The sequence below is a fragment of the Alloprevotella sp. genome (genome assembly GCF_057240785.1).
Genome location: NZ_DBHHRH010000035.1, coordinates 1 through 56,177 on the forward strand (window position 1 = coordinate 1; position 56,177 = coordinate 56,177).

The 56,177-nt window shown below is 43.7% G+C and carries 62 protein-coding genes, 2 tRNA genes and 3 pseudogenes (1 of these 67 running past the window's edge); 54 read left to right on the top strand and 13 right to left on the bottom strand.

Features of this window, described 5'->3' with window-relative positions; translation table 11 throughout:
* Positions 1-61: 61 nt before the first annotated feature.
* The 11 genes from ACO4R2_RS07980 (at position 62) to rpoC (ending at position 12,710) form a co-directional block, all read left to right on the top strand.
* A tRNA-Thr gene (locus ACO4R2_RS07980) sits at positions 62-133 on the top strand.
* 61 nt (positions 134-194) lie between these two features.
* Positions 195-1,385, top strand: coding sequence for an elongation factor Tu (gene tuf / locus ACO4R2_RS07985; protein ID WP_311354423.1), 1,191 nt, complete (start codon positions 195-197; stop codon positions 1,383-1,385).
* 56 nt (positions 1,386-1,441) lie between these two features.
* Positions 1,442-1,514, top strand: a tRNA-Trp gene (locus ACO4R2_RS07990).
* Between the two features lie 16 nt (positions 1,515-1,530).
* Positions 1,531-1,722, top strand: coding sequence for a preprotein translocase subunit SecE (gene secE, locus ACO4R2_RS07995; protein WP_311490856.1), 192 nt, complete (start codon positions 1,531-1,533; stop codon positions 1,720-1,722).
* A gap of 21 nt (positions 1,723-1,743) precedes the next feature.
* Positions 1,744-2,298, top strand: coding sequence for a transcription termination/antitermination protein NusG (nusG, locus tag ACO4R2_RS08000; RefSeq protein WP_009348386.1), 555 nt, complete (start codon positions 1,744-1,746; stop codon positions 2,296-2,298).
* Positions 2,299-2,345: 47 nt separating this feature from the next.
* Positions 2,346-2,789, top strand: coding sequence for a 50S ribosomal protein L11 (gene rplK / locus ACO4R2_RS08005; RefSeq protein ID WP_009348388.1), 444 nt, complete (start codon positions 2,346-2,348; stop codon positions 2,787-2,789).
* A 20-nt stretch (positions 2,790-2,809) separates the two neighbouring features.
* Positions 2,810-3,508 carry a 50S ribosomal protein L1 gene (rplA, locus tag ACO4R2_RS08010; RefSeq protein WP_311490855.1) on the top strand — a complete coding sequence of 233 codons (699 nt, stop codon included), beginning with the start codon at positions 2,810-2,812 and terminating at the stop codon, positions 3,506-3,508.
* Between the two features lie 14 nt (positions 3,509-3,522).
* Positions 3,523-4,044: a 50S ribosomal protein L10 gene (rplJ, locus tag ACO4R2_RS08015; RefSeq protein ID WP_311490854.1), complete on the top strand. Its 522-nt coding sequence runs from the start codon at positions 3,523-3,525 to the stop codon at positions 4,042-4,044.
* A gap of 59 nt (positions 4,045-4,103) precedes the next feature.
* Entirely contained in the window at positions 4,104-4,481 is a 378-nt protein-coding gene (gene rplL / locus ACO4R2_RS08020) for a 50S ribosomal protein L7/L12 (protein ID WP_484769833.1), read from the top strand.
* Positions 4,482-4,601: 120 nt separating this feature from the next.
* Complete coding sequence (gene rpoB / locus ACO4R2_RS08025) at positions 4,602-8,411, top strand: DNA-directed RNA polymerase subunit beta (RefSeq protein ID WP_484769834.1); 3,810 nt, start codon at positions 4,602-4,604, stop codon at positions 8,409-8,411.
* A gap of 39 nt (positions 8,412-8,450) precedes the next feature.
* Entirely contained in the window at positions 8,451-12,710 is a 4,260-nt protein-coding gene (rpoC, locus tag ACO4R2_RS08030; protein ID WP_484769835.1) for a DNA-directed RNA polymerase subunit beta', read from the top strand.
* Between the two features lie 371 nt (positions 12,711-13,081).
* Here the strand turns inward: rpoC and ACO4R2_RS08035 are convergent, their stop codons facing one another.
* Positions 13,082-13,411 carry a DUF3467 domain-containing protein gene (locus ACO4R2_RS08035; protein ID WP_311490845.1) on the bottom strand — a complete coding sequence of 110 codons (330 nt, stop codon included), beginning with the start codon at positions 13,409-13,411 and terminating at the stop codon, positions 13,082-13,084.
* Positions 13,412-13,689: 278 nt separating this feature from the next.
* On the opposite strand from ACO4R2_RS08035, the gene ACO4R2_RS08040 reads away from it, so the two are divergent.
* Together ACO4R2_RS08040 and ACO4R2_RS08045 are read left to right on the top strand one after the other, a co-directional pair.
* Positions 13,690-14,919: an OmpA family protein gene (locus ACO4R2_RS08040; protein WP_484769836.1), complete on the top strand. Its 1,230-nt coding sequence runs from the start codon at positions 13,690-13,692 to the stop codon at positions 14,917-14,919.
* 215 nt (positions 14,920-15,134) lie between these two features.
* Positions 15,135-16,034 (top strand): diaminopimelate dehydrogenase, encoded by a 900-nt coding sequence (locus ACO4R2_RS08045; protein WP_347719938.1) that lies wholly within the window; start codon positions 15,135-15,137, stop codon positions 16,032-16,034.
* Between the two features lie 67 nt (positions 16,035-16,101).
* On the opposite strand, the gene ACO4R2_RS08050 is transcribed toward ACO4R2_RS08045, so the two are convergent.
* Positions 16,102-17,670, bottom strand: a complete 1,569-nt coding sequence (locus ACO4R2_RS08050) for a sulfatase (protein WP_484769837.1) — start codon at positions 17,668-17,670, stop codon at positions 16,102-16,104.
* 430 nt (positions 17,671-18,100) lie between these two features.
* On the opposite strand from ACO4R2_RS08050, the gene rpsL reads away from it, so the two are divergent.
* From rpsL to ACO4R2_RS08230, 36 genes and pseudogenes are all read left to right on the top strand, one after another.
* Entirely contained in the window at positions 18,101-18,484 is a 384-nt protein-coding gene (gene rpsL / locus ACO4R2_RS08055; RefSeq protein WP_009348400.1) for a 30S ribosomal protein S12, read from the top strand.
* Positions 18,485-18,580: 96 nt separating this feature from the next.
* Positions 18,581-19,057 carry a 30S ribosomal protein S7 gene (gene rpsG, locus ACO4R2_RS08060; protein WP_009348401.1) on the top strand — a complete coding sequence of 159 codons (477 nt, stop codon included), beginning with the start codon at positions 18,581-18,583 and terminating at the stop codon, positions 19,055-19,057.
* 24 nt (positions 19,058-19,081) lie between these two features.
* On the top strand, positions 19,082-21,202 hold the full coding sequence (gene fusA / locus ACO4R2_RS08065) for an elongation factor G (protein ID WP_311490841.1): 2,121 nt from the start codon (positions 19,082-19,084) through the stop codon (positions 21,200-21,202).
* Between the two features lie 90 nt (positions 21,203-21,292).
* Positions 21,293-21,598, top strand: a complete 306-nt coding sequence (gene rpsJ / locus ACO4R2_RS08070) for a 30S ribosomal protein S10 (RefSeq protein ID WP_009348403.1) — start codon at positions 21,293-21,295, stop codon at positions 21,596-21,598.
* 1,248 nt (positions 21,599-22,846) lie between these two features.
* Positions 22,847-23,467 (top strand): 50S ribosomal protein L3, encoded by a 621-nt coding sequence (gene rplC, locus ACO4R2_RS08075; protein WP_484769838.1) that lies wholly within the window; start codon positions 22,847-22,849, stop codon positions 23,465-23,467.
* Positions 23,467-24,096 carry a 50S ribosomal protein L4 gene (rplD, locus tag ACO4R2_RS08080; RefSeq protein ID WP_484769839.1) on the top strand — a complete coding sequence of 210 codons (630 nt, stop codon included), beginning with the start codon at positions 23,467-23,469 and terminating at the stop codon, positions 24,094-24,096. Before rplC ends, rplD begins: the two co-directional genes overlap by 1 nt.
* Positions 24,097-24,111: 15 nt before the next feature.
* On the top strand, positions 24,112-24,402 hold the full coding sequence (gene rplW, locus ACO4R2_RS08085) for a 50S ribosomal protein L23 (RefSeq protein WP_311491199.1): 291 nt from the start codon (positions 24,112-24,114) through the stop codon (positions 24,400-24,402).
* A gap of 7 nt (positions 24,403-24,409) precedes the next feature.
* Positions 24,410-25,234 carry a 50S ribosomal protein L2 gene (rplB, locus tag ACO4R2_RS08090; RefSeq protein ID WP_311491198.1) on the top strand — a complete coding sequence of 275 codons (825 nt, stop codon included), beginning with the start codon at positions 24,410-24,412 and terminating at the stop codon, positions 25,232-25,234.
* Between the two features lie 15 nt (positions 25,235-25,249).
* On the top strand, positions 25,250-25,516 hold the full coding sequence (gene rpsS, locus ACO4R2_RS08095; protein ID WP_009348411.1) for a 30S ribosomal protein S19: 267 nt from the start codon (positions 25,250-25,252) through the stop codon (positions 25,514-25,516).
* A 34-nt stretch (positions 25,517-25,550) separates the two neighbouring features.
* A complete protein-coding gene (gene rplV, locus ACO4R2_RS08100) occupies positions 25,551-25,949 on the top strand; it encodes a 50S ribosomal protein L22 (protein WP_311491197.1) in 399 nt (132 codons plus the stop codon).
* 12 nt (positions 25,950-25,961) lie between these two features.
* Positions 25,962-26,696, top strand: a complete 735-nt coding sequence (gene rpsC, locus ACO4R2_RS08105; RefSeq protein ID WP_311491196.1) for a 30S ribosomal protein S3 — start codon at positions 25,962-25,964, stop codon at positions 26,694-26,696.
* Between the two features lie 15 nt (positions 26,697-26,711).
* A complete protein-coding gene (gene rplP / locus ACO4R2_RS08110) occupies positions 26,712-27,137 on the top strand; it encodes a 50S ribosomal protein L16 (protein WP_009348414.1) in 426 nt (141 codons plus the stop codon).
* 2 nt (positions 27,138-27,139) lie between these two features.
* On the top strand, positions 27,140-27,337 hold the full coding sequence (rpmC, locus tag ACO4R2_RS08115; RefSeq protein ID WP_009348415.1) for a 50S ribosomal protein L29: 198 nt from the start codon (positions 27,140-27,142) through the stop codon (positions 27,335-27,337).
* Between the two features lie 9 nt (positions 27,338-27,346).
* Positions 27,347-27,604 carry a 30S ribosomal protein S17 gene (gene rpsQ, locus ACO4R2_RS08120; RefSeq protein WP_311491195.1) on the top strand — a complete coding sequence of 86 codons (258 nt, stop codon included), beginning with the start codon at positions 27,347-27,349 and terminating at the stop codon, positions 27,602-27,604.
* Positions 27,605-27,606: 2 nt separating this feature from the next.
* A complete protein-coding gene (gene rplN / locus ACO4R2_RS08125) occupies positions 27,607-27,972 on the top strand; it encodes a 50S ribosomal protein L14 (protein WP_311491194.1) in 366 nt (121 codons plus the stop codon).
* A 22-nt stretch (positions 27,973-27,994) separates the two neighbouring features.
* Entirely contained in the window at positions 27,995-28,318 is a 324-nt protein-coding gene (gene rplX / locus ACO4R2_RS08130) for a 50S ribosomal protein L24 (RefSeq protein ID WP_311491193.1), read from the top strand.
* Entirely contained in the window at positions 28,318-28,875 is a 558-nt protein-coding gene (rplE, locus tag ACO4R2_RS08135) for a 50S ribosomal protein L5 (protein WP_009348419.1), read from the top strand. The genes rplX and rplE overlap by 1 nt, the downstream gene beginning before the upstream one ends.
* 7 nt (positions 28,876-28,882) lie before the next feature.
* Positions 28,883-29,185, top strand: coding sequence for a 30S ribosomal protein S14 (rpsN, locus tag ACO4R2_RS08140; RefSeq protein WP_009348420.1), 303 nt, complete (start codon positions 28,883-28,885; stop codon positions 29,183-29,185).
* 62 nt (positions 29,186-29,247) lie between these two features.
* A complete protein-coding gene (gene rpsH, locus ACO4R2_RS08145; RefSeq protein WP_311491192.1) occupies positions 29,248-29,643 on the top strand; it encodes a 30S ribosomal protein S8 in 396 nt (131 codons plus the stop codon).
* A 13-nt stretch (positions 29,644-29,656) separates the two neighbouring features.
* A complete protein-coding gene (gene rplF / locus ACO4R2_RS08150) occupies positions 29,657-30,223 on the top strand; it encodes a 50S ribosomal protein L6 (protein WP_311491191.1) in 567 nt (188 codons plus the stop codon).
* An 18-nt stretch (positions 30,224-30,241) separates the two neighbouring features.
* On the top strand, positions 30,242-30,586 hold the full coding sequence (gene rplR, locus ACO4R2_RS08155) for a 50S ribosomal protein L18 (RefSeq protein WP_311491190.1): 345 nt from the start codon (positions 30,242-30,244) through the stop codon (positions 30,584-30,586).
* A gap of 5 nt (positions 30,587-30,591) precedes the next feature.
* Positions 30,592-31,098: a 30S ribosomal protein S5 gene (gene rpsE, locus ACO4R2_RS08160; RefSeq protein ID WP_009348424.1), complete on the top strand. Its 507-nt coding sequence runs from the start codon at positions 30,592-30,594 to the stop codon at positions 31,096-31,098.
* A gap of 7 nt (positions 31,099-31,105) precedes the next feature.
* Positions 31,106-31,285, top strand: coding sequence for a 50S ribosomal protein L30 (gene rpmD, locus ACO4R2_RS08165; protein ID WP_311491189.1), 180 nt, complete (start codon positions 31,106-31,108; stop codon positions 31,283-31,285).
* 16 nt (positions 31,286-31,301) lie between these two features.
* On the top strand, positions 31,302-31,748 hold the full coding sequence (rplO, locus tag ACO4R2_RS08170) for a 50S ribosomal protein L15 (RefSeq protein WP_311491188.1): 447 nt from the start codon (positions 31,302-31,304) through the stop codon (positions 31,746-31,748).
* A gap of 2 nt (positions 31,749-31,750) precedes the next feature.
* A complete protein-coding gene (gene secY, locus ACO4R2_RS08175; RefSeq protein ID WP_347719648.1) occupies positions 31,751-33,097 on the top strand; it encodes a preprotein translocase subunit SecY in 1,347 nt (448 codons plus the stop codon).
* A gap of 26 nt (positions 33,098-33,123) precedes the next feature.
* Positions 33,124-33,918, top strand: coding sequence for a type I methionyl aminopeptidase (gene map, locus ACO4R2_RS08180; protein WP_484769840.1), 795 nt, complete (start codon positions 33,124-33,126; stop codon positions 33,916-33,918).
* Position 33,919: 1 nt separating this feature from the next.
* Complete coding sequence (infA, locus tag ACO4R2_RS08185) at positions 33,920-34,138, top strand: translation initiation factor IF-1 (protein ID WP_009348429.1); 219 nt, start codon at positions 33,920-33,922, stop codon at positions 34,136-34,138.
* A gap of 15 nt (positions 34,139-34,153) precedes the next feature.
* Positions 34,154-34,270: a 50S ribosomal protein L36 gene (gene rpmJ, locus ACO4R2_RS08190; protein ID WP_083823602.1), complete on the top strand. Its 117-nt coding sequence runs from the start codon at positions 34,154-34,156 to the stop codon at positions 34,268-34,270.
* A gap of 30 nt (positions 34,271-34,300) precedes the next feature.
* Positions 34,301-34,681, top strand: coding sequence for a 30S ribosomal protein S13 (gene rpsM, locus ACO4R2_RS08195; RefSeq protein ID WP_311491185.1), 381 nt, complete (start codon positions 34,301-34,303; stop codon positions 34,679-34,681).
* 9 nt (positions 34,682-34,690) lie between these two features.
* Positions 34,691-35,080, top strand: coding sequence for a 30S ribosomal protein S11 (gene rpsK, locus ACO4R2_RS08200; protein WP_009348431.1), 390 nt, complete (start codon positions 34,691-34,693; stop codon positions 35,078-35,080).
* Between the two features lie 48 nt (positions 35,081-35,128).
* Positions 35,129-35,737, top strand: coding sequence for a 30S ribosomal protein S4 (rpsD, locus tag ACO4R2_RS08205; protein WP_347719650.1), 609 nt, complete (start codon positions 35,129-35,131; stop codon positions 35,735-35,737).
* 124 nt (positions 35,738-35,861) lie between these two features.
* Positions 35,862-36,848: a DNA-directed RNA polymerase subunit alpha gene (locus tag ACO4R2_RS08210; protein ID WP_311491183.1), complete on the top strand. Its 987-nt coding sequence runs from the start codon at positions 35,862-35,864 to the stop codon at positions 36,846-36,848.
* Between the two features lie 107 nt (positions 36,849-36,955).
* Entirely contained in the window at positions 36,956-37,426 is a 471-nt protein-coding gene (gene rplQ / locus ACO4R2_RS08215) for a 50S ribosomal protein L17 (RefSeq protein WP_484769841.1), read from the top strand.
* A 582-nt stretch (positions 37,427-38,008) separates the two neighbouring features.
* Positions 38,009-38,482 carry a hypothetical protein gene (locus ACO4R2_RS08220; protein ID WP_347719652.1) on the top strand — a complete coding sequence of 158 codons (474 nt, stop codon included), beginning with the start codon at positions 38,009-38,011 and terminating at the stop codon, positions 38,480-38,482.
* A gap of 18 nt (positions 38,483-38,500) precedes the next feature.
* Positions 38,501-39,178: a hypothetical protein gene (locus tag ACO4R2_RS08225; RefSeq protein ID WP_484769842.1), complete on the top strand. Its 678-nt coding sequence runs from the start codon at positions 38,501-38,503 to the stop codon at positions 39,176-39,178.
* Positions 39,179-39,663: 485 nt separating this feature from the next.
* Positions 39,664-40,235: pseudogene (locus ACO4R2_RS08230) on the top strand (TraM recognition domain-containing protein); the annotation flags it as partial.
* A 773-nt stretch (positions 40,236-41,008) separates the two neighbouring features.
* Here the strand turns inward: ACO4R2_RS08230 and ACO4R2_RS08235 are convergent.
* The gene (locus ACO4R2_RS08235; RefSeq protein WP_484769843.1) at positions 41,009-41,365 is read right to left on the bottom strand and encodes a hypothetical protein; all 357 of its coding nucleotides are present in this window, start codon (positions 41,363-41,365) and stop codon (positions 41,009-41,011) included.
* A 115-nt stretch (positions 41,366-41,480) separates the two neighbouring features.
* Between ACO4R2_RS08235 and ACO4R2_RS08240 the strand changes: the two are divergent.
* Positions 41,481-42,387, top strand: a pseudogene (locus ACO4R2_RS08240) (IS982 family transposase).
* A 255-nt stretch (positions 42,388-42,642) separates the two neighbouring features.
* Here the strand turns inward: ACO4R2_RS08240 and ACO4R2_RS08245 are convergent.
* From ACO4R2_RS08245 to ACO4R2_RS08285, 9 genes are all read right to left on the bottom strand, one after another.
* Positions 42,643-42,852, bottom strand: coding sequence for a hypothetical protein (locus ACO4R2_RS08245; RefSeq protein ID WP_484769844.1), 210 nt, complete (start codon positions 42,850-42,852; stop codon positions 42,643-42,645).
* Positions 42,849-43,037: a hypothetical protein gene (locus ACO4R2_RS08250; protein WP_484769845.1), complete on the bottom strand. Its 189-nt coding sequence runs from the start codon at positions 43,035-43,037 to the stop codon at positions 42,849-42,851. The genes ACO4R2_RS08245 and ACO4R2_RS08250 overlap by 4 nt, the downstream gene beginning before the upstream one ends.
* 111 nt (positions 43,038-43,148) lie before the next feature.
* On the bottom strand, positions 43,149-43,820 hold the full coding sequence (locus ACO4R2_RS08255) for a hypothetical protein (protein WP_484769846.1): 672 nt from the start codon (positions 43,818-43,820) through the stop codon (positions 43,149-43,151).
* Positions 43,821-43,827: 7 nt separating this feature from the next.
* Entirely contained in the window at positions 43,828-44,634 is an 807-nt protein-coding gene (locus ACO4R2_RS08260; RefSeq protein WP_484769847.1) for an RHS repeat domain-containing protein, read from the bottom strand.
* A 159-nt stretch (positions 44,635-44,793) separates the two neighbouring features.
* Positions 44,794-45,699 carry a hypothetical protein gene (locus ACO4R2_RS08265; RefSeq protein ID WP_484769848.1) on the bottom strand — a complete coding sequence of 302 codons (906 nt, stop codon included), beginning with the start codon at positions 45,697-45,699 and terminating at the stop codon, positions 44,794-44,796.
* Complete coding sequence (locus ACO4R2_RS08270; protein WP_484769849.1) at positions 45,699-47,459, bottom strand: RHS repeat domain-containing protein; 1,761 nt, start codon at positions 47,457-47,459, stop codon at positions 45,699-45,701. The genes ACO4R2_RS08265 and ACO4R2_RS08270 overlap by 1 nt, the downstream gene beginning before the upstream one ends.
* A 175-nt stretch (positions 47,460-47,634) precedes the next feature.
* Positions 47,635-48,114: a hypothetical protein gene (locus ACO4R2_RS08275; protein ID WP_484769850.1), complete on the bottom strand. Its 480-nt coding sequence runs from the start codon at positions 48,112-48,114 to the stop codon at positions 47,635-47,637.
* A 2-nt stretch (positions 48,115-48,116) separates the two neighbouring features.
* Positions 48,117-50,351: an RHS repeat domain-containing protein gene (locus ACO4R2_RS08280; RefSeq protein WP_484769851.1), complete on the bottom strand. Its 2,235-nt coding sequence runs from the start codon at positions 50,349-50,351 to the stop codon at positions 48,117-48,119.
* Positions 50,266-50,757, bottom strand: a complete 492-nt coding sequence (locus tag ACO4R2_RS08285; RefSeq protein WP_227960506.1) for an SMI1/KNR4 family protein — start codon at positions 50,755-50,757, stop codon at positions 50,266-50,268. The genes ACO4R2_RS08280 and ACO4R2_RS08285 overlap by 86 nt, the downstream gene beginning before the upstream one ends.
* A gap of 195 nt (positions 50,758-50,952) precedes the next feature.
* Between ACO4R2_RS08285 and ACO4R2_RS08290 the strand changes: the two are divergent.
* Positions 50,953-51,216, top strand: a pseudogene (locus ACO4R2_RS08290) (IS982 family transposase); the annotation flags it as partial.
* Between the two features lie 378 nt (positions 51,217-51,594).
* Positions 51,595-54,297, top strand: a complete 2,703-nt coding sequence (locus ACO4R2_RS08295) for a calcium-translocating P-type ATPase, PMCA-type (protein ID WP_484769852.1) — start codon at positions 51,595-51,597, stop codon at positions 54,295-54,297.
* A gap of 115 nt (positions 54,298-54,412) precedes the next feature.
* On the opposite strand, the gene ACO4R2_RS08300 is transcribed toward ACO4R2_RS08295, so the two are convergent.
* A complete protein-coding gene (locus ACO4R2_RS08300; protein ID WP_484769853.1) occupies positions 54,413-54,703 on the bottom strand; it encodes a hypothetical protein in 291 nt (96 codons plus the stop codon).
* Between the two features lie 597 nt (positions 54,704-55,300).
* On the opposite strand from ACO4R2_RS08300, the gene ACO4R2_RS08305 reads away from it, so the two are divergent.
* Positions 55,301-55,468, top strand: a complete 168-nt coding sequence (locus tag ACO4R2_RS08305; protein ID WP_484769854.1) for a hypothetical protein — start codon at positions 55,301-55,303, stop codon at positions 55,466-55,468.
* Positions 55,465-56,177, top strand: partial view of a sacsin N-terminal ATP-binding-like domain-containing protein gene (locus ACO4R2_RS08310; protein WP_484769855.1) — the start only. It continues 2,455 nt past the right edge of the window; 713 of the gene's 3,168 nt are visible here — the first part of the coding sequence; the start codon lies at positions 55,465-55,467; the stop codon falls past the right edge of the window. Before ACO4R2_RS08305 ends, ACO4R2_RS08310 begins: the two co-directional genes overlap by 4 nt.

Consider the following 56,177-nt stretch of genomic DNA (forward strand, 5'->3'; position numbering starts at 1 on the left):
TAGAGCACTAGCCTTCCAAGCTGGGGGTCGCGGGTTTGAGCCCCGTTTTCCGCTCGTGTTTGCTGTTATAGCTCAGTGGTAGAGCACTTCCTTGGTAAGGAAGAGGTCACGAGTTCAAGTCTCGTTAACAGCTCTATCTCCTCTGAAAAGAGGGTTCTAAATAAGATATTCATTCATATAAATTAAATAAAGCTATGGCTAAAGAAGTATTTGAGCGTACCAAGCCGCATGTTAACATCGGTACTATTGGTCACGTCGATCACGGTAAGACCACTCTGACTGCTGCTATTTCTAAGGTTCTTCATGACGCTGGTTACGGTAGCGAAGACGTTAAGTCTTTCGATCAGATTGACAACGCTCCTGAAGAGAAAGAGCGTGGTATTACTATCAATACCGCTCATATTGAGTACGAGACTGCAAAGCGTCACTATGCTCACGTTGACTGTCCGGGTCACGCCGACTATGTGAAGAACATGGTAACTGGTGCTGCTCAGATGGACGGTGCAATCATCGTAGTTGCTGCAACTGATGGTCCTATGCCTCAGACTCGTGAGCACATCCTGCTCGCTCGTCAGGTGAACGTTCCTCGTTTGGTTGTGTTCCTGAACAAGTGCGATATGGTTGAGGATGAGGAGATGCTCGAACTCGTAGAAATGGATATGCAAGAGCTTCTTCAGGAATATGGCTACGAAGAGGATACTCCTATCATTCGTGGTTCTGCCCTCGGTGCTTTGAACGGCGTTGAGAAGTGGGTAGACAGCGTTAAGAAGTTGATGGATGCAGTTGACGAATGGATTTTGGATCCTGTTCGTGATACTGATAAGCCATTCTTGATGCCTGTTGAGGACGTGTTCTCTATCACTGGTCGTGGTACTGTTGCTACTGGTCGTATTGAGACTGGTATCGTTAAGGTTGGTGACGAAGTTCAGTTGCTCGGTCTTGGCGAAGACAAGAAGTCTGTTGTAACTGGTGTTGAGATGTTCCGTAAGACTCTTCCTACAGGTGAAGCTGGTGACAACGTAGGTTTGTTGCTCCGTGGTATCGACAAGGAAGAAATCAAGCGTGGTATGGTAGTTACTCACCCGGGTGTTATCAAACCTCACAAGAAGTTCAAGGCTTCTATCTACGTTCTTACTGAGAAAGAAGGTGGTCGCCATACTTCATTCGGTAACAAGTATCGTCCTCAGTTCTATCTCCGTACCATGGACTGTACAGGTGAGATTCATCTCCCTGAAGGTATCGAGATGGTAATGCCAGGTGATAACGTAGAGATCTCTGTAGAACTTATCTACGCTGTTGCAATCAACGAAGGTCTTCGTTTCGCTATCCGTGAAGGTGGCCGTACGGTTGGTTCTGGTCAGATTACTGAAGTACTTGACGATTAATCCGACAGTATATTTTATAATTACAGGTTTTCTTCCACGGAAGGAACCTGTTTCCTACGGGAATAGCTCAGTTGGTAGAGCACTGGTCTCCAAAACCAGGTGTCGGGAGTTCGAGCCTCTCTTCCCGTGCTAATTAGAAGAACTCATGTTAAATAACATAGTTACATATTGCAAGAATTCTTACGACGAACTAGCTCATAAGACCACGTGGCCAACCCGCCAGGAATTGACGCATAGTGCAATTATTGTACTGGTTGCTTCCCTTGTACTTGCGCTCTTAGTGGCTGGCATGGATTGGGTTTTCCGTACTCTTATGGAGCTCATCTATTCTGTCTAAATTTTAATTCCTTCAAGTAAAATGGCTGAAGCATCAGTTTCAATGGCTTGGTATGTCCTTCGCGCAATCAGTGGCAAAGAGGCTAAGGTGAAAGAGTACATTGACGCCGAGATTAAAAACGGTAGTCTGAATGGAAATGTAGCCCAGGTTCTTATTCCCACTGAGAAAGTCGTACAGATGCGTGGGAATAAACGAGTTGTAAAAGAGAGAAGCTATCTTCCTGGCTATGTTTTGGTGGAAGCTAGGCTGGTAGGTGAGATTGCGCATACTTTGCGTAATACTCCAAATGTATTAGGTTTTCTTCCGGATATGAAAAATCCGGAACCTTTACGTGAGGCAGAGGTGAACCGAATCCTTGGAAAAGTTGACGAAATTGAGGACGATGTCAAAGACATGGAGATTCCTTATGTTGTCGGCGAAGTGGTAAAGGTTACGGAGGGGCCGTTTGCAGGCTTCACTGGCGCTATCGAAAAGGTAGACGAAGAGAAGAAGAAAGTGACGGTTACCGTGAAGGTTTTCGGCCGCAGTACAGGTCTCGACCTTGGTTTTATGCAAGTTGAGAAGGAATTGGGTTAATGTTACGTAATCTTCGATTCCTTATAAATTAAATAATAAAAATAACAATGGCTAAAGAAGTTGCTGGATTAATCAAATTACAGATTAAAGGCGGCGCTGCAAATCCTGCTCCTCCCGTAGGTCCTGCTCTGGGTTCTAAGGGTATTAATATTATGGATTTCTGCAAGCAGTTCAATGCCAGAACGCAGGATAAGGCTGGAAAGGTTCTTCCTGTAGTAATCACGTATTACGCAGATAAGACTTTCTCCTTCATTATTAAGACTCCTCCTGCAGCAGTGCAATTGCTTGAAGCAGCAAAGAAGAAAAGTGGTTCTGCACAGCCCAATCGTCAAAAAGTGGGAAGCGTTACTTGGGAACAAGTGAAGGCAATCGCTGAAGACAAGATGGCAGATTTGAACTGCTTTACTATAGAGGCCGCAATGCGTTTGATCGCCGGTACGGCTCGTAGCATGGGTATCACGGTTTCAGGTGAATTCCCCGAGAATAAATAAACTTCAATTTTAAAACAAGAATGAGTAAACTGACAAAAAATCAGAAAGCCGTCGCTGGTAAAGTTGAAGCAGGGAAAGCTTACACGCTGAAAGAAGCCGCACAACTCGTTAAGGAAATTACTACAACGAAGTTTGATGCTTCATTGGATATCGACGTACGTCTTGGTGTGGATCCTCGCAAGGCAAACCAAATGGTTCGTGGCGTGGTTTCTCTTCCAAATGGTACGGGTAAGACTGTCCGCGTGCTCTGCCTCTGTACTCCTGATAAGGAGGAAGCTGCTAAGGCTGCCGGTGCTGACTATGTAGGTCTCGACGAATATATCGAGAAAATTAAAGGTGGTTGGACTGATATTGATGTTATCATCACTATGCCTGCCATCATGGGTAAGATTGGTGCGCTGGGTCGTGTGCTCGGTCCGCGTGGCTTGATGCCTAACCCTAAGAGTGGTACTGTTACCATGGACGTTGAGAAAGCTGTCCGTGAGGTAAAACAAGGTAAGATTGACTTTAAGGTTGATAAGGCAGGTATCGTACACGCCTCTATTGGTAAAGTTTCTTTCTCTCCCGAACAAATCTTCGGTAATGCAAAGGAATTCATCGATACTATTATCAAATTGAAGCCTTCTGCTGCAAAAGGTACGTATATAAAGAGTATTTATCTTTCCTCAACGATGAGTCAGGGTATTAAAGTAGATCCCAAATCTGTTGACGAAGCTTAATAGGAATAAGAATCATGAGAAAGGAAGATAAAGCTATTATCATCGAGAAGCTCGGTGAGAAACTCAAAGAATACGCTCACTTTTATCTGGTAGATGTTACAGGCTTAAATGCCGAAACTACCAGTGCATTGAGAAGAAAGTGCTTCAAGTCTGAAATTAAGATGGTTGTTGTTAAGAATAACCTTCTTCACAAGGCACTTGAACAATCTGAAACTGACTTTACTCCTCTTTATGATAGCTTGAAAGGAACAACAGCAGTGTTCTTCTGTAACACAGCAAATGTCCCTGCAAAGCTCATCAAGGAAGAAGGTAAGGCAACAGGTATTCCCGCTCTGAAGGCTGCTTACGCAGAGGAAGAAATCTACGTAGGTGCTGAAAATCTCGACGCACTCGTTGCAATTAAGAGCAAGAACGAGGTTATCGCAGAAGTTGTGGCTTTGCTGCAATCTCCAGCGAAGAATGTTATCTCAGCTCTCCAGTCTGGTTCACAGACTATTCACGGTGTGCTTAAAACTTTGGGCGAGCGCTCCGAGTAAGCGATTGAGACCCGCTATATAACATAGATTTTAAAAACAAATAAATACATTAAAAGAAAATGGCAGATATCAAAGCTATTGCTGAAGAATTGGTAAATTTGACAGTAAAAGAAGTTAACGAGTTGGCACAGGTCCTCAAGGAAGAGTATGGCATCGAACCCGCAGCTGCAGCTGTTGCAGTTGCTGCTGGTCCCGCAGTAGGTGGTGCTGCAGCAGCAGAAGAAAAAACTGCTTTCGACGTTGTCCTGAAAGATGCAGGTGCTGCTAAACTGAAGGTTGTTAAGGCTGTTAAAGAGCAGTGTGGCCTCGGTCTGAAGGAAGCTAAAGACCTCGTAGACGGTGTTCCTAGCAAGCTGAAAGAAGGTGTTGCTAAGGAAGAAGCAGAAGCACTGAAGAAGGCACTTGAAGCTGAAGGCGCAGTTGTAGAAATCGCCTAAGTCAATTTCTCATAAACATTCGGTTAAGGATCCTCTGGTAGAGGGTTCTTAACCTTTTTGTGTCTATAAACTACTTTGACCTTTTTGTCAAGGTGAAGTCCAATCAACAAATTCAATAGAATGTCTAAAATTATTGATGGTCGCGTAAACTTCGCGTCAGTACAAAATCCGATGCCTTATCCGGATTTCCTCGACGTGCAGCTGAAATCCTATCGGGATTTCCTCCAACTCGACACTCCGGCAGAAAAGCGTAAAAACGATGGTCTGTACAAAGTTTTTGCTGAGAATTTCCCTATTGCAGATACTCGCAACAACTTTGTGCTTGAATTCCTCGACTATTATATCGATGCTCCACGTTACACGATAGAGGAATGTCTCGAAAGAGGCCTTACGTATAGTGTGCCTCTGAAGGCGAAACTTAAGTTGTACTGCACGGATCCAGATCATGAGGATTTTGATACGGTCGTTCAAGATGTTTTCTTGGGCCCCATTCCTTATATGACGGAAAATGGTACCTTTGTTATCAACGGTGCAGAGCGTGTAGTTGTTTCTCAGTTGCACCGCTCACCAGGTGTGTTCTTTGGTTCAAGTGTACACGCCAACGGAACTCAACTGTATAGTGCGCGTATCATTCCTTTCAAAGGTTCTTGGATAGAGTTTGCTACGGATATTAACAGCGTTATGTATGCTTACATCGATCGTAAGAAAAAGTTACCCGTAACGACTCTTCTCCGTGCTATCGGTTTTGAAAGTGATAAAGACATTCTTAAGATTTTCAATCTTTCTGATGAAATCAAGGTTAATAAGACCAATTTGAAGAAGGCTGTTGGTCGCAAGTTGGCTGCACGCGTTATGAAAACGTGGGTGGAGGACTTTGTTGATGAAGATACAGGTGAGGTTGTTTCTATTGATCGTAGTGAAATAATACTCGAGCGTGAAAGTATTATTGAAGCAGATGATATCGAAAAGATCATAGATTCAGGTGCTCAAACTATTGAAGTACACCACGCGGATTCTTCTTCAACGGATTACAGTATTATCTTCAACACTCTTCAGAAAGACCCCTGTAATTCGGAGTCAGAAGCTGTTACTTACATTTATCGCCAGTTGCGTAATGCAGATCCAGCAGATGATGCAAGTGCACGTGAAGTTATCAACAATCTTTTCTTTTCTGATAAGCGTTACGACCTTGGAGAGGTTGGTCGCTATCGTATGAATAAGAAACTTGGTTTAACGACCGATAACGATACTCGCGTCTTGACTCGTGAAGACATTATTGAAATTATCAAGTACCTTGTTGAGTTGATAAACTCTAAAGCTACTGTCGATGATATAGACCACTTAAGTAACCGTCGTGTTCGCACGGTTGGTGAACAGTTGGCAAATCAATTTAATATAGGTCTGGCTCGTATGAGCCGCACCATCCGCGAGCGTATGAATGTTCGCGATAATGAGGTGTTTACTCCGATGGATTTGATTAACGCTAAGACGATTTCTTCCGTTATCAATTCCTTCTTCGGAACAAATGCTCTTTCTCAATTTATGGACCAAACAAATCCGCTTGCAGAGGTTACTCACAAGCGCCGTCTTTCTGCTCTTGGTCCTGGCGGTCTTTCCCGTGAGCGTGCTGGTTTCGAAGTTCGAGACGTACACTATACTCACTATGGTCGCCTTTGCCCGATTGAGTCTCCTGAAGGTCCAAACATTGGTTTGATTTCTTCTCTTTGTGTTTATGCAAAGATCGATGACCTCGGCTTTATAGAGACTCCCTATCGTCAAGTGAGAGATTCAATTGTCGATTTGAATAACGACAATGTAGTTTATCTCAGTGCAGAGGAAGAGGAAGAAAAGATTATCGGTCAGGGTAATGCACCGTTGAATCCAGATGGTACTTTCATTCGCTCAAAAGTAAAGTGTCGTCAGGATGCAGATTATCCTGTTGTTCCGCCTGCACAAGTTGACTTGATGGACGTTGCACCGCAGCAGATTGCTTCTATAGCAGCTTCATTGATTCCCTTCCTTGAACACGATGATGCTCACCGTGCATTGATGGGTTCAAACATGATGCGCCAAGCCGTTCCTTTGATTCATTCTGAAGCTCCTATTGTAGGTACAGGTATTGAGCGTCAAGTGTGTGTTGATTCTCGCACTATGATATCTGCAGAGGGTGATGGTGTGGTTGAATTTGTGGATGCAACAGTTATCCGTATCAAGTACGATCGCTCAGAAGACGATGATTTTGTTAGCTTTGATTCTGCAGTGAAGGAATATCGTATTCCTAAGTTCCATCGTACGAACCAAAACATGGTCTTTGACCTTCGCCCGATCTGCGTTGTTGGTCAGCGTGTGACAAAAGGCGATATTCTCACAGAAGGTTATGCTACAGAAGATGGTGAGTTGGCTCTTGGCCGTAATCTCCTCGTTGCATACATGCCTTGGAAGGGATACAACTACGAGGATGCTATTGTGCTCAATGAGCGCATGGTTCGTGAAGATATTCTGACTTCTGTTCATGTAGACGAATTCTCCCTCGAAGTTCGCGAGACGAAGCGAGGAATGGAAGAATTGACCAATGATATTCCAAATGTCAGCGAAGATGCAACGAAAGATCTTGATGAGAACGGTATCATCCGTGTAGGTGCTCGCGTTGTGCCTGGTGACATAATGATTGGTAAGATCACGCCGAAGGGTGAGAGCGATCCTACGCCGGAAGAAAAATTGCTCCGTGCTATCTTTGGTGATAAAGCTGGCGATGTTAAGGACGCTTCTTTGAAAGCAAATCCTTCTTTGACAGGTGTTGTTATTGATCGCAAACTCTTTAGTAAGGCTATCAAAACGCGTGCATCTAAGGCAGCAGATAAGATTACGTTGCAGAAACTTGACGATAAGTTCCAAAAGGATACAGAAGAGCTGAAGAATCTTATGATAACCAAGCTTCTTGCTTTGGTGGAAGACCAAAAGATTCTTGGCGTGAAGGATACAATTGGTACAGAAGTAATTGCTAAGGGGGCTAAATTGACTAAGTCTGTTTTAGAAACCCTTGACTTTACTTCACTGCAGCTTAACAACTGGACTACTGATGAGCGTATTAACAATCTTATAAGTCGTCTTGTCCTGAACTATCTCCATAAGTATAACCAGATGGATGCAGAGCTCAAACGAAAGAAGTTCTCTATCACTATAGGTGATGAACTTCCTTCAGGAATCATTCAGATGGCAAAGGTCTATATTGCTAAGAAGCGTAAGATTGGAGTGGGTGATAAGATGGCAGGTCGACACGGTAACAAGGGGATTGTTTCCAAGATTGTACGTCAGGAAGATATGCCATTCTTGCCCGATGGCCGTCCAGTTGATATTGTCTTGAACCCGCTGGGTGTGCCTTCTCGTATGAACCTCGGACAGATTTTCGAAGCTGTGCTCGGTGCGGCAGGTTATCGCCTCGGTGTGAAGTTTGCTACGCCTATCTTTGATGGTGCACATCTCGATGACCTTTGCGAATGGACCGATAAGGCAGGCTTACCACGCTATTGTTCTATGCAGCTCTATGATGGAGCAACAGGTGAGGCCTTCGACCAGAAGGCAACTGTAGGTATGACCTATATGTTGAAACTCGGTCACATGGTTGAAGATAAGATGCACGCACGTTCTATTGGTCCGTACTCTCTCATTACTCAGCAGCCCCTTGGTGGTAAAGCACAATTTGGTGGTCAGCGTTTTGGTGAGATGGAGGTTTGGGCACTTGAGGCTTTTGGTGCTTCTCATGTGCTGCAAGAAGTGCTCACTATTAAGTCTGATGATGTAACAGGCCGTGCCAAAGCTTATGAAGCTATCGTTAAGGGCGAACAGATGCCTACTCCAGGTATCCCTGAATCTCTCAATGTCCTGCTCCACGAGCTTCGCGGTTTGGGTCTCAGCATCAAGCTCGACTAATCCCGGAAACTCTTTACACAATTATATATATAGAATATCATGGCTTTTAAAAGAGACAATAAGATAAAGAGTAACTTCACGAAGATTACCATTGGTTTGGCTTCTCCAGAAGAGATTCTTGCAAACTCATATGGTGAGGTTCTGAAGCCTGAAACCATCAACTATCGCACTTATAAACCAGAGCGAGATGGCCTCTTCTGTGAGCGCATTTTCGGTCCAACAAAGGACTATGAATGCCATTGCGGTAAGTACAAGCGTATTCGCTATAAAGGTATTGTTTGTGACCGTTGCGGTGTTGAGGTAACAGAGAAGAAGGTGCGTCGTGAGCGTGCTGGTCACATTGCACTTGTAGTGCCCGTGGCTCATATTTGGTATTTCCGTTCACTCCCCAACAAGATGGGCTACCTTCTTGGGTTGCCTACTAAGAAACTCGACTCTGTCATCTACTACGAACGCTATATCGTTATTCAGCCAGGAGTTTTGGCAGACGATGTTGAGTATATGCAGTTGCTTGAGGAAACGGAATATCTCGAACTCCTTCGCAAACTCCCGAAAGAAAATCAGTATTTGGAAGATACTGACCCCAATAAGTTTATTGCTAAGATGGGTGCAGAGGCTGTTTATGACCTCTTGAGCCGTCTTGATCTTGACCAGATGAGTTACGAACTTCGCGACCGTGCGAATAGCGACTCTTCACAGCAACGTAAAAATGAGGCCTTGAAGCGACTTCAGGTTGTTGAATCTTTCCGTGCAAGTAAAGATACGAATCGTCCCGAATGGATGATTATGAAGATTTTGCCTGTCACGCCGCCTGATCTTCGCCCACTCGTGCCTCTTGATGGCGGTCGTTTTGCAACGTCGGACTTGAATGACCTCTATCGTCGTGTCTTGATTCGTAACAATCGTTTGAAGCGGCTCATCGAAATCAAAGCTCCCGAAGTAATCCTTCGTAATGAGAAGCGTATGCTTCAGGAAGCTGTTGATAGTCTTTTTGACAACTCTCGCAAGAGTAGTGCCGTCAAGAGCGATAGTAACCGTCCTCTGAAATCTCTCTCAGATGCTCTCAAAGGAAAACAAGGTCGTTTCCGTCAGAACCTTCTCGGTAAGCGTGTAGACTACTCTGCGCGTTCTGTAATCGTTGTTGGTCCTGAGTTGAAAATGGGCGAATGCGGTCTGCCAAAATTGATGGCAGCAGAACTCTATAAACCGTTTATCATTCGTAAGCTCATCGAGCGCGGTATTGTTAAAACGGTGAAGAGCGCAAAGAAGATTGTAGACCGTCGCGATCCTGTGATTTGGGACATCCTCGAATACGTGATGAAAGGTCATCCAGTGCTCCTCAACCGTGCACCGACTCTTCACCGTCTGGGTATTCAGGCTTTCCAACCTAAACTTATCGAGGGTAAAGCTATTCAACTCCACCCGTTAGCATGTACGGCTTTTAATGCCGACTTCGACGGCGACCAGATGGCGGTTCACCTTCCCCTGAGCAACGAAGCTATTATGGAGGCAGAAGTATTGATGCTTCAGAGCCACAATATCTTGAATCCTGCCAATGGTGCTCCTATTACAGTACCTTCACAGGATATGATTCTCGGTTTGTATTATATCACAAAACTGCGTAAAGGAGCCAAAGGCGAAGGCCTTACTTTCTATGGTGCAGAAGAGGCTATCATTGCTTACAATGAAGGCAAGGTGGACGTTCACGCTCCAGTGAAGGTTATCGTTGACGATGTTGACGAGAAAGGCTTCCCTCTCCGCCACATGGTTGAAACTTCTGTAGGTCGCGTCATTGTCAACGAGATCATACCTCAAGAGGTTGGTTTCTTCAATGGTATCATTTCTAAGAAGTCTCTACGTGATATCATCGCACGCGTAATTAAGACTGTAAACATGGCTCGTGCTTGCGAATTCCTGGATGGTATCAAGAATCTGGGTTATCGTAAGTCGTACGAAGGTGGTCTTTCATTCAACCTTGATGATATCATCATTCCTGTTGAGAAGAAAGAGATTGTGCAGCGTGGTAACGACGAGATCGATCAGATTACCTCCAACTATAATATGGGTTTCATTACCGACAAGGAGCGTTACAATCAGGTAATTGATACGTGGACACACGTTAATACCGACTTGAAGAAGACATTGATGAAACAGATGACAGAAGCCGACCAAGGTTTCAATGCCGTGTTCATGATGTTGGATTCTGGTGCCCGTGGTTCTGCTGATCAGATTGCTCAGTTGGCAGGTATGCGTGGTTTGATGGCTAAGCCCCAAAAAGCTGGTGCAGAAGGAGCGCAAATTATTGAGAATCCAATTCTTTCTAACTTCAAGGAAGGTATGAGCGTGTTGGAGTACTTTATCTCTACCCACGGTGCTCGTAAGGGTTTGGCCGATACCGCTTTGAAGACTGCCGATGCTGGTTATCTGACACGCCGTTTGGTGGATGTTAGCCATGATGTGATTATCAATGAAACAGACTGTGGCACACTCCGTGGCCTCGTATGTACAGCCCTTAAAGATGGTGATGAAATTATCTCTTCTTTGGGTGAGCGTATTCTTGGACGTGTAAGTGTTCACGATATTATTCACCCAACAACTGGTAAGCTTATCGTTGCTGCAGGTGAAGAAATCACCGAAGCCATTGCAGATGAAATCGAAGCAAGTCCAATCGAGAGTGTTGAGATTCGTTCGGTTCTCACTTGTGAGAGCAAGCACGGCGTTTGTCAGAAGTGTTATGGTCGCAACTTGGCTACTCATCGCTTAGTGCAGATGGGAGAACCTGTAGGTGTCATTGCAGCACAGTCTATCGGTGAACCGGGTACACAGCTGACTCTTCGTACGTTCCACGCTGGTGGTATTGCTTCTAACGATGCTGCTAAAGCAACCATTGTTTCTAAGCAAGATTGCCGAGTAGAATTTGATGAACTTCGTACGGTAGAAATTACCAACGAAGACGGAAGTGCCGGAAAGGTTGTTGTGGGACGTTTGGCTGAAGTCCGCTTTGTGGACGAGCATACAGGTATCGTTCTTTCAGCTCAGAATGTACCTTATGGTTCTCAACTCTTTGTTAAGGATAAAGATCACGTTGAAAAGGGCACAGTGATTGCCAAGTGGGACCCCTTCAATGCTGTGATTGTAACAGAATTCTCAGGTAAGATTCGCTTCAATGATATTATTGAAGGTATAACCTATCGTGTAGAAGAAGACGAAGCTACAGGTTTGCGCGAACGCATCGTAATAGAGTCCAAAGAAAAGAATAAGATTCCTACTGTTGATATTCTTAACGAGAAGGGTGAAATTCTCCATAGCTACAACTTCCCCATCAATGGTCACATTGTTGTTGAAGACGGAGAAGATCTCAAGGCAGGTGCAGTTCTTGTGAAGATTCCACGTGTTGTTGGTAAGGCTGGTGATATTACCGGTGGTCTTCCTCGTGTGACAGAGCTTTTCGAAGCCCGCAATCCGAGCAACCCTGCAGTGGTTAGTGAAATTGATGGTGAGGTAACGATGGGATCACTGAAGCGTGGTAATCGCGAAGTCATTGTAACCTCTAAGCTCGGCGAAATCAAGAAGTACCTCGTACCTCTGTCAAAGCAGATTCTGGTGCAGGAAAACGACTATGTTCGTGCAGGTGAAGCCCTCTCCGATGGTTCTATCACTCCGTCAGACATCCTCTCAATTATGGGTCCGACAGCCGTACAGGAATATATCGTGAATCAAGTACAGGACGTTTACCGTCTTCAGGGTGTGAAGATCAATGATAAACACTTTGAGGTTATCGTTCGTCAGATGATGCGTAAGGTACAGATCAATGATCCAGGTGATACTCGCTTCCTCGAACTTCAGATGGTCGACAAGCTCGACTTTGCAGATGAGAATGATCGCATCTGGGGTAAGAAGGTCGTTGTTGATGCTGGCGACAGTGAAACAATGAAGAAGGGTATGATTGTAACAGCTCGTAAGCTCCGCGATGAAAACTCTCAGTTGAAACGCCGCGACCTCAAGCTCGTTAAGACTCGTGATGCTGTTGCAGCAACGTCCACTCAGGTGCTTCAAGGTATCACACGCGCAGCATTGCAAACTAAGAGCTTCATGTCGGCTGCTTCCTTCCAGGAAACAACCAAGGTGCTCAACGAAGCTGCCATCAGTGGTAAGACCGACCAGCTCGAAGGTATGAAAGAAAACGTTATCTGTGGTCACCTCATCCCAGCAGGTACAGGTATGCGTGAGTTCAGTCACCTCATTGTTGGCGATATGGATGATTATCGACGTATGCAAAAAGAAGAAGCAGAAGCGTAAATCCACTTCTTCGTTAAATATCTTATAAGGAGTGCCGCTCTCAAAACGAGGGCGGCACTCCTTATTCTATCGACCTTTTTTAGGTCAAATCCTTTCAGAGGGAATCCTCCCTAAAAATGTGCCATCTCTTGCAGACAGTTCAATATCCTTATTGGGTCAGCTGATACAATAAGCGCGTCAGCTGATAACCTTATTGTTTTCTCAAACACAATAAAGATATTTTTTGCTATACTTATCATTGTTATCTAAGTCCTCTTATAAAAATCTCTTTTACGCCTCAAACCTTTTGCCCATCCTGCATAGAGTTTTCAAGTAAATAAAAAGCGGACAACCTAATTAGGTTGTCCGCTTTATTTTATGGACAGCTATTTTTAAGCGTTACCTTGGGGAACACCGAAAGGATTTGCCGTTTTGCTACCAGCCTGTGCCAACTCAGGAAGTTCTATAGGACCAAACTGAGCTTCATATTTCTGCACATTATCTTGCAAAGCTGCCAGCAAACGCTTAGCGTTTTCAGGAGCCAACATAATACGAGCCACTACTGGAGCCTTAGGCATGCCAGGGAGAACACGAACAAAGTCGGCAATGAACTCTGCATGAGAGTGTGACAGAATTGCAAGGTTTGCATAGTTGCCCATTGCAACTTCTGGAGTCAGTTCAATCTGGAGCTGACCATCTTGAGGATTGTTTTGATCTTCCATTTTAGTCAAAGTGTTTATTATTAAAGATTTGTCTGTTTTTGCTACTTGTATACGACAAAAGTAGGCTATAAAACTCAAAAAGCCAAGTAAAAATACTGATTTTTGATGAAGACTCAATAAAAATATGTAGTTTTTTGTTGAAAGGTTTGCACATATCAAAAATTATATTGAATTTTGCAGCGTCTAATTAGACACTTAAAGAACTCGATAGAAATATATATAAAACTTAAGATAACTAATAAGTAGAAATACTAAATCATTAATTTTTTTATTTAACTATGCGTAAATTATTTACATTGATTGCAGCAAGTGCAATGGTACTTGGTGCAAACGCACAGGGCTACGAAGGCAACAAGTTCTTCGACAATTGGTCTTTTGGTGTAGAAGGTGGTGTTACTACTGCTACTACTGCTCTTCATCAGATGGAAGGCTCCCACAAGGCTTGGAAGCAAGGTGCATTCTTCGGTGGCATGCGTGGCATTGCAGGTGCTGAATTGACGAAGCAGATCGTTCCTGCTTTCGGTATTGCAGTTCAGGATCACGCAGCTTTCAACTGGACAGACTCTAAGACTGTTGTTGACTACAACGACTTGGTAGTTTTGGGTAAGTTGAACTTCATGAACTTCTTCGGTGGTTACACGGGTACTCCGCGTACTTTCGAACTTGAAGGTGTATTTGGTGGTGGCTGGCGCTACTATTTCAATAAGAACGCTAACTACATCAACAATTCTACTGTTAATAAGTTTGTGAAAGTTGATGGAACTGGCCGTAATGACTTCATTGCAAAGGCTGGTTTGAACCTGTTGTTCAACCTCGGTGAAAGTAAGGCTTGGACTATCGCTGTTAAGCCCGCTATCGTTTGGGATCTTGACTACTTCTCTTATCGTGGTAACGATCCTTATAATGGCGCTCGCTTCAATTTGCATCACAGCAACATCGAGCTCATGGCTGGTGTTACTTACCACTTCAAGAGTTCTAACGGCGCTCACCACTTCACTGTTGTTACTCCGCGCGACCAAGCTGAAATCGATGGTCTGAACGCACGTATCAACGACCTCCGTGGTCAGCTCGCTGATAAGGATTCTCAGCTCGACGCAGCTAATCGTCAGATCGCTGACCTCCAGAACCAGCTCAACGACTGCCGCAACCAGAAGCCAGTTGTTAAGGTGAAGGAAGAAACTAACCGTCTGATGGAATCTGCTGTTACTTTCCGTCAAGGTAAGAGCGTTATCGACGCTTCTCAGATGCCTAACGTAGAGCGCGTTGCTATCTACCTCAAGAATCATTCTGCAGCTACTGCTACTATCAAGGGTTACGCTTCTCCCGAAGGTCCTCTTGATCTGAACATGCGCCTTGCAGAGGCTCGTGCTAATGCTGTTAAGACAATGCTCGTTAACAAGTACAAGATCGCTGCTAAGCGTCTGACTGCTGAAGGTCAGGGTATCGGTAAGATGTTCTCTGAACCAGAATGGAACCGCGTTGCTATCAGCACTATCGATGAGAAGTAAGAATTAGACTTACATTAGATTTTTATATGAGAGCTGGAAGATTTCTTCCAGCTCTTTTTATATTATGCATTGAAATATTTAGGGAAAAGCATTCATTGCAAGGGGGCTATTTGTTTTATCGATACATTAAAGTGGTATAAATAATATTAAAAGCATTGTGGTAGATTACTGGAATAACTAATTTCGCAGATGAAATTTAATTATCATATATAACAATGGAAAAAATTAAGGCAGCAATAGTTGGCTATGGCAATATTGGCCACTATACATTGCAGGCTCTTGAGGCTGCACCCGATTTCGAACTTGTAGGTATTGTTCGTCGTCATCCCGAAGAAAAACAACCACAAGAACTTGCCTCTTACAAGGTAGTGAAAGATATACAAGAACTCGGTCAGGTAGATGTGGCTATTCTTGCAACTCCCTCACGCAAGGTTGAAGAAACGGCTAAGCCTATTCTGGCTTTGGGAATCAATACTGTTGATAGTTTCGATATTCACACGGAGGTGTTAGCACTTCGTTCAAAACTTTCCGCTGCTGCGTTGGCACATAATGCAGTAAGTATCATCTCTGCTGGTTGGGATCCAGGTACCGATTCTATTGTTCGCACGATGTTGCAGGCCATTGCGCCAAAGGGCGTGACATATACAAACTTCGGCCCAGGTATGAGTATGGGTCACACAGTGGCTGTGAAAGCAATCAAAGGTGTGAAAGCAGCTCTTTCCATGACGATTCCTCTCGGTACCAGCATTCATCGCCGCATGGTTTATATCGAATTGGAAGAAGGCGCTGACTTCAAAGAAGTGGAAGCAGCTATCAAGAATGATCCTTATTTCGTACATGATGAGACTCACGTTCAGCAGGTCCCTTGCGTGGACGATGTGATTGATATGGGACATGGTGTAGATCTTACGCGAAAAGGCGTTAGCGGAACAACTCAGAATCAGCTGTTCGAATTTAAGATGCATATCAATAATCCCGCACTTACCGCTCAAATCCTTGTTTGTTCAGCTCGTGCAACAATGCGTCAGCAACCTGGCTGCTATACTATGCCTGAAGTTCCAGTTATCGATCTTCTGCCTGGAGATCGTGACCAGCTCATCCCACAATTAGTTTAGTGTGTTAAATAAAAATAGAAAAATCGGGGCGAAGTGATCCACTTCGCCCCGATTTTGCATTTATTTTTTATGGCTCGTCAGGCCATGGCACTTGTTGTTTGTTTCGTTTCCACGTTGGGCGTTGTGCCTTGTAGGCGCGCAGAGAATCGGATAGTTCCTGCGCAAGTCGTTGTGTTAAATCGGGTAGGGCAGCAGAAACATCATTTCGTTCGCCAATATCTTCCTTGATATTAAACAAACGCTTTTCACGTGTTTCCCAAAAATAAACAAGATGATAGTCACCTTTCATGATAGCCGAGTAAGCTCCGTAACCCTCTTCGCGTGAGACACCCGTTGTCCAGATGTTAGGGAAATGCCAAATGAAAGTGCGTTCGCGCCGTTTGTTCGGTTGTTTTAGAAGGTCAACAAAACTAACTCCATCCACATTTTGCAATGTTCTGTAGTTTCTCACGCCGGCCATCTCCAGAAGAGATGGGAAGAAATCTTCTATCATAACGCGGTTATCGTTAGACGTTCCAGCTTTTGTAACTTTGGGCCAATAAACAATCATTGGCTCCTTTATTCCGCCTAGATAAGCCGAACCCTTGCCAGCTCGCGCAGGCCAATTCTGATCATAGTCTTCTCTCCCTTGTCTGACGGCCACACCCTGTCCACCATTGTCCGACATGAAGATAATGATGGTGTTTTGTGCAGTCTTAGGATGTTGTTCAAGAAAATCCATCAAGTCGCCCAAACTCTTATCCATTCCTTCCACCAGTGCAGCATGATTTATCTCACTTTTGTTGAGCCGCGCCTTTAACTGTTCGTCATAAACGCCCTGTCCGTCACGATCTTGGTAGTTGCTGGTGAATCGGATGTCAGGTTGGTAAGGTATGTGGATGGCATAGTGTGACATATAGAGAAAAAAAGGCTTCTTTTCAGCAATGGGCTTTTTGAGATGGTCTATTGCTTCGAGCGTTAAAGCTTCTGTGAGAAAAGTTCCTTTTTCGTAGTATTTTTCTAAACCGCCCACGTGAAAATCTCCACGGCCGTAATTATCTGCTGCCAAGTAGCTGCCAGGACCACCATTTGCAGCTCCAGCAATGTTTACATCGAATCCCATCTCTGTAGGGTTTTCTCCAGGTGTCTGCTGCGCACCAAAGTGAGCTTTGCCACAAAGGATGGTATAATATCCATGATCGTGTAGAAGTTGAGGAAGCGAAGTGATAAAAGTAGCTCGTCCGAAATTAGCATAGTTCTGCGCCTTCTCTGGTTGAATGCCATTACAGTTCCATTCGGGCAAATCAATAGAGTCGCTGGGAGAATCCGTTGTTCGGTTGAAATGAATCGTCCAATTTGTCACGCGATGGCGTGCTGCATTCATTCCCGAGAGGAGCGAACAGCGTGACGGAGAAGATATTGCACACGCATAGGCTTGGGTGAATTTCACGCCCATATTGGCAAGTCGCTCCATGTTTGGTGTATGGTAGCGATTGTTGAGCGGAGTGGGATGTTCCCAGAAAGGAACAGATGTTTCTTGCCATCCCATGTCGTCTACTAGAAAAAGAACGATATTGGGACGTTGTCGGGCCTGCATAGGAAGGCTTAGTGCAAAACCTGCTAAAGCCATTCCAAAAAACGGATAAAAGTTCTTCATATATGTGTTTATGAAATGCGTTAGATGTTATGATTGCAAATATACATCTTTGTGAGGTAAAACTTATTCTGTGCCTCCATACAAAACGCAAAAAAAAATCACGAGTGAAACCTTTCGTGCGAGTTTTTATATTTATGCTCTGCGATACATCTTTAGAGGAATGGAGAAGAAAAAACTCGTTCTGATGTTTTCTATGCTGATGTGTAAATGAAGAAAAATCATAGTGAGTCTTGACGAAAAAATAGAACACAAAGCTCCGAGGAAGTGTCCTCTGAATGGATGAAAGAGAAAAAGATACTAAATATAAGTTGTTGAAATCTTGTTCGTTCAGATTGTTTTTCATAATTTTGCAGCCGCTAAGGCATGTTGTATGCCTACATCTCAAGTAAGAAAAATAAAACAAATATATAAACAATTAAAAATCAACAAAATGCCTACTATTCAACAATTAGTAAGAAAGGGTAGAACAGCAGAAACGGCTAACTCCAAGTCGCCTGCTCTTGATTCTTGCCCACAGCGTAGAGGCGTGTGCGTTCGTGTTTATACCACAACGCCGAAGAAGCCTAATTCAGCAATGCGTAAGGTGGCTCGTGTTCGTTTGACGAACTCTAAGGAAGTCAACTCTTACATCCCCGGAGAGGGACACAACTTGCAGGAACACAGCATCGTTCTGGTTCGTGGCGGTCGTGTGAAAGACCTTCCTGGTGTTCGTTATCACATCGTTCGTGGTACGTTGGATACTGCTGGTGTTGCTAACCGTACGCAGCGTCGTTCTAAATACGGTGCTAAGCGTCCTAAAGCAGCTAAGAAGTAATTAGAAATAAAAATTTTGGTTTGCAGAAAGGTTGAGTAAACATCGCAACGGCGAGTTGAAGAACAAAGATGCAGCCCATTAAAACCAATAAGAAAAATGAGAAAAGCTAAACCAAAAAAACGTTTGATCCTTCCGGATCCCGTTTTCGGAGACCAGAAGGTTTCCAAGTTTGTGAATCACCTGATGTACGATGGTAAGAAGAATATCTCTTATGAGATTTTCTACAATGCTTTGAACCTCGTAGGTGAGAAGATGAAGGACAATGAAAAGTCTCCGCTGGAGATTTGGAAAGCTGCCCTCGATAAAATCACTCCGCAGGTAGAGGTGAAGAGCCGCCGTATTGGTGGTGCTACTTTCCAAGTGCCTACAGAGATTCGTCCCGACCGCAAAGAGAGCATCTCTATGAAGAATATGATTGCTTTCGCTCGTAAGCGCGGAGGTAAGACTATGGCTGATAAGCTCGCTGCCGAAATCATGGATGCATTCAATGAGCAGGGTGGCGCATTCAAGCGTAAGGAAGATATGCACCGCATGGCTGAGGCTAACCGTGCATTCGCTCACTTCAGATTCTAAACAGCAAGTAGCATAAAATAAACAATGGCAAAACAAGATCTTCATTTGACGCGTAATATCGGTATCATGGCCCACATTGATGCTGGTAAAACGACTACATCCGAACGTATCCTTTTCTACACTGGTAAAACTCACAAGATTGGTGAGGTTCACGACGGTGCAGCAACAATGGACTGGATGGCCCAAGAGCAGGAGCGCGGTATCACTATTACTTCCGCTGCTACAACATGTTCTTGGAACTGGAATAATAATTCTTATAAGATCAACTTGATTGACACTCCGGGACACGTTGACTTCACAGCTGAGGTTGAGCGTTCTCTTCGTGTTCTTGATGGTGCTGTAGCTACTTACTCTGCTGCCGATGGCGTTCAGCCGCAGTCTGAGACTGTTTGGCGTCAGGCTGATAAATACAACGTCCCCCGTATTGGTTATGTGAACAAGATGGACCGTTCTGGTGCAGATTTCTTTGAGACTGTACGCCAGATGAAGGACCTCCTCGGCGCAAACCCTGTCCCTGTTCAGATTCCTATCGGTGCAGAAGAAAACTTCAGGGGTGTTGTAGATCTCATCAAGATGAAGGCTATCCTTTGGCACGATGAGACAATGGGCGCAGACTACGATATAGAAGACGTTCCCGCAGAACTTGTTGACGAAGCTCAAGAGTGGCGCGACAAGATGCTCGAGGAAGCTTCTAACTTCGACGAGGACCTCATGACGAAGTATTTCGACGATCCTTCTACTATCACTGAAGAAGAAATCATCGCAGCTCTTCGCAAGGGTACCGTATCTATGGAGATTACTCCTATGCTTCTCGGTTCTTCTTACAAGAATAAGGGTGTTCAGCCTTTGCTCGACTACGTTTGTGCTTTCCTTCCCAGCCCTATGGATGCAGTCAACATTGTTGGTACGAATCCTGACACAGGCGAAGAAGAAGATCGTAAACCAAGCGAAGACGAACCTACTTCAGCTCTCGCATTTAAGATTGCTACTGACCCATATATGGGCCGCCTCGTATTCTTCCGCGTTTATTCCGGTAAGATTGCAGCAGGTTCTTATATCTACAACAGCCGTTCTGGCAAGAAAGAGCGTATCAGCCGCCTCTTCCAGATGAACTCCAACAAGGAAATTCCAATGGAGAGCATCGACGCAGGTGATATCGGTGCAGGTGTTGGTTTCAAGGATATCCACACTGGTGATACTCTTTGCGACGAAGCACACCCCATCGTTCTCGAATCTATGGACTTCCCCGATCCCGTTATCGGTATCGCTGTTGAGCCTAAGACTCAAAAGGATATGGACAAACTCTCTCTCGGTTTGCAAAAGCTGGCAGAAGAAGATCCAACCTTTACCGTTCGTACTGACGAGCAGAGTGGTCAGACCATTATCTCTGGTATGGGTGAGCTTCACCTCGATATTATTATCGACCGTCTGAAGCGTGAGTTCAAGGTAGAATGTAACCAAGGTAAACCTCAGGTTAACTATAAGGAAGCTATCACGAAGACTGTTAACCTCCGCGAAGTTTATAAGAAGCAGAGTGGTGGTCGCGGTAAGTTTGCAGACATTATCGTTAACGTTGGTCCAGTGGATGAAGACTTCAAGGAAGGCGGACTCCAGTTTGTCAACAAGGTTACTGGTGGTAACATTCCTAAGGAGTTCATTCCTAGCGTACAGAAGGGTTTTGAAAGTGCAATGAAGGCCGGTGTGCTCGGTGGCTTCCCTCTTGATAGCCTCAAAGTAGAGTTGCTTGATGGTTCGTTCCACCCCGTTGACTCTGACCAGTTGTCATTCGAAGTTGCAGCCCTCCAGGCTTACAAGAACTCTTGCGCGCAAGCAGGTCCTGTTCTGATGGAACCAATTATGGCTCTTGAAGTTGTAACTCCAGAAGAGAACATGGGTGATGTTATCGGCGACTTGAACAAGCGTCGTGGTCAGGTTGAAGGTATGGAGAGCAGCCGTAGCGGTGCTCGTATCGTAAAGGCTAAGGTGCCTCTCGCAGAAATGTTCGGTTATGTAACAGCTCTGCGTACTATCACCTCTGGTCGTGCAACGTCTTCTATGACATACCACCACCACGCTCCTCTTTCTTCTTCTATCGCACGTGCGGTACTTGAAGAAATCAATGGCCGCGTAGACCTCATCAAGTAAAAACTTTTTTCACTACTGTCCAGACGGCAGGCTAACGAATGACTCTTAGCCTGTACGTCTCCGACAGATTATTCAAAACAAATAAAGACAATGAGTCAGAAAATTCGTATTAAGCTGAAAAGCTACGACCACACTCTCGTTGAGAAATCAGCAGAGAAGATCGTTAAGAACGTGAAGGCAACCGGCGCTATCGTTAGTGGCCCGATTCCTCTCCCCACGCGCAAGCGCATCATCACTGTAAACCGTAGTACGTTCGTAAACAAGAAATCTCGTGAGCAGTTCCAGGTTTCCACTTACAAGCGTCTCATTGATATTTACAGCGCAACTCCTAAGACGGTAGATGCTTTGATGAAGCTCGAACTTCCGTGCGGTGTTGAAGTTGAAATCAAGGTGTAGTCGTTAGGCTCACTGTTTAAAACAGTATAGCTCCTTTTTCTTGTTTTGTAGGAAAAGGAGCTTTTATATACTCTTTTAGGAAGGATAGCGGTAATAATAGAGAGTAATAAATCTACCCTTATAGCTTTGCGCTTGTTTTTTTTGAGAGCGGGCAGCCTTTGGCAGGATCTGGATCTAAAAACGTAGGATTTAACGTAAGTGTGATTCCTCCTGATGAGGATGATGACGATACAGATTTGGTTGGAGAAACTCGCAAACATTCAAGCGAGCGTAATCTTTGGTCTGACTAAGAATATCGTTGACGAAGAATTTATATTTGCAAAAAAATCCCCTTTCTATTTCTGGAATAGGGGATTTTTGTTTTGTATAATTCAAACTGTTGTCCTATGCTAAGCTAATGGTTAAATAGAGTGTAGTGGGAGAGGCTATGCGTGGTGTCTTGCTATGGTTTCCTATGTAGGAGGAACCTTGCTGTAGCTGTTCTCAATCATTCTTTGGCAGCGAGAGAGGGTGGAGTGTATAAAAAATATCCTTATTGGATTTGCTGATACAATAAGGCTGTGAGCTGAAAGGCTTATTGTGTCGGCTGGCGCGCTTATAGTAGCAGCCGACGCAGTAGGAGAAGCAGGATGTAGAAAAATGTCTACTCTTCTTCTGGAGTTATTTTTTTGTTGTCACGCCATCACGTTGATACCGTTGATGTTTAAGGCTTTGAAAACGTTTGTGTTAAGAGTGTGACAACGGTGTGACGATAAAATGAAGAGGAAAGACTGTTGCAGCGCATTGTAAATGCTTGCTTTTCAAGTTGCTTTGCTCATGTGTGACAACGTGAAAACAAAAAAGTCCTTTTTCTTTTGTAGCAGAAGAAGGATTCAATCTGTCACCCTTTTGGGTGAAGATTTACCGTTGAGTATGGTTGAAGTGGTCCTCATGTCCTTCTTGTGTATAGCTCGATTCTCTTATTAGAGAAGTGCGTTTTTGTATTGGTTTTTGCAATGCAGAGATTCGGATGTACCTCCTAAATAGCTGAAATAAAAATAATTGGAGAAATTCTTTGTGGAATAAAATAAGTTTTGTAATTTTGCACCCGCGAAAAGTAGGAAACGTTAGATACCTGCTTTATTATAAGGGCGTTAAGCCTAATAGTTGTGAGAGCAACATGCGCCCCACTTCTCAGTCGCGATGGGATTTGGGCTACGCACAAAATAGATTTTAATATTTTTATTTACATAAATTAATCAAGCTGAAATGCCAGGATTATTAGGAAAGAAAATCGGAATGACATCCGTTTTCAGTGCCGACGGCAAGAACGTGCCGTGCACTGTTATCGAAGTAGGTCCTTGCGTGGTAACTCAGGTGAAGAACGTTGAGAAAGATGGATATGCTGCCGTTCAGGTAGGTTTCCAGGAGGCAAAAGAGAAGAATACTTCTGCTCCCCTTCTCGGTCACTTCAAGAAAGCTGGTACCACTCCCAAGCGCCACTTGGCTGAGTTCACAGGTTTTGACAAGGAACTGAATTTGGGCGATACCCTCAGTGTTTCTGATGTTTTCGCAGACGAAGATTTCGTTGATGTAGCAGGAACTTCTAAGGGTCATGGTTTCCAGGGCGTTGTTAAACGCCACGGTTTCGGCGGTGTTGGTCAGATGACTCACGGTCAGGATGACCGTCAGCGTAAACCGGGTTCTATCGGTGCCTGCTCTTACCCTGCAAAAGTTTTCAAGGGTATGCGCATGGGTGGCCAGATGGGCGGAAAGCGCGTCACCACTCAAAACTTGAAAGTTTTAAAAGTTATCCCTGAGCACAACTTACTCTTGATCAAGGGTTCAGTTGCAGGATGTAAAGGTTCAATCGTAATTGTTGAAAAGTAATGGAAGTTAGCGTATTTAATATCAAAGGTGAAGATACCGGCAGAAAAGTTACTCTGAACGATTCTGTTTTCGGCATAGAGCCGAATGACCACGCCATCTACCTCGACGTGAAACACTACATGGCAGCTCAGCGCCAGGGTACGGCAAAGTCTAAAGAAAGAAGCGAGCTGAGCGGTTCTACTAAGAAGCTCGGCCGTCAGAAAGGCGGTGGCGGTGCACGCCGTGGTGATATCAATTCACCGGTGCTCGTTGGTGGTGCTCGCGTGTTCGGTCCGAAGCCCCGCAACTATAGCTTCAAGCTCAACAAGAAGGTGAAAGCTCTTGCTCGCCGTAGCGCTCTTAGCTACAAGGCACAGGAGAACGCTATTGTTGTTGTTGAAGACTTCAATCTGGAAGCTCCCAAGACGAAGAGCTGTGTTGAGTTTACAAAGAATCTCAACGTTGTCGATAAGAAGGTGCTCGTAGTTTTGCCAGAATCAAACAAAAATGTATATTTGTCAGCTCGCAACTTGCAGAATGTTCGCGTTGCCAACGCAGCAGAACTTAACACATATCGTGTTTTGGATGCTAGCGTAATGGTTGTAACAGAGAACGCTCTGAAAGGTATTGAAGCTGTCTTAACCAAGTAAGCTACGAAGTAAGATATGGCATTCATTATCAAACCTATCGTCACTGAGAAGATGACGGCTCTGACAGAGAAGGAAAATAAGTTCGGCTTCATCGTAAAGCCCGAAGCAAATAAAGTCCAGATTAAGTCAGAGATTGAAGCTCGCTACAATGTTCACGTCACAGCAGTTAACACTATGGTTTATGCTGGTAAGAACAAGTCACGTTATACTCGTGCTGGTCTCGTACGTGGTCGTAGCAACGCCTTTAAGAAGGCAATCGTAACCCTGAAAGAGGGCGAAACTATCGATTTTTATAGCAATATCTAAATAACTGATGGCAGTACGTAAATTTAAGCCCACTACACCGGGCCAGAGACACAAAGTTATTGGTACGTTCGAAGAAATTACTGCATCCGTACCAGAAAAATCTCTCGTTTACGGTAAGCGTGTAAGCGGTGGTCGCAACAACGTCGGTAAGGAAACCATGCGTTACCTCGGCGGTGGCCACAAGAGAAAATATCGCTTCATCGACTTCCGACGTGAGAAAGATGGTGTACCCGCAGTCGTTAAAACAATCGAATACGATCCGAACCGTTCAGCTCGTATCGCTCTTTTGTTCTACGCAGACGGTGAAAAGCGTTACATTATCGCTCCTAATGGATTGAAAGTAGGCGACCAGCTCATGTCTGGTGCTGAAGCAGCTCCCGAAGTTGGTAATGCTCTTCCTTTGAAGAACATCCCCGTAGGTACCGTTGTTCACAACATTGAGCTCCGTCCGGGTCAGGGCGCATTGCTCGTTCGTAGTGCAGGTAACTTCGCACAGCTGACATCACGCGAAGGTGACTATTGTGTTATCAAGTTACCTAGCGGTGAAACTCGTAGAATCTTAGGTGCTTGCAAGGCTACGATTGGTAGCGTCGGCAATTCTGATCATGCTCTTGAATCCTCCGGTAAGGCAGGTCGTTCACGCTGGTTGGGTCGTCGTCCTCACAACCGTGGTGTTGTTATGAACCCTGTTGATCACCCAATGGGTGGTGGTGAAGGCCGCCAGAGTGGTGGACACCCACGTTCACGTACCGGTTTGTATGCTAAGGGCTTGAAGACAAGAGCTCCGAAGAAGCAGTCGAACAAGTACATTATCGAAAGACGTAAAAAGTAACCTAAAGATTAAAGTATGAGTCGTTCACTTAAAAAAGGTCCGTACATCGCAGTTTCTCTCGAGAAGAAGATTCTCGCCATGAACGAAAGTGGCAAGAAGAGCGTTGTTAAAACATGGGCTCGCGCATCAGTGATTTCTCCCGACTTCGTCGGTCACACTGTAGCAGTTCATAACGGCAATAAATTCATTCCCGTCTATGTTACCGAGAACATGGTAGGCCACAAGTTCGGTGAATTTGCACCGACACGTAAGTTTGGTGGTCACGCTGGTAACAAACGATAGGCTTTCAATCCAGTAATAAAAAGTAAAAAGATAAATGGGAGCAAGAAAAAAATTAGCGGCTAACGCTAGAAAAGAAGCCCTGAAGACCCAATATTTCGCTTCACTGCGAAATGTTCCCTCCTCTCCCCGCAAAATGCGCTACGTCGTTGACATGGTTCGCGGCATGGAAGTAAACCGCGCATTGGCAACTCTCCGCTTCTCTAAGAAAGCAGCAAGCTTGGATGTTGAAAAACTTCTTCGCAGTGCAATCGCTAACTGGGAGCAGAAGAACGACCGCAAGGCAGAGGATGGCGAATTGTTTATCACCAAGGTTTTTGTTGACGAAGGCGTAACGCTGAAGCGTATGCGTCCAGCACCTCAAGGTCGCGGTTACAGAATTCGCAAACGTTCAAACCACGTGACTCTTCACGTAGGAACTAAAACTAATGATTAATCGAAAAGAAGTATGGGACAAAAAGTAAATCCGATAAGTAACCGACTTGGAATTATTCGTGGTTGGGATTCTAACTGGTTCGGCGGTTCTAACTTCGGCGATCGTATTCTCGAAGATAGCAAACTCCGTAAGTATCTCGATGCACGTCTTGCTAAAGCCAGCGTTTCACGCATCGTGATCGAGCGTACCCCAAAACTCATTACGATTACTGTATGCACCGCTCGTCCGGGCATCATCATTGGTAAGGGTGGTCAGGAAGTTGACAAGCTCAAGGAAGAACTTAAGAAAATCACAGATAAGGACGTACAGATTAACATCTTCGAAGTGCGCAAGCCGGATCTCGATGCAAACATCGTTGGCCAAAGCATCGCTCGCCAGATTGAAGGTAAAGTAGCATATCGTCGCGCCATCAAAATGGCTGTTGCTAATGCTATGCGCATGGGTGCCGAAGGTATTAAGGTACAAGTTTCTGGCCGTCTGAATGGCGCAGAAATGGCACGTAAGGAAATGTTTAAGGAAGGTCGCACTCCGCTGCACACCCTCCGCGCAGACATCGACTACTGCCAGACAGCAGCTCTTACGAAGGTAGGTCTGATTGGTATCAAGGTTTGGATTTGCCGTGGCATCGTTTATGGCAAACGTGACCTCCAGCCAAACTTTACTCCTGAGAAGGAGACCGGCCGTCGCGAAGGTGGCGATCGCCGCGATCGTCGTCGTTTCCGTGGCAACAGAAACAACAACCGTTAATTTCTTTAGAGTATTATGTTACAACCGAAAAGAACAAAATACAGAAGACCGCAAAAAGGCCGTTGCAAAGGTAATGCACAGCGTGGTAACCAGCTGGCATTTGGTAGTTTCGGCATCAAGAGCCTCGATACGCACTGGCTCACCGGTCGCCAAATCGAAGCTGCTCGTATCGCAATGACGCGTTATATGCAGCGTGAAGGTCAGAGCTGGATTCGCATCTTCCCTGACAAACCTATCACTAAGAAGCCTGCTGACGTACGTATGGGTAAGGGTAAAGGTGATCCCGTTGGATACGTTTTCCCTATCACTCCAGGTCGCATTATCTTCGAAATCGAAGGCGTTCCCTTCGAAGTAGCTAAAGAAGCTCTTCGCCTTGCAGCACAGAAGCTTCCCGTTACTACCAAATTTGTTGTAAGACACGATTACGATAAAAACGCTTGATTATGAAAATAGCAGAAATCCGTAAAATTGCAGCCAATGAGCTCCAGGAGCGCCTTGACGCAGAGGTTGAAAAATACAACCAGATGCTGCTCAATCACAGCGTTTCTCCTCTGGAAAATCCCGCGCAGATTAAAGAGGCTCGTCGTACGATTGCCAAGATCAAAACGGTGTTGCGCGAAAACGAACTCAACAATAAATAATAGTCCAGAATGGAAGCTAGAAATTTAAGAAAGACAAGACAGGGTGTTGTTGTCAGCAACAAGATGGACAAGACAATTGTTGTTGCAGCAAAGTTTAAGGAGAAACACCCGATTTATGGTAAGTTTATCTCTAAAACGAAAAAGTTCTATGCTCATAACGAGGAGAACGATTGCAATGAAGGCGATACTGTCCTGATCATGGAAACCCGCCCTCTTAGCAAATCAAAGCGTTGGAGAGTTGTTAAAATCGTAGAAAGAGCTAAGTAATTATGATCCAAGTTGAAAGTAAATTGAACGTAGCTGACAATAGCGGTGCTCGTGAAGCAGTCTGCATCCGTGTGCTGGGTGGTACTCGCCGTCGCTACGCTTCTGTAGGTGATGTTATTGTTGTGGCTGTTCACAACATCATCCCTTCAAGTGACCTGAAAAAAGGTGCTGTTTCCAAGGCTTTGATTGTACGCACTAAGAAGGAAATTCGTCGTCCCGATGGTTCATACATCCGTTTCGATGACAACGCTTGCGTTCTTCTGAATAATGCTGGCGAAATCCGCGGTAGTCGTATCTTCGGTCCTGTTGCCCGTGAACTCCGTGCAACGAACATGAAAGTCGTTTCTTTGGCACCTGAAGTTCTTTAATTCAAAGTAAACAGAAACAGTAATGACTAAGTTACATATTAAAAAAGGCGATACCGTATACGTAAACGCAGGTAAAGCAAAGGGTAAGACGGGCAAGGTTGTCCGCGTACTCGTTGACAAGCAACGCGCTATCGTAGAAGGTCTCAATATGGTTTCTAAAAGCCAGAAGCCGAGTGCCAAAAATCCGCAGGGTGGCATCGTTACGATGGAGGCCCCAATTCATATTTCGAACCTTAACGTGGTTGATCCTAAAGATGGAAAAACTCCTACACGTATCGGCCGCCGCCTGAATGAGGCTGGTAAGTTGGTTCGCTTCGCTAAAAAATCAGGAGAGGAGATCAAGTAATGAGCAATACAGCAAGTCTTAAAAAAGAATATGCAGAGCGCATTGCACCGGCTCTGATGAATAAGTTTAACTACAAGTCAACGATGCAGATTCCCCGTCTGACTAAAATCGTCATCAACGAGGGACTTGGTTTGGCAACAGCCGACAAAAAAGTCATTGACGTAGCTTTGAACGAATTGTCAACAATCACTGGTCAGAAGGCTGTTGCAACAGTTTCTAAGAAGGACGTTGCAAACTTCAAGCTTCGTAAGAAGATGCCTATCGGTGTTATGGTTACTCTCCGTGGTGAGCGTATGTACGAATTCCTTGAGCGTCTGGTTCGCGTGGCTCTGCCCCGTATCCGTGACTTTAAGGGTATCGCAAGTAAGCTCGATGGCCGTGGTAACTATACACTCGGTATTCAAGAGCAGATTATCTTCCCAGAAATTAACATCGATACAATTGAACGCATGACAGGTATGAACATCACGTTCGTTACCACTGCAGCTACCGATGAAGAAGGTTTCGCTCTGCTCAAAGAATTCGGTCTTCCCTTTAATAACGCTAAAAACAACTAATTAAAATATGGCAAAAGAATCAATGAAAGCACGCGAAGTAAAGCGTGCTAAACTGGTAGCCAAATACGCAAAGAAGCGTGCAGCGTTGAAGGAGATTGTTAACAAATCGCAGGATCCTGTAGAAGCTTACGAGGCAGCTCGTAAGCTGCAGGCTATCCCCCGCAATGCTAATCCTATCCGCTTGCACAACCGTTGCAAGTTGACGGGGCGCCCCAAAGGCTATATCCGTCTCTTCGGCTTGTCTCGTATCCAATTCCGCGAGATGGCTTCTAGCGGTCTTATCCCTGGCGTAAAGAAAGCAAGCTGGTAAATTCCTTTTTATTATTATTTAATATTGTCGGGATAGTCCCGATTAATTAAACAACCAAACAAATGACAGATCCAATAGCAGATTTTCTGACGCGGTTGCGCAACGCCATCCAGGCTAAGCATCGTGTGGTTGAAGTGCCCGCATCAAACCTGAAGAAGGACATCACGAAGATTCTCTTCGAGAAAGGTTACATCCTCAACTACAAGTTTGTAGAAGATGGTCCTCAGGGAACAATCAAAATCGCTCTCAAGTATGAGCCTGAAACAAAGGCAAGTGCTATTCAGAGCTTGCAGCGAGTTTCTCGTCCTGGTATGCGTAAGTATACAGGCTACCGCGAAATGCCGAGAGTTATCAACGGATTGGGTATTGCAATCGTATCCACTTCCAAAGGTGTAATGACAAACAAGGAAGCATCCGCTGAGAAGATTGGTGGCGAAGTTCTTTGCTATGTATATTAATTAGGAGGTTAACATGTCTAGAATAGGTAAATTGCCGATTAACATTCCTGCTGGCGTTACAGTTGACGTCAAGGATAATGTAGTGACCGTTAAGGGTCCGAAGGGTGAGCTGTCTCAGACGGTTAATCCCGCTATCTCAGTTTCCCTTGAAGAAGGTCAGATTACTTTCGCTATCAACGAGAACAGCGATGTAGACCAAAAGCAGAAGCAGGCTTTCCATGGCCTCTATCGTGCATTGGTTAATAACATGGTTGTTGGTGTTAGCGAAGGCTATAAGAAAGAGATGGAGCTCGTAGGTGTTGGTTACCGTGTATCTAATCAAGGCAACTTGATTGAATTCTCTCTCGGTTTTACTCACAGCATCTTCCTCCAAGTTCCTGCTGAAATCAAGGTTGAGACTAAGAGCGAAAGAAACAAGAACCCGTATATTAGCCTAGAGTCCTGCGATAAGCAGTTGCTCGGCATGGTTTGCGCCAAAATTCGTTCTTTCCGTATGCCTGAACCTTATAAAGGAAAAGGTATTCTGTATATCGGTGAGCAGATCCGCCGCAAGAGTGGTAAGGCAGCCGGTGCTAAGTAATTTTAATAGAATAAGATTATGACTACAAGAAAAGAACAACGTCGCATTAAAATCAAATATCGGGTACGCAATAAGATCTCTGGTTCTGCGGCTCGTCCCCGTCTGAGCGTGTTCCGCAGCAACAAGCAGATCTATGCACAGATTATCGATGATGAAGCTCAGAAGACGCTTGTTAGCGCTTCTTCTCTCGGTTTTGAAGCCATGCCCAAACAAGAGCAGGCAGAGAAAGTTGGTGAAGCTGTAGCAGCAAAAGCCATCGCAGCAGGTATCACTACGGTTGTTTTTGACCGTAATGGTTATCTCTATCACGGTCGTGTAAAACAGGTGGCAGATGGTGCCCGCAAAGGTGGACTTAAATTCTAAAGATTATGGCAAACAGAGTAAATGTTAATAGCGAAGAATTAAAGGATAGACTGGTTGCTATCAATCGTACAACAAAGGTTACTAAAGGTGGTCGTACGTTCACGTTTGCTGCTATCGTAGTAGTTGGTGATGGTAAAGGCGTTATCGGTCTGGGCCTCGGCAAGGCTGGTGAAGTTTCTGCAGCCATCGCTAAGGGCGTTGAAGCTGCAAAGAAGAACCTCGTTCAGGTTCCTGTACTCAAAGGTACAGTTCCTCACGAGATGACAGCTCACTATGGTGGTGCAGAAGTTATCATCCTTCCGGCATCTGAAGGTACTGGTGTTGTGGCAGGTGGCGCTATGCGTGCCGTACTCGACAGCGTAGGTATCAAAGACGTTCTGGCAAAGTCGAAAGGCTCTTCAAACCCTCACAACCTTGTGAAGGCAACAATCGCTGCCTTGAGCAATATGCGTGATGCACGTACAGTTGCTAAGCAGCGCGGTGTTTCATTGGATAAAGTATTCAGAGGATAATTCGACTATGGCAACAATAAAAGTAAAGCAGATTAAGAGCAGAATTCATGCTCCTAAAGACCAGAAAAGTACACTTGATGCACTGGGCCTGAAGAAATTATATCGCACTGTAGAGGTTGAGGATAACCCCGTAATGCGCGGTATGATTCGCAAGGTAAGCCATCTGGTTGAGATTGTTGAACAGTAAAAACAAACAGAAAGTCATGAAATTACATACTTTAAAACCCGCGAATGGCTCTACGCATCATGATAAACGAGTAGGTCGTGGTCCAGGCTCTGGCATGGGAGGCACTTCTACTCGTGGTCACAAGGGTGCTAAGTCGCGTTCTGGTTACCACAAGAAGATTGGCTTCGAAGGTGGTCAGATGCCGTTGCAGCGTCGCTTGCCGAAGTTCGGCTTCAAGAATATCAACCGCGTTGAATACAAGGCCATTAACCTCAGTGTTCTGCAGGCTCTCGCTGAGCAGAAGAATTTAGAGAAGATTGGTCGCGAAGAACTGATTGCTGCAGGTTTCATCTCCTCTAAGCAGTTAGTAAAGATTCTTGGTAATGGCGACCTCAAGGCTAAGTTGGCTGTAGAGGCTAACGCCTTCTCCAAGACTGCAGAAGCTGCTATTCAGGCAGTTGGTGGAACCGCAACTAAGATCTAATTATGAAAAAAATAATCGAGACTCTAAAGAACATCTGGAGAATTGAGGATTTGCGTACGCGACTCCTCATTACTCTCCTGTTCATTGCCATCTATCGTTTTGGCTCTTTTGTAGTACTGCCAGGCATTGATCCAACTCGTCTTGCAGCTCTGCAGAGTCAAACGGAAAACGGTTTGATGTCCCTGTTGAATATGTTCTCAGGTGGTGCATTCTCTCATGCGTCAGTATTTGGCCTTGGTATTATGCCTTACATCTCTGCATCCATTATTATTCAGATTTTGGCTGTAGCCGTACCGTATTTCCAGAAGATGCAACGTGACGGTGAGAGCGGACAGAGAAAAATCAATCAATACACTCGTTGGTTGACGATAGCAATTCTTTTGTTCCAAGCTCCTACCTATATGATAAACCTTCGTTCACAAGTGGGCCAGAGTGGTGCTTTCATGGTTGGTGATACGTTCTGGTTTATGTTCTCGTCTACGATTATCCTTGCTGCAGGCAGCATGTTCATCCTATGGTTGGGTGAGCGTATAACCGACAAAGGTGTAGGAAACGGTGTTTCTCTCATCATTATGATCGGTATTATTGCACGCTTCCCTGGTGCTATTTTTGAGCAGCTCACATCTTCTATCTCTGGAGCAGAAGGTGGTGGCTTGATAATGTTCCTTTTCGAACTTATCGCTCTGCTCTTCGTTATGGCACTGTCTATCCTGCTTGTAAAGGCTACTCGCAAGGTTCCGGTTCAATATGCAAAGCGTATCGAGGGTAACCGTCAGTTTGGCGGAGCACGTCAGTACATTCCGTTGAAGCTATTTGCAGCCAACGTAATGCCGATTATCTTCGCTCAAGCCATTATGTTTATCCCCGCCACCATGATTATGGCGTTCTCTAAGGATGGTTCAAACCCAGTAGGACATCTTCTCTCTGATCAATTTAGCCTTCCTTACAACATCATCTATGTTATCTTGATTGTTCTCTTCACTTATTTCTACACGGCTATCACGATGAATCCCGTGCAGATGGCTGAAGATATGAAACGTAACAGCGGTTTTATCCCTGGTGTAAAGCCCGGTAAAGCTACGGCAGATTATATCGACACAGTTATGACAAGGATTACCTTCCCTGGTTCTCTTTTCATTGCGTTGATTGCAGTTCTTCCTGCATTTGCTGTACTCTTCGGTGTTAAGCAAGGTTTCGCTCAGTTCTTTGGTGGTACCTCATTGTTGATTCTTGTCGGTGTTGTTATCGATACTCTTCAGCAGATTGAGAGCTACATGCTTGTCCGCCATTACGACGGCTTGCTCAACGCTGGGCACACACGCAATCGTTCAAGCGTAGCAGCATATTAAGAAAATTTCCATTTAAACCGATTCGGATGATATATCTGAAAACGGAAGATGAGATAGAGGCGCTGCGAAAAGCAAATCAGCTTGTAGCAGCAACTCTTGCGGAAATCGCAAAAATTGTTCAGCCGGGTGTAACCACCCGAGAGATGGACACCTTGGCTGAACATTTCATTCGCGACAATGGCGCGGTCCCAAGTTTTAAGGGATGTCCTAATCCTTTTGGCCCCGCCTTTCCTGCATCCATTTGTACCTCAGTTAACGACACAATCGTTCATGGTATTCCAGACGATAAACCATTGAAGAATGGTGATATAGTCTCGGTGGATTGCGGAGTTCTCCTCGAAGGCTTCTGTGGAGATTCATGTTACACATTTTGTGTAGGTGAAGTGAAAGCAGAAAACAAAAAATTACTTTCAGTAACGAAAGAAAGCCTTTATAAAGGAATCGAACAAGCCATTGTAGGCAACCGCTTAGGAGATATAGGATGCGCAGTGCAGCATCATGTCCAGCAATATGGATACGGTGTCGTCCGACAGTATGCCGGTCATGGTATAGGAAAGAAAATGCACGAAGACCCCATGGTTCCTAATTACGGGACAGCAGGCACAGGCCTCGCAATCTCCAATGGACTTTGCATCGCCATAGAGCCAATGATAACAGAAGGAAAAGCTTCCTCATATCTATTGCCCGACCGTTGGAGCGTAAAGACGCGCGATGGCAAAAGTGCTGCACATTATGAGCACACCATAGCTATTCACCATGGCAAAGCCGATATTCTCTCATCATTCGAAGAAGTAGAACAAATAGAAAGAATAAAACATTAATATGTCTAAGCAGTTAGCGATAGAACAAGATGGAACAATTGTTGAAGCATTGAGCAATGCAATGTTCCGCGTAGAGTTGGAGAATGGGCATGAAATAACAGCCCACATCTCAGGAAAGATGCGTATGCATTACATCAAGATCCTTCCCGGAGACAAGGTAAAAGTGGAAATGAGTCCCTACGACCTTTCAAAAGGTAGAATCGTTTTCCGATATAAATAAAAAAGCAAAATAATAATGAAAACAAGAGCATCCTTGAAGAAACGATCCGCCGATTGCAAGATTGTACGTCGTAAGGGTCGTCTGTATGTGATTAACAAGAAGAACCCTAAGATGAAATTACGTCAGGGTTAATCAGTTTTCGCAAAGTAATAAAACAAGTATATGGCAATAAGAATTGTTGGTGTCGATCTGCCTCAGAACAAGCGAGGCGAAATCGCCCTGACCTATATCTACGGATTAGGTCGTAGTAGCGCGGCTAAAATCTTGGATAAAGCCGGTATTGACAGGGACATTAAAGTAAAGGATTGGACTGATGACCAAGCAGCAAAGATTCGTGAGATTATTGGTGCTGAATACAAAGTAGAGGGTGACCTCCGCAGCGAAATTCAGATGAACATTAAGCGTCTCATGGACATCGGTTGCTACCGTGGTATCCGTCACCGTGCAGGTCTTCCTGTACGCGGCCAGAGCACGAAAAACAACGCTCGTACTCGTAAGGGTCGCAAAAAGACCGTTGCAAACAAGAAAAAGGCTACTAAATAATAATTGATTATGGCAAAGAAAACAGTTGCAGCTAAGAAGCGTAACGTAAAGGTTGACGCAATGGGTCAGCTTCACGTTCACAGCTCTTTCAATAATATTATCGTTTCCTTGTCGAACAGTGAAGGTCAGATTATCAGCTGGTCAAGTTCTGGTAAGATGGGCTTTCGTGGTTCCAAGAAGAACACTCCGTACGCTGCTCAGATGGCAGCACAGGATTGCGCCAAGGTAGCTTTCGACCTCGGTCTTCGTAAGGTGAAAGCTTACGTTAAGGGTCCCGGCAATGGTCGTGAATCTGCTATCCGTGCCATCCATGGTGCAGGTATTGAAGTTACCGAGATTATCGACGTTACTCCGCTGCCCCACAATGGCTGCCGTCCTCCGAAGAGAAGAAAGGTATAATTCCAGTAGCAAGTTGAATTGTTATATTAAAAGCTAAAATTAAAAAAAATGGCAAAATATACAGGTCCTAAGTCTCGCATCGCACGTCGTTTCGGCGAGGCTATCTTCGGTGCTGATAAAGTTCTCGCAAAGCGTAATTTCCCTCCCGGCCAGCACGGCAATGGTCGCCGTCGTAAGAGCTCTGAGTACGGTGTCATGCTTGCTGAGAAGCAGAAGGCTAAATACACTTATGGTGTTCTTGAACGTCAGTTCCGTAACATGTTTGATAAGGCAGCAGCAACCAGCGGCATTACAGGTGAAATTCTCCTTCAGAATCTCGAATGCCGTCTTGACAATGTTGTATATCGCCTGGGTATCGCTCCTACTCGTGCAGCAGCTCGTCAGCTTGTAAACCACAAGCACATCACTGTTGATGGTCAAGTAGTGAACATTGCTTCTTACAGTGTAAAACCTGGTCAGATCGTCGCTGTACGTGAGAAGTCTAAGAGTCTCGAAGTAGTTGCAGACTCTTTGGCAGGCTTCAACCACAGCAAGTATCCTTGGATCGAATGGGACGAAAGCGTTAAGGGTGGCAAACTTCTGCACATGCCCGAACGTGCTGACATCCCTGAGAACATCAAGGAGCAGCTGATTGTCGAGTTGTACTCTAAGAACTAAAAAGCCTTTCTCCCTTCCCCTCTTTTTTTGGAGGGGAGGAGAGGAGGAAACTTTTGGCAAATCTTTATCGATTTGTCTCATAGCCTGAAAAGGCTTTACCCAAAATCCTAAATAAAAAGAATTAATGGCGATATTAGCATTTCAAAAACCTGACAAAGTGATCATGTTGGAAAGCGACGATAAGTACGGAAAATTCGAACTTCGTCCTTTGGAAACGGGCTTCGGTACCACTGTCGGAAATGCCCTCCGTCGCATCCTGCTCTCCTCTCTCGAAGGCTATGCCATCAATACCATCAAGATCGAAGGTGTTGAGCATGAGTTTGCTACCGTGCCTGGAGTCAGCGAGGATGTAACCAACATCATCCTTAACTTGAAGCAAGTACGTTTCAAGAAACTGGTAGAAGAGTACGACACTGAGAAGACCCAGCTAACCATCTCCAACTCCACGGAGTTCAAGGCTGGTGATATCCATCTCAACGGATTTGAAGTGTTAAATCCTGATTTAGTGATTTGTCATTTAGATTCGAAAGCCTCGATGACCATCGAACTGACTGTCAACAAAGGCCGTGGTTATGTCCCCGCTGATGAAAACCGCGACTATTGCTCTGATATCCATCAGATAGCCATCGACTCCATCTACACTCCCATCCGCAATGTTAAGTACAGCGTTGAACCGTATCGTGTTGAGCAAAAGACCGACTACGACAAGCTTGTGCTTGAAATCACCACGGATGGTTCCATCCAGCCAAAAGATGCGCTGAAGGAAGCAGCAAAAATTCTGATCTACCACTTCGCTCTGTTCTCCGATGAGAGTATCACCGCGAGCAACTCAACAAGTGTAGACAATCCACCGATTGATGAGAACACCCTCAAGATGCGTCAGCTCCTCAAGCAGAAGCTCGCCGATCTGAATCTTTCAGTTCGTGCACTCAACTGTCTCAAGGCAGCCGATGTTGAAACTTTGGGCGATCTCGTTCAGTTCAATAAGTCTGACCTCCTCAAGTTCCGCAACTTCGGTAAGAAATCACTCACTGAGCTTGATGATTTGCTCGAGAGCAAGAATCTGTCGTTCGGGATGGACACAACCCTTTACAAATTGGACAACGATTAATTGAACGACAAAAGTTGTCCGTAAACTCCACCGTTGTTTGCAATCTGCTGAGAGGCCTAAGCTAAGGCCAAAGCCCTCACTCGACGCAACAACCAACATTCAAAAAAATGAGACATAATAAAAAATTCAACCATCTGAGTCGTACTGCATCCCACAGAAGCGCAATGCTTGCCAATATGGCAGTTTCTCTGATCCAGCACAAAAGAATCACTACGACTCTCGCCAAGGCTAAGGCTCTGAAGAAGTACGTTGAGCCGCTCATCACCAAGAGTAAGAACGACACAACGAACTCTCGCCGCGTTGTCTTCAGCTATTTGAAGGACAAATTCGCTGTTACTGAATTGTTCAAGAATATCTCTGAGAAAGTGGCTAACCGTCCCGGTGGCTACACTCGTATCATCAAGCTCGGCTTCCGCCAGAGTGATGGTGCCGACATGGCTTTCATCGAACTCGTTGACTACGATGAAAACATGGCTAAGGAAGAGAAGAAGGCAAAGCGTACACGTCGTAGCCGTAAGGCTGCAGCCGCTGAAGCACCTGCAACTGAAACTCCTGCTGAAGAAGCAGCAGCTGAATAATCGACACAATTCTCTATTGCATATTTTAGCCCTGCACAGTGATGTGCGGGGCTTTTTATTTCTATAAACTTTTTGAGTAACTTTCAAATCCTCCATTTTGTTTTTGGCTTATATGACAAAAAGAGACCTAAAATCTCTTGTACTTCCGAATTGCATATGCCAAATACAAATAATGAATTAGAAGCACTCAACTCTACTTTGAAGGCAAAACTAGATCTGCATAAGGGGATTAGCAAAGAAAGGAGAAAAGTATTCATTCAAGCCTTTTTAAAGGCTCATACCCCGTATAGATAAAGGGGATACAAGCAGTTTTAGGTCTCTTTTTGTCACTTATGCCATATTCCCTTTTTGGTAGGTTTTAGCATATGTTTTGCTATTATTTCATAAAAAATCTTACAGAAAAAGCTGTATAGTAAAATCTTTCTGTAATTTTGTGTTCGATAGTCATAGCACTTTTTGTTTTATTTTTTTTGGTATATCATTGCCTTAAAATGATACTAATTTTTGCTAATAACTAAATTTACAACTATGTATAATGCATCAAACTTAAATAACCCTATATTCAAGCTAAATTAAAAACAAGTGAAAAGTACTTTTTCCATCAAAGCTTATGCTCTATTCTTTATCTTCCTTTTTCTTTCAATTAAGAGCGAAGCAAAGCTTAAAATACCCTTTGGTAGCCGAGATGTAGTGGACGTTATATACACTACTTCTAAGCAAGACAGCCTCTATGAAGGAGAAGATAAGCTAGATATTGCGCGATATCATAAGGAGTTTAATATTGCTTATATTCTTCCTCTCTATATAGAAGAGGAGCCTAAAATAGTTCTTTATGATAAGGAAAACCAGTTAATCTACGATTTTAAGTCTCCTCAAGAGGAGCAAAAGGTGAAAGAAATTCTTAAGAAAAAAGGTGTTGATGTGGAAGAAAAGCTGAGTCTTAGTTGGTACACACGCTGGGGAGCTAAGCTTTTACTTATTATACTCATAGGAATTCCTATTGCTGGGTCTTTTTGTGGCAAAGATGATGACATAAAAGAGCCAACGAAATTATAAATTACAAAAATTATTATTATGCCTACTACACAAATTATCTTTATCGCAGTTTTCATCGTTGTAGCGTTTGCTTTTAGTTTCTTTTACAGTAAGTTCTTCGGTGCAAAAGGTTATACTCAAGCAGACTTAGATAACCGTGTTAAGAACATTACCGAGCAAGAGATTACAGACTTTTATTCCTCAGAACTTAAAGACTGTCTAAAGCAATTAGATGGAAAACAAGTTCTTGCAGCAAGCTGTTTGTTTCATGCACCAGGTACAAAGGAGCATATGAAGAATGGTTTTAAGGACTTTCTATATGGATTGTGTACCTTAGGAATGGTGAAGTTTAGAACAGTTTATGTCGCAACTCCTTTGATATTAGCAGAAGACGGATTGCACATTATAGAGCTAGATAAGAGTGAAGAGGTTAAAAACCACTATATTTTTGAGAACGATCGTTTAGCAGAAGCTAAGATTACTCCTTGTGATGATCCTGTAGCAAGAAAGCAATTAAGTGCTACTGCAGCATTCTTTACGCTTTCATTCCCAGACAATGGAGGAGTTAAAGAGCTATCGTTGTGTACAGAGTTTTATCCTACACAAGAGAAGTATATGCTTTATTCTTTCAATAAGAAGCTCATTGCAGCTGCTACAGGACGTCATTTCTTAAAGAAGTTAGGCGAAAAGTTTACTCATCTTCAGGTAGATTTTTAATAAAAAAGATACACTCACTTTTTATTAAACCTATAGAATGGCTACGGATAACCTCATCGTGGGGTTATCCGTAGTTATTGTTTACAGACATTCTTTGGCAACGTGAGAAACAAAGATGAGGAAGAAATGGATGAGCATACTTATTTAAAGCACTAACGCTTCTTTAGGCAAGTTAGGATGAGCTACACAAAAAGCTGGAGAAAGAAGCATACTACCAAACTTTAAAAAGCAATGGATAGCTAAAAAAAACATCATCTTTTGCTGCAAAAAAGGTGATGTTTTACCGAGTAATACATTACTTTTTTTAATGCGTTGACTGCTAGATTGTTAGCAGGGAAATACTTGTCTTTGCTTTTATTTTACTTCTTTTCTGGGGAGAACTCTGCATCAATGATAATACTTACCTTATCGCCAATAATATTTGGTAACTCCAATTCGGTTTAAGAAACTCATGAAAGAGCGTTTCTTAAACCGAATTGGAGTTCATAGCTACTGCACGAAGCAATAAAGTTGCTGTATGTTTGGGCTTTCAGGACTTTTCACAGCTCACCCGTGACTATGGCGATAAGGAGAGCAAAGTAATACAGAACACTGTAGGTAACGTATCCTCCGGGCAAGTGGTAGGAGAAACAGCCAAGACACTTTCCGAACGGTTTGGAAAGGTTCTCCAGCAACGGCAGTCTATGACCATCAATCGAAACGACAAGTCTACCTCTATCTCCACACAAATGGATAGTCTTATTCCTGCAAGTAAAATTTCAAACCTCACGCAAGGAATGTTTGTAGGAGCAGTGTCCGATAACTTCGATGAACGCATCGACCAGAAGATTTTTCATGCGGAGATAGTCGTGGACTCAACCAAAATTTCCGCTGAAGTGAAAACATACCAGTCTATACCTATGATAGTGGACTTCAAAAATAAAGATGGCTCCGATAATCTCAAAGAGACTATTGAAGCCAACTATCGTAAGGTAAAGCAAGAAATACTCTCGCTGGTTGATTCAGAAATGGAAAGGGTTAAAATGACACATTACTTTCTCATTTGATTAAACAGTAATCTTCAATAAAGTTTTTTTAATGAGAAAAGATTATATTACAGCATAGAAAAATATTATCCATGTTGAACTACAATAAAAAACAAAAAAGACTTTTCCCAAAAATAGACGCTTAGGACTTTTCTCCTGATATTCATCAACAAGATGGGATATTCTTGACTTCCTGAAATAGCATCTATGCATGTATATTACTATTGGCAGGATTATTATGACAGACCATACCCATGAAAGTAAATCATTTCTGCTTTTTATGGGTAGATGTTGTAATATATTTAATCCTATATGCTGTTCTGCGATATAAACTATAGTAAGTATATTTACAAATAATAAGACAGAAACAATTAAGGCTGAGTCTATGCGAGTATCTGCAGATTTTCCGTAGCTCTTATTTTTTGATAAAAAATAATATGTCCAATATGCAATCTCTTTTAATAGCATAATCTTATCTCCTTGATTTTGATGCAGGACCAATGAAAGTTTGTCTGGGGCTAAAACGTCTTTTGCTGGTTTATTCAGAAATAGAAAGAATTAAAAATGATTCTTCATTGCAGCATTTGATTAAAGAATAATCTGGAGGGCTAAGTGTCAACGATTAAAGGTGGCTACCATAAACAATCTAAAGATGCTATAAATAACATCACAGTATATTCTTCACCAAGCGTTTTCCAACCACACGTCTACGAACTTTATAAAACTTGACATAGATATATTCCCAAATGTTCATATCACCTTTAAGTCCTTAAAATAATACTTCTCTTATTATAAAGAGTTGATTTTAATAAAGGTTATAAATAGAGTATTCTAAATGACATAATACTTGAAGCGAATCCATAGAAGGAAGATACCAAACAGTGAGTAAACTATCTGAATGGGTTTGCCAAGTGTACTCCATTACTTTTATGCTGCGACTGAGTCGTTGTGATTTTGTAAAACAGTTTAGGACAGCAGTCCTAAACTCATCATGCTGTTCTGTTATTAAATATGAGGCAATATCCTTAGGGGCTCCATACAAAGAATCAATTTCTTTAACACTATATGTATTAGGTTTAATAACATTCTTTTGAAATTGACCAGTATTCTTGCAGCTGTGAAAAACAAAAAGCAAAGCCATTAAAATATTATAATATTTCATTTATCTAAAATAACGTGAGTTCGACGAATTATAAGTGTCTATAAATTTGGTGATTAGCGAAATTTGTTGTAATTTTAAGGTGTTGAAATACAAATAATTACAAACAAAAATCGCTATGATTACCGAGGATAAAGTTACTGAAATATTTTGTATGGCAGATGATTTCTGCAAGTTTTTTGATGCAATGGTGGCAAAATATACGCTAAAACCTACTGGAAAAAAGAAATTATCATCGTGATTCCACGATGTCAAAGGCAGAAGTCATGCTAATAATGATTCTTTTTCATGACTCTGGTTATCGCTGCTTTAAACATTTCTATCTTGAAAAAGTATGTAAGCATCTGCGTCATTTGTTTCCTAAAGTTGTCTCATACAACCGTATAGTAGAATTGGAAAGGGAGGTTGTCATTCCACTCGCTTTGTTTATCAAGAAAGTATTGTTGGGCAAATGCACGGGCATAAGCTTCGTTGACAGCACACCACTGCGTGTTTGTAAAAACCAAAGAATACATATTCACAAAGTTTTCAAAGGCATAGCTCAAAGAGGGAAAAGCTCTATGGGGTGGTTCTTCGGTTTCAAATTGCATTTGATTTGTAATGAGAAAGGAGAGCTTCTCAACTTTATGATAACGCCGGGAGATATTGATGACCGTAAACCTTTGGAGTATCAAGCTTTTGTAGAGTTTATACATGGTAAGCTGGTCGGTGACAAGGGGTACATCAGTAAGAACCTCTTTCAAAGGCTTTTCGTTGACGGAATACAACTTATTACCAAATTGAAAAGTAACATGAAAGGAGCTTTAATGAGCGTTTCAGACAGACTTTTACTCAGAAAAAGAGCCATTATAGAAACGGTAAACGATGAGCTGAAGAACATTGCTCAAGTGGAACACTCCAGACATAGATGCTTCGACAATTTCATCGTCAATTTACTGAGTGCCATTGCTGCATATTGCTTATTCCCAAAGAAGCCGTGCATCAATGTGCAAAGGACATTCGATACACAGCTTGCGTTATTCTAAATTCGTCGAACTCACGTTACTTACAAATCTATCTTCGTCTTCTATTATGTTTGTTTTATCTTTATCTGACGTTAGCAACATCGTCTTGCCAATGAAAGGGGTAAAATCAGTTGTATTTTCAACGAATCTTTCAACTATATTCCCATTTTTTCCCAAGAGACCCTTACATAAAGAGAGCCAAATCTATCTAAGAGTGCTTTTCTTATAATTTGCTCCCCTTTTTCATCTGCAAATTAAATTGTATTGAACTCATAATTAACCACAACTAATTTTTCTATGTTTTTGACTCGGCTTTTTCCAATCATCGGCTTTATCAGGGTTTATAAGTGTTACACGTTGTTTTTTATCATGCAAAACAATCTTTACATCATCGCCCAAAGTTTGCCTAATATCCATAGTAGCCCCTCGCTCTATTGCTGATGGTCTAAAACCTCCACGAGTACGATATCTCTTGATGTACTTCAAATTATTTGTTTCTTTGTACCGTCTGCATATACTACTACATCGCCAAATCTTGATAACCCGCTCCCTAATTTAATTTGCCCTTCTGTTCCAACGCTTTTGCCTAAGTTTTTTAAATCATCCTCTAATTGATTTTGAATACTTTGGTGTAGAGTACCACTACGACCGCTTAACCCTAATCTCTCCATTCTATTATTGAAAAAATCAAGCAGAAGATGACAAAGCTACAAAAATGTAGATGTTTCGCCAAAAGCGGAGAAAAGAGAGCAAAAAACGTCTCAATTGATGATACTTTGATTTTAAACTTCTTTTAGAAGATATTTGTAAAATAATTCTAATTCTGTTGTATCTTGATTTTGTGATTTTTCTCTGTTGTATATTTCATTGTATTTGATTTCTAGCTTTTTCATATCATTTTCTCTTTTCAATAAATACATTGATACATTATCCGTATTTTCTTTTAAATAATAATCATCATCAACTAAATCAAACCATTTTTTTGCATAATCCACACTTTTAATGAGTTCTGCTTTCCAATTTTTTTTGTCTTCTAATTTCTCAAATGTAGAAAACCAAATAGAAAAGTCTTTATTAAAAGCCTCTAAAGATTGTTCATCTTTTTTTAAAAATCTCCAATCAGTTAATCCACAAATATTGTTGCTTGAAGTCCTAACCTTAATACTATCTTCTATTATTTTTGATGTCCAATTTTTAGGGTATTCCACGAGTGGGTCTGTTAAAACCTTTTTTAGAATTTGGTTAACACCATTTGCTATATCTTTATTCTGTAAATAAAGTTTTAAATGTAATGAATGCCCTGTTACAGATTTTGTAACGCCAATTTCATAAACATACAAACTGTTACCATTTTTTTTCTCGAACTTGTTTGAAGATTTTAAACTAAACCCAATTTCTTCAAAGCTTGACTTAATAGTTTCAACTATTTTATTTATTATATCTTTCTTATCCATAATAATTTTACATACCTATTTCCCATAATTGCACATTTCTTACGCTTGTTGTAACGTTAGAGGTTGATGTTCCAGCTAATGGATTGCCATTCATATCTAAAGGTGCATTCTTACCAAAAACACCACCACCAGAATTTATTAGATTGTCTTTCCCTATCTGCGAAGAACTCCTAATGGCTCCTCCAGATTTAACTTCAACATTGACAATTTGTCCTGTTTTTTTATTTTGAATAAGAATATCAGAATAACGTCCTCTTCCCATTCCTGGAGTTTTAATATATACTTGTTTATCTAAAACAACTACATTTGGATTATTTAAAAGGTCATTGTATATCTTGTCCTCTGCCAATTTTCCTTGTGCTTTATTTGCTTTACAATCCAACCCAAATGGGTCAATCTGTATATTGGGGTCGAAAACATACCCATAAATAGTTGGATTACCGCCCGCCAGCCCTATCGGATCTTGGCTGATATAATTCCCTATGTTTGGGTCGTAGTATCGGAACCTATTATAATAAAGTCCAGTTTCTTTATCCTCATACTGTCCTTGGAATCTGAAAGGAATAAAGTTCCTCTCACCTCTGAGTTCCAGCATATCCCCGTAGATGTCAAGAATGCAGTCCCAAACGACCTTATCCTTGCTGTCAAGAGCCTGTATAGGCGTACCCAAGTAGTCTTGCACGATGGTATAACTATCATCCTCGGTGAGCTTTGCCACAGGTGTATAACTACCACCATCATACACCCATGTAATGAGATTGGTGTACGGCTCCTGCCTGTCATAGCGGATGCGCCCGAGTTCATCTTTCTCCATACTCGGCTTTTCCCGCCTGTCATAGTCCCACTCATGCAGCAGCACGTTTCCGTCACAAGCATAGAAACAGCGTCCTTTATGCCTAATAGTTGTAACCCCCTATTGATTACCCAATAATTATAATCGTAATCTCTGTCTTGAAGAAATAGGTTCTAAATATTACTGCATAATTTTTACATTTGGAAATTTTAAATTCATATATTCTTCTACTTCCTGCAAAGTATATTTTCTCTTTGTTTTGACAGTCAAATCAACAAGGGTAAACTTCATGTCATAATGTTCATTATAGCCAGTCGGTATTATGGGAGTTTTAGCCATATTGCTGTCGAATAAAGCATTGTTTATAATGGGAATATCCATTCCTATTTTTTTTCGAACCTTAATCAAATTTATTAGTTCCATAGGAATTAAACCACTGCTTAAAAATTCTTCATTTTCCCATTTTTCACCACGTTGCAATCCTATGCCGTCAAGATGGTACATACAAAGTTCATCCCAATAATCAGACTTTATATTCGAGAAATCATTCCAATTGTCAATGAGGGGTTGATAAATACCATAACCGTCACCATACTTTAAAACCAAGTCTTTAACTTGACTATTTCCTGTCCATTTCTCAAGCAAAAAATGAAGTAATAAGGTGCTGGGATAAACTTTTTGATTGATAAAATCTTTATTAGAAAGATTGCCCTCATCTAATAAATATGATAAAGACTTCTCAAAAAGATTTCTTATTAAATCTGTTCGTTCTACGTACAGAGCGTACTCATACGCACCTTTTAAATGATCAATCCATTTATCGTTAAGATGTCCGTAAGTCCAAAATACGGCTGTTCTTTCAAAATATTCCCAACATTCATCACTTCCTTGGAACAACAGTTTTTTTGCTTTGATATGAGTACTGTTAGGAAGACCAGATAACACACCATAGATTGTATGACTCCAATTTTTAAGAGTGTCTTTATCTGTAAAATGATTGTATCTCTGCATAAAGCGATCATCATACGATGAAGTATCTTCACCATAATTGTAATGTTTTATCGCCCTATTTATTTTATCTTTCATTACTTGCATTGTAATCTAATTGAACGTTTATCAATATTTATTTGGAGTAACTTGTTTTTTAATTTCCCTTTTGCTCTTGCTGTTTCTATGGTTTCCATCAAATTATGTTGATAGTCCGGCATGTCTGTCCATCTACCATTTGCATTTCCTGAAATCTTAGCAATATTATTATCTGTCCATCTTGACATATTGCTTTTGCTTCTCCATCTATGTTGGCTGGTCTTTACCTCAATGATATTTATATAACCATCTGATGTTTTGGTAACAAGATCAAAGCCGTGCCCTGAAGCATTTTGAACTGAACCTAAAATTTTATGTCCTTGTCCATGTAAGTATTTGGCAGCTACTTTTTCACCCCAAGGACCAATGCCATTTAATCCCAGTGGATCCACCCAACTATTTGTATCTCTCACATACCCATACAGTGTAGGGTTGTTTCCAGCCAGTCCTATCGGGTCTTGACTAATGTAGTTTCCGGTATGTGGCGAGTAATACCTGAACCTGTTGTAATACAGTCCTGTTTCCCCATCTTCGTATTGACCTTGGAAACGGAAGGGTATGAAGTCTCGTTTTCCTCTGAGTTCCAGTACATCCCCATAGATGTCAAGGATGCAGTCCCAGACCACATTTCCCTTGCTGTCAAGAGCCTGTATAGGTGTCCCCATATAGTCCTGCACAATGCTGTAACTGTCCTCCTCGGTGAGTTTTGCCACAGGTGTATAACTGCCACCGTCATACACCCATGTAATGAGATTGGTGTACGGTTCTGGCTTGTCATAGCGGATGCGACCGAGTTCATCTTTCTCCATTCTCGGCTTTTCCCGCCTGTCATAGCTCCACTCATGCAGCAGCACGTTGCCGTCCCAGGCATAGCGATGGCAGACGTCGTGCGTCTCTTTAAGGGTACGCCTGCCCAAGGCGTCGTACTCAAACCTTATGGTGGCACCATCGGGCGTGCGTACGCTCTTGAGCATGCCATTGCCGTACCACTCGTAAGCGGTGTCTCCCTGTTGCCAGCCATAATGAGCCCGCAGTTCCTTGTCATTGGGTGTGGTTCGAGTGAAGAGCTTGTCAAGCCAATCCTTAGGTTGCGGCATCACGGGAGGCTCCAAGACATTGCGAGTACTCTTGAGGATAAGATTGCCTTCCCCGTCGTAGCGATAGTAGTTCTTCTCATCCTTGAGCAGCCTGCCGCTCCTGTCATAGACACGTCCCCTGGCATCCCTGTCCCGATAGACGTTGCCGATGATGTCGGGAGTCTTGAAGAGACACTCGCTCATGTCAAGCGATGCACAGACAAGGGTGCCGAAGCTGTCATAGTCGTACATCACGGGAGACTTCCTCAGGTGAGACCGCATGGAAAGCAACCTGTCGTTCCTTCTCCATGCATAGAAGCGGTGTCCACGCGATTCCGTCCCCGCATAGGTACACCTTGCCTCCAGACGTCCCGCAAAGTCGTATTCCGAGGTAATGCGCACGCCACCCGTGGCAAAGCGCTCTATCTCGCGTCCCCTCTCATCGTAGCGGATACGGCTTTCCCAAGCGTCTGATTCCTCTGACTGCTGGGCATGGAGGGTCTCCGTCTCCCCAAGTGGGGTGTAGGAGGTATTCTGCTCCGCTCCGAGAGAACTCCGCAGTCCTGAGTGTCCGCCCCATTGGTCATATTCATGCTCAATGGCAATCCTGTCTGCCTTGCCTCCGTTCGGGAGTATCTGCTCTTCTTTAATGACACGACCCTTTTTGTCGCGGCTGAAGGTCACTTCGCCCTGTGCGTTGGCCCTGTAGTCGTATCTGAACAGGATCTCAAAGCCGTTGATGTCGCTGATGCGGCTCAGCAGGCGTACTTCCTCATAGGAGGTGTTGGTAAAGTGGTAGAACAGGTCTTCGCCGATGTCCCAGATATAATACCTTCCATCCTCACCAAAGCGGGATACATCACTCTCTCTTTAGATGAACAACCCTATTGGGTATAAAGACCGTTGCTTCATCTCCGATAGTTTCAAATACCCACTCATTCCATTGTTTATCTTTCCAACACTGTTTTTTGAGTTTTCTGAATAGGGATTGCACTTCTTTTTTTAACTCTGGAAACTCATTACCAGCAAAATAAGCTAAACGACCTTGAACGTATACATTTTCGTCTCTGATTTTTGAAGGTGTGTATTCAACAACAGGGCTATCATAAATAGAAATGGACAATTTACCTGACAAAGTATTTATTTGAGTAGCCAATTTTTCACAAGTTAAATAAATTTCAAAAGGCATTTTAGGAAAGTCTTCTGTTTCTTTTATTATACTTTTATTCTCTCCGAAATAATCCCTTGCATAAAGAGAGCCAAACCTATCTAAAAGCTCTTGCCTTATAATTTGCTCCCCTTTTTCATCTGCAAAATAATTAAATTGTATTGAACTCATAATTAACCATAACTATTTTTTCTATGTTTTTTACTTGGCACTTTCCAGTCATCGGCTTTATCGGGGTCTATAAGTGTTACCCGTCCCTTTTTATCGTGGAAAACTATCCTTACATCATCGCCCAAAGCCTCCCTAATATCCATAATCGCTCCTCGCTCTCTTGAAGACGGTCTAAATCCTCCACGAGTACGCATATCTCCGATTTGATGTACTTCAATTATATCTCCTACATCATTCCTTACTACTAAATCACCAAATCTTGATTGTCCATTTTTTAATTTTATCTGCCCTTCTGCTTCTACACTTTTGCCTAAACCTTTTAAATCATCTCGTAATTGGTCTTGAATACTCCTGTGTAGAGTACCACCACGACCGCTTAACCCAAACGGGTCTATCCAACTATTGGAATCGTGAATGTATGCGTAAAGTTGCATACCTCCTTGTAAATCTATGGGGTCTTGGCATATGTAATTTCCTGTATTCGGGTCATAGTATCTGAACCTGTTGTATGCCAACTTGATTTCCTCATCATAGTACTGTCCTTGGAAAAGAAACGGTATCTTGACGTAGTCCTTGTAGGAAGTATAGTTCATCGACCTTTCCTCAATGACCTTTCCGTTCCTGTCCAGCCTACGGTACCATACTTCCTCGCCCTGCTCGTTGTACGCCTCCACGGGCGTGCCCAGATGGTCGGTCACGATGGAGTATGCCTTGCCGTCCTGAAACAGAGCTAAGGGCACGAAACTCTCTTCCTCGAAGAGCCATGTCCTGAGGTCCTTTTGGTATTCTTCTATCTCTCCCTGCTCATTGCGCCTCCGCTTGGGTGTCCACTCGTGCAGGGGCACGTTGTCGTTCCACAGCCAGCAGGTGATGCCAATGGCATCCTTGCTCAGGCGCCTTCCGAGGGCGTCATAGGTGAACAGGGCATCAAAGGCAAAATCTCCCCCTCCGGGAGGTCTGACCTCCTTCAGCGTTCCGTTCTGATTCCAGATATACCGCCAGCGTTCGGACTTGCTGTCCCACCATTTGCCGGAACCCTTGTATTTCTCTACGAGCTGTCCGTCCCTGTCATAGACAAAGCGCCATTCCCCCGACTGCTCCAGCTTTCCCCCTCGGAGGTACTTGCGCAGCTTTCTGTCAGGGTCGTCAAAGAGGTTGCCCGCCTTGTCCGAAAGACGGTACTCCTCCCTGCCATCGGCATAGACCGCCTTTTGCAGATGCCCGGTGGGGCTGTACTCATAGGTGGTGGTGCCAAAGCGGTTGTCCTCCGTCTTAAGCAGCCTGTCGGCACTGCCCCAATGGTATTTACGCTCCCTGCGCACTTTGGATGACTGGCGGGTCTTGTTGTCGATGAGCCTGCCGATGTCGTCATAGGCAAAGCTCTGCGTCACGCCACCGGGGAGCATGCGCTCCAGCTCAAAGCCAAGGCTGTCATACTCGTGCCTGCTCTCAAAGCGACCAGGGGCTTCCGCCTGTCCTGCCGAGAAGCAGGTCAGTTCCCCGAACTCATTGCGCTCGTAGGTAAGGTCGGCGCCAAGGGAGCTCGTAAGCGTGGCTATCTGTCCAGACTTGTCATAGGTACGTTTGATAACGTGTTCATTGCTCCGCTCCTCCACGGGCAACCCCATGTTGTCGTAGCGGAAACTGACTATAGCGTGTTCATTCCTGGCTTCCGCCAGCCGTCCGGAGGCATAGTAGCCGTAAGTCTGCTCTTCCGCCTTGTCGTAATCGTGGGTAACACGCGTGACCCGTCCGCATCTGTCGTACTCGTACTCTTTGAACTTGCCGCTGGGAAGCGTTTCCTTGATGACACGACCCGCACGGTCACGGACATATTTCCTCACGCCACCGTCGAACCCCTCCTCCTGCAGTACGTTTCCCGAGGCGTCCATGGCAAAGGCATAGTGCTCGCCCTTCTCGTTGATAATTTCGAGCAGCCTCTCCTCACGGTCATGCAGGAAACAGATGACGCCACGGGCATCCTTCCGGCGCGTGAGCTTCCACATCCCCTCATAGCCGTACTCCACCTCCTGATGGTCGTCCTTATAGGCAAGGAGATTGTCGATGCCGTCGTAGGTCAGTACCATCCTTACATAGTAGGAATCAATGGCCTCTTTGATCAAAACGATTCCCCCAAAAACACAACCTTCATTACATAGGGCGTAAATTCGAGTAAAATGTGCAAAAGCAGTCAGAGACAACATGTAAACCTTCTGGGAAATCATACTCTGTTTCAAAGAATAAAATTTTGCCCGAAAATAAATCAACCCAATATTGATTTCCTGCTGCATCATTTCCTATCGGTATATGTCTTGTTGTAAAGTCATCTGGTAGGTCAGGGTTTTTCTTTGCAATATCCCAATAACGTTCAAGCCTACCATTGACGTCGTATAAGGTTTCAACTTCCAACTCGACATCTAAATCACTTTTAAGGATTAACCCATCTGGGAAAAATAATCCATTAAATTGTAATAAAAACTCCATGTATTCATCTTTTCCCGGGAATTCCCATTCGCAAAAAAACAGAACAATGTTCTCATACGATATTTTTCTCCCGATTACCTTCTTATTGGTAATTTTATCTATAAATGAATTATTTAGCATAACTATTTCGTTTGTATTTTTTTCCAGTTTGCTCTTCATAATCTTTAACACCTCCTCTATATGATAATTTCTGATGGCTTTCGCTTCGAACAAGTTGCATTTCCATTGAATTTGTGTCAGGATCGTAACTAACGTGAGTTCGACGAATTATAAGTGTCTATAAATTTGGTGATTGGCGAAATTTGTTGTAACTTTAAGGTGCTAATATACAAATAATTACAAACAAAAATCGCTATGATCACCGAAGACAAAATTACAGAAATCTTTTGTATGGCAGACGACTTCTGCAAGTTATTTGATGCTATAACAGCAAAATATACGCTAAAACCTACTGGAAAAAGAAAATATCATCGAAGTTCTACAATGTCAAAGGCAGAAGTCATGCTGATAATGATTCTTTTCCACACTTCCGGTTATCGCTGCTTTAAACATTTCTATCTTGAAAAAGTATGTAAGCATCTTCGCCATCTGTTTCCCAATGTTGTTTCTTATAACCGAATTGGGATTAATGGCAAATCTCAGAAAGTCCTTCGTTAGTAACCTTCTTTTTGATCTGCAACTCCCACTCGTGGAGGCTTATATAACAACTCTTCACCTGTAATGCTCTTTGGGCATTGCAGTTTTTTATTGTCCTCCCTTCCTCAAAGAGGGGCGACATCGAAGAAGTAGGGTAGCTTACGCACCTTCAACGGAAGCTCACAACTTTCCTCCAAAGTAAGCCTTTTTCTCCTACTCCTCTTCAAAAAAACTTGCTGCTTGGCGTACATTCTGAGGCTTAAAATCATAAATAACATTTCACTGCTGCAACTTTTTTGAGGACTCTTCACTTTTCGAATGAAAGTTCTGTAACTTTGCTGCTTTCTATACGATTTTATAATGACTACAAAATCATTTTCTACGGGACTTACCGAAGAGCAAGTGCTGGAAAGCCGGCGCGTACATGGTGATAATGTTTTGACGCCAGCAGCCAGGGAATCACTCTTCCGTAAGTTTCTTCATAAGTTTCAGGACCAACTCATCATTATCTTACTCGTCGCAGCCGTTTTGTCCATACTGATTGCCTGTTATGAATTTTATGTGCTCGGCCTCGGCATTTCTGTTTTTTTCGAACCTTTGGGTATCATCATTGCCGTTCTTTTGGCCACAGGGTTGGCTTTTTATTTTGAGGTGCGCGCCGAACGTGAGTTTGCCGTGCTTACTCAGGTCAACGACGACATCCCTGTGCGTGTGGTGCGCAACGGACATAACCATTCCGTTCCCCGTCGCGATATTGTTGTGGGCGACTTTGTCCTGCTCGACACAGGAGATGAAGTTCCGGCCGATGGAACACTGCTTTCAGCCAATAGTTTGAAAGTTGATGAGAGTACGCTGACTGGCGAACCCATCTGTTCCAAAACCACCCACACCGAACTTTTCGATGCCGAGGCAACGTTTCCCTCCAATCGTGTGCTGCGCGGCACGAAGGTAATGGAAGGCAACGGCAGCTTTCTCGTGGAAGCCGTTGGCGACCATACTGAGAACGGCCGCGTTTTCCGTGCTGCCCAAATCGACAATGGGGAGCAAACACCTCTTAGTAGGCAGCTCGACAAACTCAGCATCTTCGTTTCCCGCGCCAGTTATGTCTTGGCAGCCCTCATCTTGGTGGGACGCACGGTGGAGTACTTCCTCTCCGCTCCTCCCACGTTCAATTGGATTTTCTTTGCAGGGTATCTCCTTTCCAGCATTATGATAGCCGTCACCATCATAGTGATGGCAGTTCCAGAAGGCCTACCCATGGCCGTCACACTGAGTCTGGCCTATAGTATGCGCCGCCTGCTCAAGGCCAACAACCTCGTGCGCCATCTCCACGCTTGCGAAACGATGGGAGCCACCACTGTGATTTGTACCGACAAAACCGGAACGCTCACAGAGAACCGTATGCGCGTGGCTCATGCTGAGGTGCTGGCCGAAATGTGCTTTGCCGAAGCCCTCGCCGTCAATTCCACTGCTACGCTTGATGATACCGATACCGACCACATCGAAGTACTCGGAAATCCCACCGAGGGCGCGCTCCTGTTCTGGCTCTCCGAGCAGCACCACGACTATGAAGCCCTGCGCTCTGCGGCAGCTGTCGTAGATCAGATTCCCTTTTCCACTGAGCGCAAATATATGGCCACCCTCGTCCAGTCCTCCGTTGATGGACAATGGCATATCTATCTGAAAGGAGCTTCCGAAATCCTCTTCCATTTCTGTCCCCAGCTCGATGAATCTCGCCAACAAGAAATTCTTCAAACTCTCTTCTCTTATCAGCAGCGCGCTTTCCGCACACTCGGCTTCGTAGATCTCGCTTTCTCCTCCCAAGAGGCTGCTGAAATCGAACTCTCTGCTCTTCGCCACAGCGGTACACTCACCACGGCCGATACAGCCGTGTTTACCAGCACCTTTCAAGGCTATGTGGCCATCTCCGATCCCGTACGCGCTGAAGTACCCGCCGCCATTCGTTGCTGCCTTACTGCTGGTATAGGCGTGAAGATAGTGACGGGCGACACTCTCGGCACCGCGCGCGAGATAGGCCGACAAGTGGGAATCTGCTCCGATGCCGATTCCGCGCAGGCTTTCATCACAGGTCCAGAGTTTGCCGCTCTCAGCGATGAGGAGTTGATAGAGCGAGTAGGGGAATTGAAAGTCATTGCCCGCGCCCGCCCGATGGATAAGAAGCGATTGGTTGAAGCTCTGCAAAAGCGCGGAGAGGTGGTGGCTGTTACTGGCGATGGCACCAATGATGCTCCTGCTCTGAAAGCCGCTCATGTGGGTCTCTCCATGGGCGACGGCACGAGTGTGGCTAAGGAGGCGAGCGACATCACGATTATCGACAATTCGTTTAGCTCCATCGTCAATGCCGTCATGTGGGGACGTTCGCTCTATAAGAATATCCAGCGATTCATTCTCTTCCAGCTCACTGTCAATGTGGCTGCGTGCCTCGTTGTTCTCATAGGCTCGTTTATGGGTACACAAAGCCCGCTCACCGTCACGCAGATGCTGTGGGTCAATCTCATTATGGACACCTTTGCCGCAGTGGCTCTGGCCTCTCTTCCGCCTTCTTCCGACGTTATGGAAGAGCAGCCACGCGCTCGCGAAGCCTTTATTATCACGCCCGCCATGCGGTGGAACATTCTGCTCACGGGCTTTGCTTTCACAGGCATTCTACTCGTAGCCCTCTATGTGCTGAAACATTTTTATGTCTACAGTTTGTGCTCTTTGCCCGAATCTTTCTCTTTAGTGAGAGCTACGGGCGGCAATCTGCTATCTGACTACGAGTTGAGTCTCTTCTTCACCTTCTTCGTTCTGCTCCAATTCTGGAATTTATTCAACGCCCGCAGCTTTGCCACCTCCCAAGTGTGGCCGCGCCTCCGTGGTTGCCGTGGCTTCTTCTTGATAGTCGGTCTCATTCTGCTGGGGCAGGTGCTCATCGTCAATTTGGGTGGACCGGTGTTCAATGTAGTGCCGCTCTCGCTTTCGGATTGGTTGTTGCTCCTCGCCACCACTTCTGTCGTTCTCTGGGTGGGTATCGCTCTGCGCGCAGTCCGCTATCGTAAATAATTCCGTAAATCTAACGGTGCGAGAATCGCGCGAAAATCATCGCTTCTCCCGCCGCTCGTTTTTGTAGCACTCTGGAAGAGTGCATTTTCTAAGGATGTCCGTCGATACAATAAGGCTATTTTTCAAACTCATCCTTGTTCTTAAGCATCAAGGCGTTGATCTCTATATTATAGAGTGACAACATACGCTCTAGTCCATAAAAAGTATATTTATATGGATGTTCAAAATATAACTTATCCGAATATTTTGTATGCTTGACTTTTAGCAGCAAAAGAAGTTTGCTTAATAACGTTTTGTTCATAAGATACTTTTCTAAAACGAAAATACTAACATATTTGTCACCTTGACGTTGTAAATATGAAAAAAAACTTTTGACTCCACCAAGGCTTTCCGCAAAAATCTTCATCTTTCTTTTGTTTTCCCTCATAAACTCCTAACAACCCCAAATCGGTTTAAGGTTACCTCTTTTTTACTCAGCTTATAGTCCACAACGATTCTTTCGACCTTGTTGTAGGTCGAAGATTCATTGTTTCACGCAGGTAGGTTTAGAAAAGTGTGAGCTGCTTCACTTCTGCTTTCCCCTCCCTCTCAACCTCCATATTGATAGAGGGTTGTGTTGAAACTATTTTAAGGCAAAAAACAAGCCTTGCTTATCTCGAATTGGGGTTAATAGAATGTCTCTCGGAGGCTACTCGCCCCCTGCCGACAGCACCCCCCCCGGTGTTTTTCATTCCTCAAGCAGTCACCACTAAATAACGTAGAAAGCCAAATAAATAAAAATCCGTATATTTGCCACCATAAGGCAAGTGTCAACCTAAAACAGATTTAGGAGACAGAGATGACAACCTCCCATAAACTTAAGTTCAGGAGCTGTCAACCAAAAGATATTTTAACAATCAGAACTGTCAACCTTTTTCAGTACAGAACACTTGAAAGCCAGATTACGGAGTTAAAACAGAAAATCGAAGCACAGCAGTAACAGCAGAATGTTCTTTCCGGGCGTGTGAGCGAGGTAGAACAACTGAATGTCGATCGGCGTAAGGCGATGGACTTTGGCAAGGGCATCACAACGGCACAAGGTAGCAATGGCGTAACCTACAAGCTGATTTCACTGATTGAGAAAATAACTACATGTAAAGATATAAGAAAGAATAATCAATCATTACAATGACAGTAGATAGACCACTGAAGTTGGAGGAAATCCAAGAGCGGAATAAGGAGAAGGCCCGCAGGCAAGACAATAAGCAACATTGCCAAAAGATATTACAAGGTATCGGTAAGTTTGATGATAGTACGGCTCATCGTGCCATCTGGGAATTAGTACAGAATGCACGCGACCTCTCTGAGCATTCTCACATCCGCATTGAACTACACGAGGATAAGTTTATATTCGCACATAACGGCAGACCTTTTAATTTTGATAGCCTGAGCTCGCTCATAAAGCAGGTCTCGTCCGAAGAGAAAGAAGATCCTGATGCAGCCGGACAGTTTGGTACTGGTTTTATGACCACCCATAAGTTCAGCCGAGTCCTGGAATTGTTTGGATCCTATGAGATTGCAGAGGGAAAGTATGTATCTTTGGAAACTTCTGATGGGAAGGGGTTTGTTATTGATCGTAGTTCGGACGATCTCCCTGGCATGATTCAATCAATGACAGAACAATTAGGTGAGTTGGACAAATTGCTGGTGAATAAATATAAAGAAGCAACTGCTACGGCACAGCCGGAGACCGTATTTCTGTATCATTTAGACCGTCCAGACAGAAAAAAGGCTGCAAGAATGGGAGTTGAAGCCGCCGTCGAATTGATGCCGTATGTAATGACTATCAACGAGCGTATTGAGCGCTGTACTATACATTTGCAGGAAGGGACGAGCATTGA

What these genes read in the sequence shown, in the direction of transcription:
- tuf (WP_311354423.1), top strand. Translation starts at nt 195, where the DNA reads ATGGCTAAAGAAGTATTTGAGCGTACCAAGCCGCATGTTAACATCGGT.
- secE (WP_311490856.1), top strand. Translation starts at nt 1,531, where the DNA reads ATGTTAAATAACATAGTTACATATTGCAAGAATTCTTACGACGAACTA.
- nusG (WP_009348386.1), top strand. Translation starts at nt 1,744, where the DNA reads ATGGCTGAAGCATCAGTTTCAATGGCTTGGTATGTCCTTCGCGCAATC.
- rplK (WP_009348388.1), top strand. Translation starts at nt 2,346, where the DNA reads ATGGCTAAAGAAGTTGCTGGATTAATCAAATTACAGATTAAAGGCGGC.
- rplA (WP_311490855.1), top strand. Translation starts at nt 2,810, where the DNA reads ATGAGTAAACTGACAAAAAATCAGAAAGCCGTCGCTGGTAAAGTTGAA.
- rplJ (WP_311490854.1), top strand. Translation starts at nt 3,523, where the DNA reads ATGAGAAAGGAAGATAAAGCTATTATCATCGAGAAGCTCGGTGAGAAA.
- rplL (WP_484769833.1), top strand. Translation starts at nt 4,104, where the DNA reads ATGGCAGATATCAAAGCTATTGCTGAAGAATTGGTAAATTTGACAGTA.
- rpoB (WP_484769834.1), top strand. Translation starts at nt 4,602, where the DNA reads ATGTCTAAAATTATTGATGGTCGCGTAAACTTCGCGTCAGTACAAAAT.
- rpoC (WP_484769835.1), top strand. Translation starts at nt 8,451, where the DNA reads ATGGCTTTTAAAAGAGACAATAAGATAAAGAGTAACTTCACGAAGATT.
- ACO4R2_RS08035 (WP_311490845.1), bottom strand. Translation starts at nt 13,411, where the DNA reads ATGGAAGATCAAAACAATCCTCAAGATGGTCAGCTCCAGATTGAACTG.
- ACO4R2_RS08040 (WP_484769836.1), top strand. Translation starts at nt 13,690, where the DNA reads ATGCGTAAATTATTTACATTGATTGCAGCAAGTGCAATGGTACTTGGT.
- ACO4R2_RS08045 (WP_347719938.1), top strand. Translation starts at nt 15,135, where the DNA reads ATGGAAAAAATTAAGGCAGCAATAGTTGGCTATGGCAATATTGGCCAC.
- ACO4R2_RS08050 (WP_484769837.1), bottom strand. Translation starts at nt 17,670, where the DNA reads ATGAAGAACTTTTATCCGTTTTTTGGAATGGCTTTAGCAGGTTTTGCA.
- rpsL (WP_009348400.1), top strand. Translation starts at nt 18,101, where the DNA reads ATGCCTACTATTCAACAATTAGTAAGAAAGGGTAGAACAGCAGAAACG.
- rpsG (WP_009348401.1), top strand. Translation starts at nt 18,581, where the DNA reads ATGAGAAAAGCTAAACCAAAAAAACGTTTGATCCTTCCGGATCCCGTT.
- fusA (WP_311490841.1), top strand. Translation starts at nt 19,082, where the DNA reads ATGGCAAAACAAGATCTTCATTTGACGCGTAATATCGGTATCATGGCC.
- rpsJ (WP_009348403.1), top strand. Translation starts at nt 21,293, where the DNA reads ATGAGTCAGAAAATTCGTATTAAGCTGAAAAGCTACGACCACACTCTC.
- rplC (WP_484769838.1), top strand. Translation starts at nt 22,847, where the DNA reads ATGCCAGGATTATTAGGAAAGAAAATCGGAATGACATCCGTTTTCAGT.
- rplD (WP_484769839.1), top strand. Translation starts at nt 23,467, where the DNA reads ATGGAAGTTAGCGTATTTAATATCAAAGGTGAAGATACCGGCAGAAAA.
- rplW (WP_311491199.1), top strand. Translation starts at nt 24,112, where the DNA reads ATGGCATTCATTATCAAACCTATCGTCACTGAGAAGATGACGGCTCTG.
- rplB (WP_311491198.1), top strand. Translation starts at nt 24,410, where the DNA reads ATGGCAGTACGTAAATTTAAGCCCACTACACCGGGCCAGAGACACAAA.
- rpsS (WP_009348411.1), top strand. Translation starts at nt 25,250, where the DNA reads ATGAGTCGTTCACTTAAAAAAGGTCCGTACATCGCAGTTTCTCTCGAG.
- rplV (WP_311491197.1), top strand. Translation starts at nt 25,551, where the DNA reads ATGGGAGCAAGAAAAAAATTAGCGGCTAACGCTAGAAAAGAAGCCCTG.
- rpsC (WP_311491196.1), top strand. Translation starts at nt 25,962, where the DNA reads ATGGGACAAAAAGTAAATCCGATAAGTAACCGACTTGGAATTATTCGT.
- rplP (WP_009348414.1), top strand. Translation starts at nt 26,712, where the DNA reads ATGTTACAACCGAAAAGAACAAAATACAGAAGACCGCAAAAAGGCCGT.
- rpmC (WP_009348415.1), top strand. Translation starts at nt 27,140, where the DNA reads ATGAAAATAGCAGAAATCCGTAAAATTGCAGCCAATGAGCTCCAGGAG.
- rpsQ (WP_311491195.1), top strand. Translation starts at nt 27,347, where the DNA reads ATGGAAGCTAGAAATTTAAGAAAGACAAGACAGGGTGTTGTTGTCAGC.
- rplN (WP_311491194.1), top strand. Translation starts at nt 27,607, where the DNA reads ATGATCCAAGTTGAAAGTAAATTGAACGTAGCTGACAATAGCGGTGCT.
- rplX (WP_311491193.1), top strand. Translation starts at nt 27,995, where the DNA reads ATGACTAAGTTACATATTAAAAAAGGCGATACCGTATACGTAAACGCA.
- rplE (WP_009348419.1), top strand. Translation starts at nt 28,318, where the DNA reads ATGAGCAATACAGCAAGTCTTAAAAAAGAATATGCAGAGCGCATTGCA.
- rpsN (WP_009348420.1), top strand. Translation starts at nt 28,883, where the DNA reads ATGGCAAAAGAATCAATGAAAGCACGCGAAGTAAAGCGTGCTAAACTG.
- rpsH (WP_311491192.1), top strand. Translation starts at nt 29,248, where the DNA reads ATGACAGATCCAATAGCAGATTTTCTGACGCGGTTGCGCAACGCCATC.
- rplF (WP_311491191.1), top strand. Translation starts at nt 29,657, where the DNA reads ATGTCTAGAATAGGTAAATTGCCGATTAACATTCCTGCTGGCGTTACA.
- rplR (WP_311491190.1), top strand. Translation starts at nt 30,242, where the DNA reads ATGACTACAAGAAAAGAACAACGTCGCATTAAAATCAAATATCGGGTA.
- rpsE (WP_009348424.1), top strand. Translation starts at nt 30,592, where the DNA reads ATGGCAAACAGAGTAAATGTTAATAGCGAAGAATTAAAGGATAGACTG.
- rpmD (WP_311491189.1), top strand. Translation starts at nt 31,106, where the DNA reads ATGGCAACAATAAAAGTAAAGCAGATTAAGAGCAGAATTCATGCTCCT.
- rplO (WP_311491188.1), top strand. Translation starts at nt 31,302, where the DNA reads ATGAAATTACATACTTTAAAACCCGCGAATGGCTCTACGCATCATGAT.
- secY (WP_347719648.1), top strand. Translation starts at nt 31,751, where the DNA reads ATGAAAAAAATAATCGAGACTCTAAAGAACATCTGGAGAATTGAGGAT.
- map (WP_484769840.1), top strand. Translation starts at nt 33,124, where the DNA reads ATGATATATCTGAAAACGGAAGATGAGATAGAGGCGCTGCGAAAAGCA.
- infA (WP_009348429.1), top strand. Translation starts at nt 33,920, where the DNA reads ATGTCTAAGCAGTTAGCGATAGAACAAGATGGAACAATTGTTGAAGCA.
- rpmJ (WP_083823602.1), top strand. Translation starts at nt 34,154, where the DNA reads ATGAAAACAAGAGCATCCTTGAAGAAACGATCCGCCGATTGCAAGATT.
- rpsM (WP_311491185.1), top strand. Translation starts at nt 34,301, where the DNA reads ATGGCAATAAGAATTGTTGGTGTCGATCTGCCTCAGAACAAGCGAGGC.
- rpsK (WP_009348431.1), top strand. Translation starts at nt 34,691, where the DNA reads ATGGCAAAGAAAACAGTTGCAGCTAAGAAGCGTAACGTAAAGGTTGAC.
- rpsD (WP_347719650.1), top strand. Translation starts at nt 35,129, where the DNA reads ATGGCAAAATATACAGGTCCTAAGTCTCGCATCGCACGTCGTTTCGGC.
- ACO4R2_RS08210 (WP_311491183.1), top strand. Translation starts at nt 35,862, where the DNA reads ATGGCGATATTAGCATTTCAAAAACCTGACAAAGTGATCATGTTGGAA.
- rplQ (WP_484769841.1), top strand. Translation starts at nt 36,956, where the DNA reads ATGAGACATAATAAAAAATTCAACCATCTGAGTCGTACTGCATCCCAC.
- ACO4R2_RS08225 (WP_484769842.1), top strand. Translation starts at nt 38,501, where the DNA reads ATGCCTACTACACAAATTATCTTTATCGCAGTTTTCATCGTTGTAGCG.
- ACO4R2_RS08235 (WP_484769843.1), bottom strand. Translation starts at nt 41,365, where the DNA reads ATGAAATATTATAATATTTTAATGGCTTTGCTTTTTGTTTTTCACAGC.
- ACO4R2_RS08250 (WP_484769845.1), bottom strand. Translation starts at nt 43,037, where the DNA reads ATGGAGAGATTAGGGTTAAGCGGTCGTAGTGGTACTCTACACCAAAGT.
- ACO4R2_RS08255 (WP_484769846.1), bottom strand. Translation starts at nt 43,820, where the DNA reads ATGGATAAGAAAGATATAATAAATAAAATAGTTGAAACTATTAAGTCA.
- ACO4R2_RS08260 (WP_484769847.1), bottom strand. Translation starts at nt 44,634, where the DNA reads ATGGAGAAAGATGAACTCGGGCGCATCCGCTATGACAGGCAGGAGCCG.
- ACO4R2_RS08265 (WP_484769848.1), bottom strand. Translation starts at nt 45,699, where the DNA reads ATGAAAGATAAAATAAATAGGGCGATAAAACATTACAATTATGGTGAA.
- ACO4R2_RS08275 (WP_484769850.1), bottom strand. Translation starts at nt 48,114, where the DNA reads ATGAGTTCAATACAATTTAATTATTTTGCAGATGAAAAAGGGGAGCAA.
- ACO4R2_RS08285 (WP_227960506.1), bottom strand. Translation starts at nt 50,757, where the DNA reads ATGAAGAGCAAACTGGAAAAAAATACAAACGAAATAGTTATGCTAAAT.
- ACO4R2_RS08295 (WP_484769852.1), top strand. Translation starts at nt 51,595, where the DNA reads ATGACTACAAAATCATTTTCTACGGGACTTACCGAAGAGCAAGTGCTG.
- ACO4R2_RS08300 (WP_484769853.1), bottom strand. Translation starts at nt 54,703, where the DNA reads ATGAAGATTTTTGCGGAAAGCCTTGGTGGAGTCAAAAGTTTTTTTTCA.